General features: G+C 68.2%; 57 protein-coding genes (1 of these 57 cut by a window edge). 16 read left to right on the top strand and 41 right to left on the bottom strand.

The genetic code is table 11. From position 1 onward, the window contains the following. A protein-coding gene (locus tag MT490_RS04020) for a metallophosphoesterase (RefSeq protein WP_297384488.1) crosses the window boundary here: on the top strand, positions 1-513 show its 3' portion. The gene continues 234 nt to the left of window position 1, outside the view; the window shows 513 of its 747 coding nt (coding positions 235-747); its start codon lies off the left edge, out of view; its stop codon occupies positions 511-513. Between the two features lie 254 nt (positions 514-767). On the opposite strand, the gene MT490_RS04015 is transcribed toward MT490_RS04020, so the two are convergent. The 3 genes from MT490_RS04015 to MT490_RS04005 form a co-directional block, all read right to left on the bottom strand. After that, complete coding sequence (locus MT490_RS04015) at positions 768-1154, bottom strand: VOC family protein (RefSeq protein WP_297384486.1); 387 nt, start codon at positions 1152-1154, stop codon at positions 768-770. 120 nt (positions 1155-1274) lie between these two features. Further along, the gene (locus MT490_RS04010) at positions 1275-2654 is read right to left on the bottom strand and encodes a DUF1501 domain-containing protein (protein ID WP_297384484.1); all 1380 of its coding nucleotides are present in this window, start codon (positions 2652-2654) and stop codon (positions 1275-1277) included. 11 nt (positions 2655-2665) lie between these two features. Then, positions 2666-4294, bottom strand: coding sequence for a DUF1800 family protein (locus tag MT490_RS04005; RefSeq protein ID WP_297384483.1), 1629 nt, complete (start codon positions 4292-4294; stop codon positions 2666-2668). 274 nt (positions 4295-4568) lie between these two features. Here MT490_RS04005 and MT490_RS04000 point away from each other — a divergent pair, with 274 nt between their 5' ends. From MT490_RS04000 to MT490_RS03985, 4 genes are all read left to right on the top strand, one after another. After that, the gene (locus tag MT490_RS04000) at positions 4569-5108 is read left to right on the top strand and encodes a MarR family transcriptional regulator (protein WP_297384480.1); all 540 of its coding nucleotides are present in this window, start codon (positions 4569-4571) and stop codon (positions 5106-5108) included. Between the two features lie 63 nt (positions 5109-5171). Next, entirely contained in the window at positions 5172-5858 is a 687-nt protein-coding gene (locus MT490_RS03995) for a DUF4166 domain-containing protein (RefSeq protein ID WP_297384478.1), read from the top strand. Next, a complete protein-coding gene (locus tag MT490_RS03990; protein ID WP_297384476.1) occupies positions 5855-7483 on the top strand; it encodes an SDR family oxidoreductase in 1629 nt (542 codons plus the stop codon). Before MT490_RS03995 ends, MT490_RS03990 begins: the two co-directional genes overlap by 4 nt. Then, positions 7480-7983 carry a hypothetical protein gene (locus tag MT490_RS03985; RefSeq protein WP_297384474.1) on the top strand — a complete coding sequence of 168 codons (504 nt, stop codon included), beginning with the start codon at positions 7480-7482 and terminating at the stop codon, positions 7981-7983. Before MT490_RS03990 ends, MT490_RS03985 begins: the two co-directional genes overlap by 4 nt. On the opposite strand, the gene rpsI is transcribed toward MT490_RS03985, so the two are convergent. The 15 genes from rpsI to MT490_RS03910 all read right to left on the bottom strand — a co-directional run bounded on the left by rpsI (position 7980) and on the right by MT490_RS03910 (position 21071). Next, complete coding sequence (rpsI, locus tag MT490_RS03980) at positions 7980-8519, bottom strand: 30S ribosomal protein S9 (protein ID WP_297384471.1); 540 nt, start codon at positions 8517-8519, stop codon at positions 7980-7982. The two genes, MT490_RS03985 and rpsI, sit on opposite strands and share 4 nt — an antisense overlap. Continuing rightward, positions 8519-8998: a 50S ribosomal protein L13 gene (gene rplM / locus MT490_RS03975; RefSeq protein WP_297384469.1), complete on the bottom strand. Its 480-nt coding sequence runs from the start codon at positions 8996-8998 to the stop codon at positions 8519-8521. The genes rpsI and rplM overlap by 1 nt, the downstream gene beginning before the upstream one ends. Positions 8999-9134: 136 nt before the next feature. Further along, positions 9135-9983 (bottom strand): hypothetical protein, encoded by an 849-nt coding sequence (locus MT490_RS03970; RefSeq protein ID WP_297384468.1) that lies wholly within the window; start codon positions 9981-9983, stop codon positions 9135-9137. After that, a complete protein-coding gene (gene cutA, locus MT490_RS03965) occupies positions 9983-10297 on the bottom strand; it encodes a divalent-cation tolerance protein CutA (protein WP_297384466.1) in 315 nt (104 codons plus the stop codon). Before cutA ends, MT490_RS03970 begins: the two co-directional genes overlap by 1 nt. Beyond that, positions 10294-11310, bottom strand: coding sequence for a COX15/CtaA family protein (locus tag MT490_RS03960; RefSeq protein ID WP_297384464.1), 1017 nt, complete (start codon positions 11308-11310; stop codon positions 10294-10296). The genes cutA and MT490_RS03960 overlap by 4 nt, the downstream gene beginning before the upstream one ends. Positions 11311-11452: 142 nt before the next feature. Then, positions 11453-13144: a glycosyl hydrolase family 28-related protein gene (locus MT490_RS03955; RefSeq protein WP_297384463.1), complete on the bottom strand. Its 1692-nt coding sequence runs from the start codon at positions 13142-13144 to the stop codon at positions 11453-11455. 88 nt (positions 13145-13232) lie between these two features. Beyond that, positions 13233-15158 carry a 1-deoxy-D-xylulose-5-phosphate synthase gene (gene dxs, locus MT490_RS03950; RefSeq protein WP_297384461.1) on the bottom strand — a complete coding sequence of 642 codons (1926 nt, stop codon included), beginning with the start codon at positions 15156-15158 and terminating at the stop codon, positions 13233-13235. Positions 15159-15287: 129 nt separating this feature from the next. Continuing rightward, entirely contained in the window at positions 15288-15749 is a 462-nt protein-coding gene (locus MT490_RS03945; protein WP_297384459.1) for a transcriptional repressor, read from the bottom strand. A gap of 50 nt (positions 15750-15799) precedes the next feature. After that, the gene (locus MT490_RS03940; protein ID WP_297384457.1) at positions 15800-16186 is read right to left on the bottom strand and encodes a MerC domain-containing protein; all 387 of its coding nucleotides are present in this window, start codon (positions 16184-16186) and stop codon (positions 15800-15802) included. A 249-nt stretch (positions 16187-16435) separates the two neighbouring features. Next, on the bottom strand, positions 16436-17113 hold the full coding sequence (locus MT490_RS03935; protein WP_297384456.1) for an alpha/beta hydrolase: 678 nt from the start codon (positions 17111-17113) through the stop codon (positions 16436-16438). Positions 17114-17225: 112 nt separating this feature from the next. Then, positions 17226-17612, bottom strand: coding sequence for a hypothetical protein (locus MT490_RS03930; RefSeq protein ID WP_297384454.1), 387 nt, complete (start codon positions 17610-17612; stop codon positions 17226-17228). A 75-nt stretch (positions 17613-17687) separates the two neighbouring features. Then, a complete protein-coding gene (gene lpdA / locus MT490_RS03925; RefSeq protein ID WP_297384452.1) occupies positions 17688-19088 on the bottom strand; it encodes a dihydrolipoyl dehydrogenase in 1401 nt (466 codons plus the stop codon). Between the two features lie 52 nt (positions 19089-19140). Further along, complete coding sequence (locus tag MT490_RS03920) at positions 19141-19542, bottom strand: acyl-CoA thioesterase (RefSeq protein ID WP_297384450.1); 402 nt, start codon at positions 19540-19542, stop codon at positions 19141-19143. Beyond that, positions 19535-19762, bottom strand: coding sequence for a hypothetical protein (locus MT490_RS03915; RefSeq protein WP_297384448.1), 228 nt, complete (start codon positions 19760-19762; stop codon positions 19535-19537). The genes MT490_RS03920 and MT490_RS03915 overlap by 8 nt, the downstream gene beginning before the upstream one ends. A gap of 16 nt (positions 19763-19778) precedes the next feature. Then, positions 19779-21071, bottom strand: coding sequence for a pyruvate dehydrogenase complex dihydrolipoamide acetyltransferase (locus MT490_RS03910; protein WP_297384446.1), 1293 nt, complete (start codon positions 21069-21071; stop codon positions 19779-19781). A gap of 145 nt (positions 21072-21216) precedes the next feature. Here MT490_RS03910 and MT490_RS03905 point away from each other — a divergent pair, with 145 nt between their 5' ends. After that, the gene (locus tag MT490_RS03905; RefSeq protein WP_297384444.1) at positions 21217-21672 is read left to right on the top strand and encodes a universal stress protein; all 456 of its coding nucleotides are present in this window, start codon (positions 21217-21219) and stop codon (positions 21670-21672) included. A 146-nt stretch (positions 21673-21818) separates the two neighbouring features. Further along, positions 21819-23111 carry a M28 family metallopeptidase gene (locus MT490_RS03900; protein ID WP_297384442.1) on the top strand — a complete coding sequence of 431 codons (1293 nt, stop codon included), beginning with the start codon at positions 21819-21821 and terminating at the stop codon, positions 23109-23111. A gap of 195 nt (positions 23112-23306) precedes the next feature. On the opposite strand, the gene MT490_RS03895 is transcribed toward MT490_RS03900, so the two are convergent. The 4 genes from MT490_RS03895 to MT490_RS03880 all read right to left on the bottom strand — a co-directional run bounded on the left by MT490_RS03895 (position 23307) and on the right by MT490_RS03880 (position 25851). After that, positions 23307-24083 (bottom strand): RcnB family protein, encoded by a 777-nt coding sequence (locus MT490_RS03895; RefSeq protein ID WP_297384440.1) that lies wholly within the window; start codon positions 24081-24083, stop codon positions 23307-23309. Between the two features lie 110 nt (positions 24084-24193). Continuing rightward, positions 24194-24679 (bottom strand): GAF domain-containing protein, encoded by a 486-nt coding sequence (locus MT490_RS03890; protein WP_297384438.1) that lies wholly within the window; start codon positions 24677-24679, stop codon positions 24194-24196. A 127-nt stretch (positions 24680-24806) separates the two neighbouring features. Beyond that, a complete protein-coding gene (arfB, locus tag MT490_RS03885; protein WP_297384436.1) occupies positions 24807-25208 on the bottom strand; it encodes an alternative ribosome rescue aminoacyl-tRNA hydrolase ArfB in 402 nt (133 codons plus the stop codon). Further along, the gene (locus tag MT490_RS03880; RefSeq protein ID WP_297384434.1) at positions 25201-25851 is read right to left on the bottom strand and encodes an RNA pseudouridine synthase; all 651 of its coding nucleotides are present in this window, start codon (positions 25849-25851) and stop codon (positions 25201-25203) included. The genes arfB and MT490_RS03880 overlap by 8 nt, the downstream gene beginning before the upstream one ends. A 124-nt stretch (positions 25852-25975) precedes the next feature. Here MT490_RS03880 and MT490_RS03875 point away from each other — a divergent pair, with 124 nt between their 5' ends. Further along, positions 25976-26770 carry a M15 family metallopeptidase gene (locus MT490_RS03875; protein ID WP_297384431.1) on the top strand — a complete coding sequence of 265 codons (795 nt, stop codon included), beginning with the start codon at positions 25976-25978 and terminating at the stop codon, positions 26768-26770. Here MT490_RS03875 and wrbA read toward each other — a convergent pair. Further along, positions 26701-27327 carry an NAD(P)H:quinone oxidoreductase gene (wrbA, locus tag MT490_RS03870; RefSeq protein WP_297384429.1) on the bottom strand — a complete coding sequence of 209 codons (627 nt, stop codon included), beginning with the start codon at positions 27325-27327 and terminating at the stop codon, positions 26701-26703. The two genes, MT490_RS03875 and wrbA, sit on opposite strands and share 70 nt — an antisense overlap. A gap of 95 nt (positions 27328-27422) precedes the next feature. Continuing rightward, on the bottom strand, positions 27423-28121 hold the full coding sequence (locus MT490_RS03865) for a pirin family protein (protein WP_297384427.1): 699 nt from the start codon (positions 28119-28121) through the stop codon (positions 27423-27425). 210 nt (positions 28122-28331) lie between these two features. Between MT490_RS03865 and MT490_RS03860 the strand changes: the two genes are divergently transcribed. Together MT490_RS03860 and ctrA are read left to right on the top strand one after the other, a co-directional pair. Next, positions 28332-29246: a LysR family transcriptional regulator gene (locus tag MT490_RS03860; protein ID WP_297384425.1), complete on the top strand. Its 915-nt coding sequence runs from the start codon at positions 28332-28334 to the stop codon at positions 29244-29246. A gap of 172 nt (positions 29247-29418) precedes the next feature. Next, positions 29419-30132 (top strand): response regulator transcription factor CtrA, encoded by a 714-nt coding sequence (ctrA, locus tag MT490_RS03855; RefSeq protein ID WP_297384424.1) that lies wholly within the window; start codon positions 29419-29421, stop codon positions 30130-30132. A 315-nt stretch (positions 30133-30447) separates the two neighbouring features. On the opposite strand, the gene MT490_RS03850 is transcribed toward ctrA, so the two are convergent. Then, on the bottom strand, positions 30448-31395 hold the full coding sequence (locus tag MT490_RS03850) for an AraC family transcriptional regulator (RefSeq protein ID WP_297384422.1): 948 nt from the start codon (positions 31393-31395) through the stop codon (positions 30448-30450). Positions 31396-31773: 378 nt separating this feature from the next. On the opposite strand from MT490_RS03850, the gene MT490_RS03845 reads away from it, so the two are divergent. Together MT490_RS03845 and MT490_RS03840 are read left to right on the top strand one after the other, a co-directional pair. Then, positions 31774-32685, top strand: a complete 912-nt coding sequence (locus MT490_RS03845) for a diiron oxygenase (protein ID WP_297384420.1) — start codon at positions 31774-31776, stop codon at positions 32683-32685. A 25-nt stretch (positions 32686-32710) separates the two neighbouring features. After that, positions 32711-33274 carry an OsmC family protein gene (locus MT490_RS03840; RefSeq protein ID WP_297384418.1) on the top strand — a complete coding sequence of 188 codons (564 nt, stop codon included), beginning with the start codon at positions 32711-32713 and terminating at the stop codon, positions 33272-33274. 43 nt (positions 33275-33317) lie between these two features. Here the strand turns inward: MT490_RS03840 and MT490_RS03835 are convergent, their stop codons facing one another. Together MT490_RS03835 and MT490_RS03830 are read right to left on the bottom strand one after the other, a co-directional pair. Then, a complete protein-coding gene (locus MT490_RS03835) occupies positions 33318-33995 on the bottom strand; it encodes an HPP family protein (RefSeq protein WP_297384416.1) in 678 nt (225 codons plus the stop codon). Between the two features lie 2 nt (positions 33996-33997). After that, positions 33998-35659, bottom strand: a complete 1662-nt coding sequence (locus tag MT490_RS03830; RefSeq protein WP_297384414.1) for an amidohydrolase — start codon at positions 35657-35659, stop codon at positions 33998-34000. Positions 35660-35719: 60 nt separating this feature from the next. Here MT490_RS03830 and MT490_RS03825 point away from each other — a divergent pair, with 60 nt between their 5' ends. Beyond that, positions 35720-36964 (top strand): threonine ammonia-lyase, encoded by a 1245-nt coding sequence (locus tag MT490_RS03825; protein ID WP_297384412.1) that lies wholly within the window; start codon positions 35720-35722, stop codon positions 36962-36964. A gap of 426 nt (positions 36965-37390) precedes the next feature. Then, positions 37391-38176 (top strand): arginyltransferase, encoded by a 786-nt coding sequence (locus MT490_RS03820; RefSeq protein WP_297384410.1) that lies wholly within the window; start codon positions 37391-37393, stop codon positions 38174-38176. A 220-nt stretch (positions 38177-38396) separates the two neighbouring features. Here MT490_RS03820 and MT490_RS03815 read toward each other — a convergent pair whose 3' ends face one another. From MT490_RS03815 to MT490_RS03795, 5 genes are all read right to left on the bottom strand, one after another. Continuing rightward, positions 38397-39197, bottom strand: a complete 801-nt coding sequence (locus MT490_RS03815) for a transglutaminase family protein (RefSeq protein WP_297384408.1) — start codon at positions 39195-39197, stop codon at positions 38397-38399. Continuing rightward, on the bottom strand, positions 39194-40129 hold the full coding sequence (locus MT490_RS03810; protein WP_297384591.1) for an alpha-E domain-containing protein: 936 nt from the start codon (positions 40127-40129) through the stop codon (positions 39194-39196). Before MT490_RS03810 ends, MT490_RS03815 begins: the two co-directional genes overlap by 4 nt. Positions 40130-40295: 166 nt before the next feature. Further along, on the bottom strand, positions 40296-41765 hold the full coding sequence (locus MT490_RS03805; protein WP_297384406.1) for a circularly permuted type 2 ATP-grasp protein: 1470 nt from the start codon (positions 41763-41765) through the stop codon (positions 40296-40298). Between the two features lie 230 nt (positions 41766-41995). Then, positions 41996-42607: a redoxin domain-containing protein gene (locus MT490_RS03800; protein ID WP_297384404.1), complete on the bottom strand. Its 612-nt coding sequence runs from the start codon at positions 42605-42607 to the stop codon at positions 41996-41998. An 11-nt stretch (positions 42608-42618) separates the two neighbouring features. After that, complete coding sequence (locus MT490_RS03795; protein ID WP_297384402.1) at positions 42619-44670, bottom strand: protein-disulfide reductase DsbD domain-containing protein; 2052 nt, start codon at positions 44668-44670, stop codon at positions 42619-42621. Positions 44671-44744: 74 nt separating this feature from the next. On the opposite strand from MT490_RS03795, the gene MT490_RS03790 reads away from it, so the two are divergent. After that, a complete protein-coding gene (locus MT490_RS03790) occupies positions 44745-46388 on the top strand; it encodes an alkaline phosphatase family protein (RefSeq protein ID WP_297384401.1) in 1644 nt (547 codons plus the stop codon). Positions 46389-46535: 147 nt separating this feature from the next. Here MT490_RS03790 and MT490_RS03785 read toward each other — a convergent pair whose 3' ends face one another. The 5 genes from MT490_RS03785 to MT490_RS03765 form a co-directional block, all read right to left on the bottom strand. Then, positions 46536-47459, bottom strand: coding sequence for a right-handed parallel beta-helix repeat-containing protein (locus MT490_RS03785; protein ID WP_297384399.1), 924 nt, complete (start codon positions 47457-47459; stop codon positions 46536-46538). Positions 47460-47505: 46 nt separating this feature from the next. Then, a complete protein-coding gene (locus MT490_RS03780; RefSeq protein ID WP_297384397.1) occupies positions 47506-48585 on the bottom strand; it encodes an ionic transporter y4hA in 1080 nt (359 codons plus the stop codon). A 56-nt stretch (positions 48586-48641) separates the two neighbouring features. Beyond that, positions 48642-49541, bottom strand: coding sequence for a 3-hydroxyisobutyrate dehydrogenase (gene mmsB / locus MT490_RS03775; RefSeq protein ID WP_297384589.1), 900 nt, complete (start codon positions 49539-49541; stop codon positions 48642-48644). A 175-nt stretch (positions 49542-49716) separates the two neighbouring features. Beyond that, positions 49717-50493: an enoyl-CoA hydratase gene (locus MT490_RS03770; RefSeq protein ID WP_297384395.1), complete on the bottom strand. Its 777-nt coding sequence runs from the start codon at positions 50491-50493 to the stop codon at positions 49717-49719. Positions 50494-50586: 93 nt separating this feature from the next. Further along, positions 50587-51630, bottom strand: a complete 1044-nt coding sequence (locus MT490_RS03765; RefSeq protein ID WP_297384393.1) for an enoyl-CoA hydratase/isomerase family protein — start codon at positions 51628-51630, stop codon at positions 50587-50589. A 65-nt stretch (positions 51631-51695) separates the two neighbouring features. On the opposite strand from MT490_RS03765, the gene MT490_RS03760 reads away from it, so the two are divergent. Beyond that, complete coding sequence (locus tag MT490_RS03760; protein ID WP_297384391.1) at positions 51696-51899, top strand: cold shock domain-containing protein; 204 nt, start codon at positions 51696-51698, stop codon at positions 51897-51899. Between the two features lie 11 nt (positions 51900-51910). Here the strand turns inward: MT490_RS03760 and MT490_RS03755 are convergent, their stop codons facing one another. The 4 genes from MT490_RS03755 to MT490_RS03740 form a co-directional block, all read right to left on the bottom strand. Further along, complete coding sequence (locus MT490_RS03755) at positions 51911-53056, bottom strand: acyl-CoA dehydrogenase family protein (protein ID WP_297384389.1); 1146 nt, start codon at positions 53054-53056, stop codon at positions 51911-51913. Beyond that, positions 53053-53982 (bottom strand): polysaccharide deacetylase family protein, encoded by a 930-nt coding sequence (locus MT490_RS03750; protein ID WP_297384386.1) that lies wholly within the window; start codon positions 53980-53982, stop codon positions 53053-53055. The genes MT490_RS03755 and MT490_RS03750 overlap by 4 nt, the downstream gene beginning before the upstream one ends. Next, positions 53979-54485, bottom strand: coding sequence for a hypothetical protein (locus MT490_RS03745; protein ID WP_297384384.1), 507 nt, complete (start codon positions 54483-54485; stop codon positions 53979-53981). The genes MT490_RS03750 and MT490_RS03745 overlap by 4 nt, the downstream gene beginning before the upstream one ends. Positions 54486-54548: 63 nt before the next feature. Next, positions 54549-54982 (bottom strand): aldehyde dehydrogenase family protein (locus MT490_RS03740; protein WP_297384383.1); only part of this gene is annotated, 434 nt, incomplete at its 5' end.

Below are 54982 nucleotides of genomic sequence, written 5' to 3'. Positions count from 1 at the left end.
TGGGCACGTTTCGTCACGCCGTACAAGCGCTACGAGGCGCTCGAGCACATGATCGAGAGGCCGCTCGACGTGAAGGGAATCGCGATCGTGCCGCTCAAGACCACCGCGCGCTTCCAGTGGCGGCTCAACTGGTCGAAGGGCCATGTCAGCACGCGCTCGCTGCAGGAATCGCTCGCTTTGGTCGAGGCTGCTCCCGGAGGCGACCTGATCTTCGTCGCCGCGCATCATCCGCTGATCGAGGTCGGGACGGCGGCGACGTCGAAGACCTGGCGCGGGCGCGTGGCGCTCGAGGCGCTCGCCACCGCGGGCGCGCACGCGGTGCTGACGGGGCATGTCCACGATCCGTTCGACGTGGTGCATGAAGTGAACGGGCGAACGGTGCGGCTGATCGGGGCGGGGACGCTGTCCGAACGCGTGCGCAGCAAGCCGCCCTCGTTCAACGAGATCCGAGTCGAGGGCGCCAGCTTCGAGACGGTGGCGCGGTTCAAGGGGGAGGCAAGCGTGCCGCTCTAGCCGAGCCTAGGATGTATCGACATTCGGGCGAGCGAGGCCTTTCAATCCTCCCCCGCCAGGGGGAGGTGTCAGCCACAGGCTGACGGAGGGGGCGGAAGCACCATGCTCAATTGGAGAGTGCGCTGCCTACCTCCCCCTCCGACGCCTTCGGCGCCACAGTGTTGGGTCGCCCGTGCCCCCGGCACGGGCTTGGATTGCCGGGGGCAATCCAACCCAACACTCCCTGGCGGGGAGGATTTGAATGTCGATACGACCTAATCGCGCTTCAGCGCGACGTCCTGGCCGAAGACGAGCAGATTGCCGTCGGGCGCCACCACCATCAGCTCGCGCTGGCCGTAGATCTGGTCGACCGGGCCATGGATGTCGCCATCGTTGAGGAGCGTGGCCTTGGGGAGGATCTCCGCGGCGATCGCGTCGACGTCGTTCACGTCGACATAATAGCAGAAGCGACGATTGCCCGGCGGGGCGCCGTCGTCGCCGACATTCTCCTTCAGCCGGAACGCCGCTGCCTCGCGCTGGACATAGGCGTAGTTGCCCAGGCGGAAGCGGCACTCGAAGCCGAGGATCTGGGTGAAGAAATGGATCGCGGCCTCGATGTCGGGCACGTGCATGAAGGGGGTGACGCGAAAGAGATTCGACACGGCTACTCCTCCCGCGTCCACGATATCCGACCCGTCCATCCCGCGGTAGTGAAGTTCCATTCCACGCTCCTTCCCGCGTGCGATAGCTGCGCCGAATGGAAGGAGAATGGAAGAACGGCGTTAAGCGCGGAACAACCCTAAGGGGCCGCGGCCGCCGGTGCTCCAGGTCGACCAGTTGGGGAAGACATAGGGCATGTCGGCATCGCTCACGCCGTGCCAGCGGGCGATCGCACCGATATATTCCTCCTGCGCGACGGCGGGGACGAAGCGGCCCTCGTTGCTGATGTCGTGCGCGCCGCCGATCACCGGATCGGGATAGGCGCCGAAGATGCCGCCCGGCGCCACGTTGCCGCCGACGACGAGGTGGTTGCTGCCCCAGGCGTGATCGGTGCCGTTCTGGGCATTGCCTTTGAAGGTGCGGCCGAAGTCGCTCATCGTGAAGGCTGTGACGTTCTCGGCCATGCCGATCGACTGCATCGCGCGGTGGAAGCCGGCGAGCGCCATGGCGAGGTCGCCGAGTAGATTGGCGTGGGTGCCGGTATCGTTGTTACCGCCCGCCACCTGGCCCGAGTGATTGTCATAGCCGCCCTGGCTGGCGAAGAAGGTCTGGCGGTCATGGCCGAGCGTCGAGCGTGCCTCGACCATGCGCGCGACGCGCATCAGCTGGCGCGCGATGTCGCTGGTGAGCGCGGCGCCGGTGGCCGGGTTGACGAAATAGCCGTCGAGCGCGCTGGTCGCGCCGATGATCGCATTGGCGGTCACCGCCTGGCCATAGGCGCCGGTGATGGCACCGGCGGTCGCCTCGGTCATCGCACCATAGCCGGCGCCGTTGGCGAAGACGTCGATCGCGGCGTTCTTGGCCTGGTTGGCGGCATTGCCGCCGGCGCTGTAGCCGCTGCGGCCGAGCGTTCCGGTCGAGGGCAGCACCAGCGCCGCGCTGGCCCGGCCGATCGTCGCGAGGTTCGAGCCTGCGAGCGAGATCATCGAGGGCGTGGCCGCCGCTGTCATGCGATCGGTCATCCGGCCCATGAAGCCGTCGACGCTGACGTCGCGCGCGCGAAGGCCCTGCCAGTGCGCCTGCTCGTCGGAATGGCTCATCAGGTTGGTGGGTCGGAGATCGGGGCGCGACTGATAGGTCGACTTGGTGAGCGGCGCGAACAAGGTCCCCGCGTTGAGCACCAGCGCGAGGCTGCCTTCGTCCCAGAGCGGGCGCAGTGCCGACATCGACGGGTGGAGCGCGTAGCTGGCGTTGGTCAGCGGGGTCAGCGCCGGCGCCTTGATGCCCACCGAGCCGCGCGCGGCGAGATAGGCGGCATGCCGGGCGTCGGTGGGGATCACCATGTTCCAGCCGTCGTTGCCTCCGAAGAGGAACACGCCGACCATTGCGCGGTAGCTGCCGTTGGGCGCGGCCATCGCGCTGGTGCGGCCGAGCTGGCCCAGAGCGGCCACGGCGCCGGTACCGGCGACGAGGCGGACGAAATCGCGGCGGGACAAGGTCATCTGGGTTCCCCTTACCGATCGACCAGGAAGAGCGGGCTCGAGGCCGCGACGTAGAGCATCATCTGGGCGCGCTTGCGGGCCTGGGTCGCCGGATCGACATGGGTGATCGCGTTGCCGGCGGCCTTGAGCGCGTCCTTCTGCGGCTGGGTCAGCGTGTTCGCGAACATCAGCAGGTCGATCCGCGTGGCCATCGCGTCGACATCGAGTGCTTCCCAATTGCTCCACACCGGCTGGGTGAGCGACGAGCCGGGCAGGCCGGAACTGACCGAGAATTCGGCGCGGGTGGCGTCGCCGCCGACCGTCCAGTCATAGACGAAATTGTGCCAGCGCAGCACGGTCGAGGTGTTGAGCAGTTTGGAGGCCGGGCTCCTGAGCATGGTGCTGCCGGGGAGCGGAAAGTCCTGCGGATAGAAGTTGAACACCGAGGGTGCGCGCATCACCGGCTGGGCCATAGCGCCGTCGCGGTTGACGAAGGCATAGCCGTCGGTGGTGAAGCCGATGACGCGGGCGAGGCCGGTCATCAGCAGGATCGGCTCCTTGACCTTGCCCGCGGCGGCGCCCGGCGCATTGCGGGCCTCGGCATCGGTCAGGATCGCGCGGACCACGGCCTTGAGGTCGCCGCGGACGCCGCTGCCGTTGTTCACGAACACCGCCGCGACCCGGCCGACATAGGCCGGCGTCGGGTTGGGCGTGACGAGGTGCGCGATCAGGAACTTCGACACGAAGGGCGGGGTGGAAGGGTTGTTGAACGCCGCGTCGATCACCGCGGCGACGCTCGCCTCCTGCGTCGCGCCGGCGGCGACATCGGTGCCGAGGAAGGACTTGGCGGTGCCGTCATAGCGCGCCGGCACCGCGATCATCGGCTGCGAATAGTCGCGCGCGCCGCCGTCGGTGATCGGGGCGCCGCCGATGCGGGCATAGGTCCAGCCGGTGAGCGCGCGGGCGACGCCGCGAATATCGTCGGGCGTGTAGTTGGGCTGGCGCGCGCCGGTGCCGTCGAGCTTGGGCGTGCCATCGATGTTGAGCTGGTCGGGGCCCATCGAAAAGAGCTGAAGCAGCTCGCGGGCATAATTCTCCGACGGTGCCGACTTGTTGCTGTCGGCCATGTCGAGATAGTCGCCCATGTACCCGAGCATCGTCACGCGGGCGAGCACGTCGCGGAAATTGCCGAAGGCGTTGTCGAGGAAGATCTGGTTGAACGCCGCGATGCCCGCGGCCGCGTTCACTTCGGCCTCGGAGGCGACGATCATCTGGCCGAGTGCGAAGGCGACGCGCTGGCGCAGCTGGTCGGGCGCCATCACGGCGTCGGCATAGAAGCGCATCGCCGCCGGCACGCGCGAGAAATGCTGGCGCGAGCAGACCGCGTCGCCGCTGGTGCAGAAGTCTCGGCGCACCGGCGCGGCAAGGTCGGAATAGGTGCTTCCGGTCGCGGCGAACTGTTCGTCGAGCCAGGCATTCGCGCCCAACTCCTTGATCCGCGCGACGAGCGCTGGCGTCGGGCCGAAGCTTGCCTGCTTGGCGAGCCGCGCGGCGTCACCCTCGGTGAAGGTCGGAGTAGGGGTGGGTGCGGGCGTGACCGAGACGACGCCGCCGCTGGAGCCACCGCTGCTGCTGCCGCCGCCGTCACAGCCGGACAGCACCGAGAGAAAAGCTACGCCGAGCGCAGCCGATACGCATGGCCTGAACACTGGATGATCCCCCGCTGCGCGCGCGCAACCTGCACTCTTATGCATAAATTTAGAGGGTCAATCCAGCAACGTGCAGGAATGACTAAGAAAATTTTATCCAGATCTTCTCCTTGCGATGCTGGGCGGCTCCCCACGATCGCGCGCGGGCGCGATCTGTCGACGCGTTGACTCCCTCGCTGGTTCGACATATATTTCTGTCATGACAGAAATGGCAGACAGTAGCGCAATGCTCCCCGCCGCCGTCCAGCAGTTCGTGCTGCACTGGGGCGAGATGGGTGGGCAATGGGGCGTCAACCGCTCGGTCGCGCAGATCCATGCCTTGCTCTATCTCAGCGACCGCCCGCTCAATGCGGAGGAGATCAGCGACACGCTGCGGATCGCGCGGAGCAACACCTCCAACAGCCTCAAGGAACTGCTCGGCTGGAAGCTGATCCGGCGCGTGCCGGTGATGGGCGAGCGTCGCGACCATTATGAGGCCGAGGTCGACCTGATGCAGATGCTCACGCGGATCGCGCAGGGCCGCAAGGAGCGCGAGATCGATCCCGCGGTCGCCGCGCTTCGCGTGTGTGCCGACGAGGCGAAGGACGACCCCCGCATCGGCCGCGTCGCGCGCGAGCGTATCGAGGCGATGCACGGCTTCGTCGTGACGATCGACGATTGGTACCAGCAGATGATCGCGATTCCGCCGAACCGGCTGATGCTGCTGATCAAGATGGGCAAGCGCGTGCTGTCCTTCCTGCCGGGAGGGCGTTCCAAGGAGAGCTGAGGCGAGGGGCGGGTGCGGCGTCGCCGTGCCAGTGGATTTCGGTCTTTACAGAAAGAGCTGACAATGGGGATTGCAGTCGAAGCGGCGGGGCTGGAGCGCTACGCGGCGTGGGATCCGCGAGTGGCGCCGGTGCGGACGGAGGGCGAAAGCCCGTTCGCGCGCTTGCTGGGCGCGCGCTGGCTGTTCCTCCCGCCCGCCGTGCGCCGGCGCTTCCTGCGCAAGATCGGCGAGGGCGCGTGCGTCACTTATGTCGGCGAGGTCGCCGAATGCCGGATGAGCCGGGCGGGCTGGCTGTTCGCGCAGCTCGCGCGGCTGGTGGGGGCGCCGCTGCCATTGGGCACCGATACCGGCGTCGCCGCGAGCGTCAGCGTGACGGCGGACGAGGGCGGCTGGAACCAATATTGGACGCGCCAATATGGCCGTCGCCACGGTTTTCCACAGGTTATCCACAGCGCGAAGCGTTTCGCCGGGCCGACGGGGCTCGAGGAGTATCTCGGGCTGGGGTTGGGCATCGCGCTGCGGCTCGAAGAGGCGGGCGGCGCGCTGCTCTTCGTCAGCGATCACTATTTCGTGCGGGCCGGTCCGCTGCGGCTGCGCATCCCGAATGCATTGCTCGGCCACCTCGTCGTCGGCCATACCGATCTGGGGCGCGGCCATTTCGCCTTCACGCTCGATCTCGTCCATCCGTGGCTGGGCGAGCTGGTCCACCAGCTCGCGGTGTTCGCCGATCCGCGGGACGGCGCGGCATGACGCGTCCGATGAGCCGCATCCTGGTGATCGGCGGCTATGGCGGCTTCGGCGCGCGACTCACGCGACGATTGCTCGCGGCGGGGCACGAAGTGATCGTTGCCGGGCGCAGCGCCGACAAGGGCGCGGCGTTCTGCGCGGGGCTCGGGGGATGCGAGGCGGTGGTCGCCGATCGTACCAACGGGATCGGCATGGTCATGGCGCGCGTCCGGCCGGATCTGGTGATCGATGCCGCGGGGCCGTTCCAGGCGAGCGGCTATACGGTGCCCGAAGCCTGTATCGCGATGCGGATACCCTATCTCGATCTCGCCGATGCGCGCGATTTCGTCACCGGCATCGGCGGCCTCGACAAGGCGGCGCGCGCGGCCGGGGTGGCGGTGGTGACGGGCGCGTCGAGCGAGCCTGCGCTGTCCGGCGCGGTGGCGCGAAAGCTCGCGGAGGGCATGGAGGCCGTCGCGCAGGTCGAGATCGTGATCAGCGCGTCCAATCGGGCGGTCGGCGGCGCATCGGTGGCGCGCGCGATCCTGAGCTATGTCGGCAAGCCGCTGCGGCTGTGGCGCGGACGACGCTGGGGCATGGGGCATGGCTGGCAGGAACTGCGCCGCGTACGCCTGGCGGTGACCGGGCGGCCGGCGCTGCGCCGCTGGGTCGCGTTGGCCGATGTGCCGGCGCACGACCTGCTGCCGGCGATGCTGCCCGGACGCCCGGCGGTGACCTTTCGTGCCGGTACCGAGTTGGGCTTCCAGATGCTGAGCCTGTGGCTGGCGAGCTGGCCGGTGCGCTGGGGGTGGATCGGTTCGCTCGAGAGCGCGGCGCGCTGGCTGATCCCGCTCCAGCGGCTGACGCGGCGAATCGGCAGCGATCGTTCGGCGATGGCGGTCGTCTTGCGCGGCGGGCGAGTCGAGCGGCGCTGGACGCTGGTCGCCAGCCATGGCGACGGGCCCGAGATCCCGACCCTAGCCGCCGCGATCCTCGCCGGGGAGATGCTGGCGGGGCGCATCGCGCCCGGCGCCCGCGACGCGGCGGGGCTGCTGACGCTCGACCAGTTCGAGCCGCTCTTAGCGCCGCTCGCGATCGGCCATGAGGCGCGCGAGTGTGAAGTGATCCCGCTCTATGCCCGCGCCATGGGCACGCGCTTCGAGGCGCTGCCGATGGCGGTCCGCGCGATGCACGAGCTGAACGGCGATGGCGGCGCGGCGGGCGAGGGGAGCGTGAAGCGTGGCAGCCACCCGCTTGCGCGGCTGATCGGCGACATCATGCGCTTTCCGCCGAGCGGCGACTATCCGCTCCACGTCATGTTCGCGGAAGAGGGCGGCAAGGAGCGATGGACGCGCGACTTTGGCGGACACCGCTTCGCGAGCGAACTCTCGCAAGCGGGGAGCGGCGTCGCCGAGCGCTTCGGTCCGCTGCGCTTCGCATTCGATCTGCCCGCGGACGGGGCCGGGCTGGGGATGGCGCTGCGGCGCTGGACGGTCTTCGGCATCCCGATGCCGCGTGTGCTCGGCCCCCGCATCGCGGCGCGCGAGTGGGAGGAGGAGGAGGGGCGTTTCCGCTTCGAAGTCGGGGTCGCGCTGCCGCTGATCGGGCGCGTCATCGATTACACCGGCTGGCTGGAGCCCCTTGCATGACGGATTCGGATACCAAGTCTCCGCGCTATCTTTGGAGGGCGTTCGTGTTGGCGCCCCTCGTATCGGGGCTCCTCGGTTCGGTAGTGGTCGCGGTGGCGCTCACGGGTGGCGCGTCGCCTTTGCCACTCAATCCCGCCATGTTCCTGCTGGTCGCCGTGTTCGCTCTTCCGATTGCGTTCGCCCATATGCTTTTTTTGGGCGTGCCTTTGTATCTGGCGCTTGCACCGCATTGGCGCGTTGGCTGGATAAGCGCGATTATATGGGGGTTCTTGATAGGAGCAACGCCGTTTGCGCTGCTATTTGGTGGCTTCACGATCGCCACTGCCGAGAATGCCGACGACATCCGGGAGATCGCCCGGCTCGCCGGTTATGCCGGTGTCTATGGCGCCGTGGCCGGTCTGGTCTTCAACGCGGTTCTCGCCCTTGGCGAGCGAGCAAAGAGAAAGGGCGGCCCGTTGCCGGACCGCCCCTCTGTCTCTGGCCGAAAGGCCGATGCTTAGCGCTTCGAGAACTGGAAGCTGCGGCGGGCCTTGGCCTTGCCGTACTTCTTGCGCTCGACGGTGCGGCTGTCGCGGGTCAGGAAGCCTGCCGCCTTGACCGGCGCGCGGAGCACCGGCTCGAAGCGGGTCAGCGCCTGGCTGATGCCGTGCTTGACCGCGCCGGCCTGGCCCGAAAGCCCGCCGCCCTTGACGGTGCAGACCACGTCATACTGGCCCTCGCGCTCGGCGACGCCGAACGGCTGGTTGATGACGAGACGCAGCGTCGGACGCGCGAAATAGACTTCCTGGTCGCGGCCGTTGATCGTGATCTTGCCGGTGCCGGGCTTGAGCCAGACGCGGGCGACGGCATCCTTGCGGCGGCCGGTCGCATAGGCGCGGCCGTACTTGTCGATCTCCTGCGCGCGGAGCGGCGTGTTCGACACTGCCGGCGCGGCGGGGGCGTTCAGATACTCGTCGGCGCTGGCCGGAACGCCCGCGGGCGCTTCACCGGCGGCGATGGCGCCGAGATCGGAGAGGGACTGGCGGTTGTCGGACATTATGCGCCCACCTTGTTCTTGCGGTTCATCGACGCGATGTCGAGGACTTCGGGGTTCTGCGCGGCGTGCGGATGCTCCGAGCCGGCGAAGATGCGCAGGTTGCGCATCTGCTGGCGACCGAGCGGACCGCGCGGGATCATGCGCTCAACGGCCTTTTCGAGCACGCGCTCCGGGAAACGACCCTCGAGCACCTTGGCCGCGGTGATTTCCTTGATGCCGCCGGCATAGCCGGTGTGCTTGTAATAGACCTTCTGCCCCAGCTTCTTGCCGGTGAAGCGGATCTTGTCGGCGTTGATGACGACGACATTGTCGCCGCAATCGACGTGCGGGGTGAAGCTGGTCTTGTGCTTGCCGCGCAGGACGTTGGCGATGATCGTCGCCGCGCGACCGACCACCAGACCCTCGGCATCGACGAGATGCCACTTCTTCTCCACCTCGTGCGGCTTGGCCGACTTGGTGGTCTTCATCAGCGCCTTCATGGCCTGTGACCTTTCGAGTATGAAACGCGAGCGCGCCAGCCTTGCGGCCAGCGCGGTTGGCGGGCATTTGGCTGAGGTGCCCGTGAAAGTCAAGCAAATCGGGGGCTTTGCTGACGGGTAATATGATACCTGTCGGTCAGCGCGGCCAGTTGTCCGGGCTCGCGGGCTCGATGCGGACCTTCGTCACCAGTAGGACTTCGCGCGCCGTGGAGCCGGTGCCGCTGGTGTTGCGCACGGTGTCGATCGCGGCGGCGAGCATGCCGGTCCGGGGATCGAAGGTGCGGCGGCGTTCGAGCGAGACCGCGCCGTCGCGGGCCGGGGCGGTGCCCTGGGCGGGAAGCGTTACGGTGGCCGAGGCCAGGCTGATCGCCTCGAAAAGGCCACCCTGCGCTGCGGCGGTGCTACGGGTGCCTTCCAGCGTTACCGGCGTGCCGAAGGGCGAGACGCCGGGGAGCCGGACCGGCGCGGAGCTGCCGACCGGATCCCAGGGATCGGTCATGATCGCCGCGGTGACCAAGGTGGCGAGCAGCGCGCGCTGGCGCTCGGCGGGGAGGGCGCGGAGCGGCGTGACCAATTTGGCCGCGAGCGCATCCGCCTCGCCCGGCGGAAGGCTGCGCCGGCTCGCGGCGGCCTGGGCCACGCCCTGGCAGACCTGGTCCCACAGAGCAGCCATGTCCTCGACCGCGAGGACATGGCCCTTGTCGTCGAGGTGCACCACGATCGTGCGGCCCGCCAGCGCGGCAAGCCCGCGCTCGACGAGGTTGGCCAAGGCCTCGGGCGCTGCGGCACTCTGGCGGAGCAGCACGGCCTCGGCGCGATAGCCCTTGTCCTCCCGGGCAAAGCGGACCAGCCGCTCGAGCCTGTATTGCCGCACATCGGGCGAGGTCTCGGTGCGTTCGGTGACGATGCGGAGCGGCGCGCCGAGCGGCGGCGCGAAGGCCGGGGCCGCGATGCCGGCCTGGAGCATGACGGCGGCGAGCAGCATCAGCCGGTCTCCGCGGCGATCCAGTCGCCGACCTTGTCGCCCACGCCGGCCGGCCAGGCCTCGACCACAGGCAGGTCATAGGGATGCAGCGCCTCGATGCGCGCGCGGAGCGGCCCGGCGTGCCGCGGCATGGTCTTGAACAGCGCCGGGACTTCCTCGCCGCGCTCCACCTTGCCCTGCCAGCGATAGATCGAGGTGCAGGGGGCGAGGATGTTCACGCAGGCGGCGAGGCGCTCGGCGAGGACGGTTTCGGCGATGGTCTCGGCATCGCCGCGGCTGGGAAAAGTGGCGTAGAGGAGCGCGACGTCGCTCATCCGCGCCGGCCGACGGCGTGCGCGCCCCAGGCGGTGGCGATGACGAGCAGCGCGCCGGTCAGCTGGTGGAGCGCCGCCAGCGTGATGTCCATCCCGCTCATCACCGTGGCGATGCCGAGCAGGATCTGCAGCCCGAACGCGCTGTGGATCGCGATCGAGGCGCGGCGATCGATGCCGCGCGTGGTGCGCGCGAGGACGATCAAGGCGGCGACCGCGACCCAGGCCCACCAGCGATGGACGAAATGGACGATCGCCGGATCGTTGAACAGGGCGTCGAGGAAGGGCCGGCCCTCGACCGTCGCGCCGGGGAAGAAGCGGCCGTTCATCAGCGGCCACTGGTCGGTCACCAGTCCCGCGTTCAGCCCGGCGACGAGCGCGCCGAACAGCAATTGGACGAACAGGATCGCGCCGGTGAGGGCGGCGAGGCCGGTCAGCCGCGCCGGGCGCGCCTGCGGGTTGCGGGCAAGCGCGCGCAGGTCGAACGCGGTCCAGACGACCCCCGCGAGCGTGAACAAGGCGACCAACAGGTGCACGGCGAGCCGGACATGGCTGACGTCGGTGCGCACGCTGAGCCCGGACTTGACCATCCACCAGCCGATCGCGCCCTGCAGCCCGCCCAATGCGAGCAGCGCCACCAGCCGCCAGCCATAGCCGCGCGGGATCCGGCGGCGCACCGCGAACCAAAGCAGAGGCAGCGCGAAGGCGATGCCGATCAGCCGGCCGAGCAGCCGGTGGAGATATTCCCAGAAGAAGATCGCCTTGAACCCGGCGAGCGTCATGCCCTGGTTGAGCTGCTGATATTCGGGGATGCGCTTGTAGTTCTCGAACTCGGCCTGCCACTGCGCTTCATTGAGCGGCGGGACGATTCCAGAGATCGGCTTCCACTGCGTGATCGACAGCCCGGATTCGGTGAGGCGGGTGATCCCGCCGATGACGACCATCAGCACGATCAGTGCCGCCACGAAGAACAGCCAATTGGCGAGCGCGCGGGGGCGGGTGGTGGCGGAGGTCATCTGGAGCACGGGTTTGTCTAGTCCCGCGGCCGGGGAAAGGCGAGTCCGGCGATCGCGCTTCGCAGCGTCGACCGCCGGACAATTTGTTGCCGAGCGCTAGTTTAGCGCAAGGATCTCATCCCGGTGGATGCTTTGCGGGTGACTAGCCCCACGCACCCCAGGTCGAGGCGCTGACGGCCTTGCGCACGATGCGATCGAAGACGTGGCCGGCGGCGTAGTCGGGGACGAACTCCTGCCATACCGAGGTGATCGCTTCGGTGCTCAATCGGTGAGAATAGAGGATCCCGGTCTGGTTGGCCCCGTTGATCGTCCGGTTCTTCAGACGCACCGACGAGTTGCCCGAGGGAAGGCTGCCCGGCGCGGTGGCTTCATCCGCCCCGACGTGGTTGTACACGTTGCCTGCAAAGTCCGTCTTGACCGCGCGGAAGCCGTGCGAAAGCCCCGGCGGTGACCAATTGTCGAGCCACATGTTCGACACGGCGTTGTGCGTGCCCGCGTCATGCTGGCACAGACCGTTGGACGGCGTTCCAAGCAGGATATTGTCGCGGATGATGTAGTTGGTCGTCGCCGTTCCGGCGATGCCGAGGATCATATGTGCCTGGGTCGACCCGCGCACGATATTGCCCTTGACAACGACATTCTCGCCATTGTCCGTGATCACTAGGGGGGCGGCGACGTTGCAGTTGATCTGGTTGCCGCTGATCTGCACGTCGCGCACGGTCCATGTCGTGGCGGAACCGTTGCCGAGCAGGATGCGCCCCGTGCCGCTCGCCATCGAGACGATGATGTTGTCCGAGAAGATTAGGCCGGCGAGAGAACCGCTGGGTTTGAGTAGGCCATATTCGCAGCCGCGCATCATGTTGTTCGCGACGACAAGGCCGTTGCCGGTCCCGCCGAGCGTCGGATTGCTATAGATGCAGACGGCATTGTTGTCGGAAATGACGTTGCTCGAGATGACGATGTTTCCCCAATTGTCGTTGGGAATGTTGTCCACGCTCAAGGCGATATGGCCCCGATTGCCGCTGCATTCCGTGAAATGATTGTCGCTGATCGTGACGTTGCGAATGATGCCGAAGGATTCGTCCGGTTCGAAGCACAGGCTTCCAGGCATGTTGTTCTTCGACCACCGGCGGAACGTACACCCGGTGATGCTTGCGCCGTCGATGTCGATGAAGCTGATCGCGTTGCGCCCGCCATCGGTCCCGTGCACGACACCGTCGAAGACGCAATTGGTGACGGTGACGTCGAAATTATGCCGCTCTGTTCCACCCCCCGGGCCCGAACCGATCAGAACTGCGTCGGAGCGCGGCCCCTCGAAATAGCAGGAATCCAACCGGACCCGCTTCACGCCATGGAGAACCAGCAAGTGGCCGAATATCTCCTCGTGATGGAGCGTCGCTACATCGCCGAGGAACTTGAGGTCCTTGAAGGTGATGCCTTCGATCCAGGCTGTGGCGCTCCCGCTGTCGAACATGAGGCAGCACGAGTCCGGATTGTAACCCGCGCGCCGAATGACGCTGCGTTCGCCCTCGCCGTAGAAATAATAGCCAGTGCCCGAGGTGATCCGAGCCCCGGAGGAGTTGGATGCGCCCAGGGCATATTCCCCTTCCGGGAAGTAGATGCTGTTCGAAACCGCGAGTGCGGCTAGCAACGCCGGTGTGTCGTTGGTGACGCCGTCGCCCACCGCACCGAAATCCCTGATGCTGACAGCCTCGCGTAGTTTGTCGCTGACGGTGCGTGCGCTGGCACCGGTTCCAAGCTGCTGGAATCCCACCATGTCGGCACCCTTGCCGGGAGCCGTCGAGGCAAGGTCTGCCTGATCTACAAACGCCATTCCTGTTCTCCATCGTTTCTCATTGAAGAGAACGAACGGAGAACATTCAAAATCCTACATTGCAAGCGCGCTGCAGGCCGATCGGAGCCTAGGCACGCGCCCCGTCGGTGACGACGGCTTCGTTGTACCTGAGCGCCTTCAGCACCGTGTCCACGATATGCTCGGCGTTGAGGCCTGCCTCGGCATATTGGAGCTCGGGCTTGTCCTGGTCCTGGAAGACGTCGGGCAGGCGCATCGTGCGCAGCTTGAGGCCCGCGTCGATCAGCCCCTGGTCGCTCGCCATGGTCAGGACATGCGCGCCGAGGCCGCCGACCGCGCCTTCCTCGACCGTCACGGCCACTTCGTGCGTGGTGAGCAGCTTGCGGATCAGCTCCTCGTCGAGCGGCTTGGCGAAGCGCAGGTCCGCCACGCTGGTCGAGAGCCCCTTGGCCTCGAGCATGTCGGCCGCCTTGAGCGCCTCCGCCAGCCTTGTTCCCAGCGACAGGATCGCCACGGTCTTGCCCTCGCGCACGATGCGGCCCTTGCCGATCTCGAGCCGCTGCGGAACCGCGGGAAGTGCGACGCCCACCCCGTTCCCGCGCGGATAGCGCACCGCGATCGGGCCGTCGTCGTGGAGCGCCGCGGTGTGCGTCATATGCACTAGCTCGGCCTCGTCGGCGGCGGCCATCACGATAAAATTGGGAAGCGTCGCGAGATAGGCGATGTCGAAGCTGCCGGCATGCGTCGCGCCGTCGGCGCCGACGAGCCCGGCGCGATCGATCGCGAAGCGAACGGGCAGGTTCTGGATCGCCACGTCGTGGACGACCTGGTCGTAGGCGCGCTGGAGGAAGGTCGAATAGATCGCGCAGAACGGCCGCATGCCCTGCGCGGCGAGGCCGGCGGCGAAGGTGACGGCGTGCTGCTCGGCGATGCCGACGTCGAAGGTGCGGTCCGGGAACGCCTTGCCGAAGCGATCGAGCCCGGTGCCCGACGGCATCGCCGCGGTGATCGCGACGATCCGCGGATCGCTTTCCGCGTCCTTGATCAGCTGGTCGGCGAAGACGTTCTGATAGGCGGGCGGGCCCGGCGGCGCCTTCGCCTGCGCGCCGGTGATCACGTCGAACTTCTGGACGCCGTGATATTTGTCCGCCGAGGCCTCGGCCGGGGCATAGCCCTTGCCCTTCTTGGTGACGACATGGACGAGGATCGGGCCATGCTCGCTGTCGCGGACATTCTCGAGCACCGGGATCAGATGGTCGAGATTGTGGCCGTCGATCGGGCCGACATAATAGAAGCCCAGTTCCTCGAAGAGCGTGCCGCCGGTCGCGAGGCCGCGGGCGAATTCCTCGGCCTTTTCGGCGGCGTTGTGGACACGCTTCGAGATGCGGCGGATCGCGCGCTTGGCGAAGCTCCGGAGGCCCAGATAGTTGGACGAGGAAACCGTCCGCGCGAGATAGGCCGAGAGCCCGCCCACCGGCGGCGCGATCGACATGTCGTTGTCGTTGAGGATCACCACCAGCCGGTTGCCCGCGGCCGCGGCGTTGTTCATCGCCTCATAGGCCATGCCCGCGCTCATCGCGCCGTCGCCGATCACGGCGATCCCCTTGCCGGGCTGGTCCTTGAGCTTGTTGGCGATCGCGAAGCCGATCGCGGCCGAGATCGACGTCGACGAGTGCGCCGCGCCGAACGGATCGTATTCGCTCTCGCTGCGCTTGGTGAAACCCGAAAGGCCGCCGCCCATACGCAGCGTGCGGATGCGGTCGCGGCGCCCGGTGAGGATCTTGTGCGGATAGCATTGGTGCCCGACGTCCCAGATCAGGCGATCGCGTGGAGTGTCGAACACATAATGGATCGCAGTGGTGAGCTCGACCACGCCGAGTCCCGAGCCGAGATGGCCGCCCGTGCTGCCCACCGCGCTGATCGTCTCGGCGCGCAGCTCGTCGGCAAGCTGGCGGAGATCGGCGGGCTTGAGCTTGCGGAGGTCGTGGGGCGTGTCGACGGTGTCGAGCAGCGGCGTATTCGGAAGATCAGCCATTATGGGCACTTACTCCAGCACCTTGGCGGTGTCGATTGCTAGCGTGCCACGTTGCACACGCCGCCCGCCCCTTGCCCGCGGCGGCCCCGGCCTGTCATGAGCGAAAGATGAGATTTGGCTGAGCGGCGGTCAGTCTTCGCAGTCGGAACACTTGCCGCGCACCTCGATCACCGGCCGGACGGGCGAGAAGCCCGCGCTCTTGGCCGCGGTGCGCACCGTCTTGGTGATCGAATCGTCGTCGATGTGCGTGGTCTGGCCGCAGCTGTCGCAGACGAGGAAGATGCAGTCGTGCAGGCAGTCCGGATGCGCGTTCGCGACATAGGCGTTGGCGCTCTCGACTCGGCGGGCGAGGTTCGAACCGACGAACAGGTCGAGGATGCGATAGACGCTGTTGGCGGCGACGCGGCGCCCCTCCGCCTTGGAGACGGCCTCGGCGATGTCATAGGCCGAGGCGGGCTTGTCGAACCCGGCCAGCGCCTCGAACACGCGCTCGCGCATCGCCGTCCATTGCTCGCCCGATTTCTCGAGCGTGGTCTGCGCGGCGCGCGTCAGATCGCTGCCGTGATGCTCGTGATGATCGTGCGCGTGCATGGCGTGAATTTAGGGAGCCGGGGGCCCCGCGGCAAGCTGGCTCGGCTGGCTCAGTAAGTCGCGCGGCGGTTGAGGTCGTGGCCGAGCGCGACGAGGCTCACGCCGATCAGCGTCCAGAAGATCTCGAAGCCGCCATGCGGGAGCGACAGCGCGCCCGCCATGATGCCGATCCCGAAGGCGCCGACCAAAGCCGGGGCCATGTAGCCGTGCGAGAGCACGCCCTTGCCGAGCGCGATGATGCCGAAGCCGATCGCCAGGGTGAGGCCGATCTCGTGGATCGCCGGGTGGAGCAAAGCGCCCGCCGAGGAGAGGATCGTCAGCAGCACCGTGGTCGCGACGCAGTGCACGAGGCACAGGCCGCTGAGCCCGATCGCGATGCGATCGAAGCGTGCGTCGATACCGCCCCAATAGCGGGATAGCGGGAGACTCACCGGCATGGACGGGCATATAGACCCGAACAGGTAAAGGTACAACATATCATGCGGCGAGTTGTTTGCCGCATTGCCGGCCGATCGCGAGTGGAGGGGGAAGCGGGCCGGCGGCCCGGCGATTGGGACGTAGGCCGAGTGACGCTCTAGGGCACGTCACCCGGCCACGCCCGCTACCTGACTATGTAGTAAGTCGCGGTGCGTTTTCCACCCCGGCTGCGCCGGTGCGGACTTTCCGTAGGTCAATCGGAGTCGCGATCATGCGCGCTCGCCATAATAATGCGCCTGCGCCGCTTCGGTTGCGCTGATCGCGAGCAAAGTGCGCGCGTCACTGGCCGAGCGTACCTTGCCGGTGCGATCCGACGCGGCGTCGAGCACGCGGTCGAGCAGCGTCTGGCCTTCCTCCCACCAGCCGATCCCGCTGGCGGCGTTGAGATGCCCCTGCGGGCCGGCGTCGACATAGAAGCTGCCCCAGGCGCCGGCGAGCGCGCACGCCTTTTCGGGCGCCACCCAGGGATCGTCGCTGCTCGCCACCACGATCGAGGGGAAGGGCAGGGGTTTGGTCGGGGTGGGCTGGAAGGCCGCGAGCTCGGGGCGCACGTCTTGGCGGTCGACATCGGCCGGGGCGACCAGCAATGCGCCGGCTACCGGCCAGCCGAAGGGCTGCCCCGAAAGCTCGGCCCACCAGGCCACGGCGAGGCAGCCCAGGCTGTGCGCGGCGAGCACCACCGGTGCTTGGGCATTGCGAATCGCCTGGTCGAGCTTGGTGACCCAGGTGTTGCGATGCGGCGTATCCCACATGCCGAGCTCGACTCGGTGCGTGTCGGGGCGCGATTGCTCCCACAGGGTCTGCCAGTGCGAGGGCCCCGAGCCGCCGAGCCCGGGGACGGTGAGGATGATCGGCGAACTGTCGTCGAGTGGTGAGAAAATGGACATTGTTCCGCTCCAATGGAGGGGAGGCCGGAACGCCGATATATATCCTACTAGTTTAGTGGGCAATAAGCCTTGCGCCGGATCGCAGCATTGTTGCGGCGATCGGTGCGCGCGATCAGATGCCCTTCCGGCCGAAGCCCGGACGCGGGGCCGCGGGGCCGGTGCGCGGCGACACTGCGTCGCCCTCGGCTTCGGCGGATTTGCGCGCGAGATAGCGGGCCAGTGCCGCATCGGCGTCGAACGACGAGTCGTCCGGCGCGGGCGCTTCGGGGTTCGTCGCGCGCACGCGGGGCGTGTGCAGGGCGCGGAGGATCTTCCAGGCCACGGGCACGCAGAAGAGCACGCCGATCGCGCCCACCCCGAACAGGGTCGGGCCGAGCCCGATGCCGACCGCATCCTGCACCGAGCCGGCGGTGTCGAGGAAGTAGAAGAAGAGCGCCCCACAATAGACGAGCGGCATAAGCGCGAAGGCGATGCCGATCGCCAACTTCACCGATCGCATGTTCAACCTACCCCGCAATGGATGAAGGCTCGGCTTTACCCGAAATTCACCAAGAAAGGCTGAACGCGCGTCGCCTCAGATGTGGAGCGCGCGTCCATAGGCGCCGAGCACGCTCTCGTGCATCATCTCGCTCAGCGTCGGGTGCGGGAAGACCGTCTCCATCAGCTCGGCCTCGGTGGTCTCGAGCGTCTTGCCGATCGTATAGCCCTGGATCAGCTCGGTGACCTCGGCGCCGATCATGTGCGCGCCGAGCAGTTCGCCGGTCTTCGCGTCGAACACGGTCTTCACGAAGCCTTCGGCCTCGCCGAGCGCGATCGCCTTGCCGTTGCCGATGAAGGGGAAGTTGCCGACCTTCACTTCGTAGCCGGCTTCCTTCGCCTTGGCCTCGGTGAGGCCGACCGACGCGATCTGCGGGTGGCAATAGGTGCAGCCCGGGATGTTGCGCGGATCCATGGCGTGCGGATGCTTGCCGGCGATCGCCTCGGCGGCGATCACGCCCTCGTGGCTGGCCTTGTGCGCGAGCCAGGGCGGCGCGGTGATGTCGCCGATCGCGTAGAGGCCGTCCACATTGGTCTTGCAGGCCGGATCGGTCTTCAGGAAGCCGCGGTCGTCCATCGCGACGCCGAGCTCCTTGAGGCCGATATTCTCGGTGTTGGGCACGATGCCGATCGCGACGATGACATGGCTGTACTCGCCGCTCACCGCCTTGCCGTCCTTGGCGGTGATCGTCGCCTTCACGGCCGTAGCGCCGGCTTCGATCTTCTCGATCTTCGCGCTTGTGAGGATGTTCATGCCCTGCTTCTTCAGGGCCTTCTCCAGGAAGGCCGAGACGTCGGCATCCTCGACGGGGACGATGCGGTCGAGCATCTCGACCACGGTCACCTCGGCGCCCATGTCGTTGTAAAAGCTAGCAAATTCGATCCCGATCGCGCCCGAGCCGATGACCAGGAGCTTGGTCGGCATCTCGGGCGGGGTCATTGCGTGGCGATAGGTCCACACCCGCTTGCCGTCGGCGGGAAGATTGGGAAGATCGCGGGCGCGCGCACCGGTCGCGAGGATGATGTTCTTGGCCTCGAGATCGGTCTTCTTGCCGTCCTTGTCGGTGACCGCGAGCTTGCCCTTGCCGGTGAGCCTGCCCTCGCCGAAATGCACCGCGATCTTGTTCTTCTTCATCAGGTGCGTGACGCCCTGATTGAGCTGCTTGGCGACGCCGCGCGAGCGTTTGACCACCGCCTCGATGTCCGCGCTGATCTTCTCCGCGGCGAGGCCGTAATCCTTGGCGTGCTGCATATAGTGGAAGATCTCGGCCGAGCGGAGCAGCGCCTTGGTGGGGATGCACCCCCAGTTGAGGCAGATGCCGCCGAGCAATTCGCGCTCGACGATGGCCACCTTGAGGCCGAGCTGCGCGCCGCGGATCGCGGCGACATAGCCGCCGGGTCCCGAGCCGAGGACGATGAGGTCGTAGGATTCAGCCATTTGGTGCGCCTTGCTGGTTCGTTGGGCTTGGTTCGTTGGCGAGATAGGATGTTCAGGACGCAGGTCCAGCCGGCGGCGCCACGGGGCGCGGCTGGCGGTGCTCGTCGATCGCGACGAAGACGAACTGCGCCTGGGTGACGAGGCAGCTTTCCTCGGCATGGCGCGCGCGGCGCCAGGCGGCGACGTCGATCGTCATCGAAGTGCGGCCGACCTTGACCAGATCGGCATAGACCGAAACCTCGTCGCCGACCGCGACGGGGGCGTGGAACTTCATCCCCTCGACCGCGATCGTCACCGCGCGACCGCGGGCGTGGCGCGAGGCGACGAGCCCCGCGGCCATGTCCATCTGGCTCATCAGCCAGCCGCCGAAGATGTCGCCATAGGGATTGGCGTCGGCGGGCATGGTGGTCACGCGGATCGCGGGCTGCGCCGCCGGCGGCTTCGACTCAGTCATGGTTGGTCTGGTTCCCCGAACGGTTGAGCTTGGCGCGATCGGCCGCCAGGGCGTTGCGCATCGGGCCGATGCCCATCAGCACCACCGCCGCCATCGCGACATAGGCGACCAGCCAGATGTCGTCGGTGGCGCGCGGATAGGACCAGGCCGCCAGCCATGCGATCACATAGGCGGCGATGAGGCCGCTCATCAGGAACGCGACTTCGATCAGGACGCGCATCGCCGCGGCCTCCTTGTCAGGCGATCATGCCCATCGGGGCTTCGACCAGTTCCTTGAAGACCTTCATCAGCTCGGCGCCGTCGGCCCCGTCGATCGCGCGGTGATCGAAGCTGCCGGTTGCCGACATCACGGTGGCGACCTGGAGCGCGTCGTCGATCACATAGGGCCGCTTCTCGCCCGCGCCGATCGCCATGATCATGCCCTGCGGCGGATTGATCACCGCCTCGAACTGCTTGATCCCGAACATGCCCATGTTCGAGAGCGACGCGGTGCCGCCCTGATATTCCTGCGGCTGGAGCTTGCCTTCCTTGGCGCGCCCCGCGAGGTCCTTCATCTGGGTCGAGATCGCCGAGACGCTGATCCCCGCCGCGTCGCGGATGATCGGGGTGATCAGGCCGGTGGGGGTCGACACCGCGACTGAGACGTCGGCGCGGCTGTACTTGATCAACTTGTCGCCGGTGTAGGTGACGTTGCATTTGGGCGTCTGGATCAGCGCGACGCCGAGCGCCTTGATCAGCAGGTCGTTGACCGAGAGCTTCACCCCGCGCGGCTCGAGCGCCTTGTTGAGCTCCGAGCGGAGCTTGAGCAGCGCGTCGAGGCGGATGTCGACGGTCAGGTAGATGTGCGGGATCGTCTGCTTCGACTCGGTGAGGCGGCGCGCGATCGTCTTGCGGATGTTGGAGAGCTTCTCTTCCTCGTGCGGGATGCTCTCGTCGTACCAGACCGGCTTGTGCTCGGCGGGTGCGGCGGCTGGTGCCGGAGCGGTCGCGGGAGCTGCGGCAGGTTGGGCGGCAGGCGCGGCGCCGGGCTTGGCGCCTTCGAGGTCGGCCTTGACGATGCGGCCGTTCGGGCCCGAGCCGGTCAGGCTGGCCAGATCGAGGCCCTTCTCGGCGGCGATGCGCTTGGCCAGCGGGCTTGCCTTGACGCGGCTGCCGGACGGGGCGGCGCCGTTCGCCTTGGCGGGCGCAGGGGCGGGAGCGGGCGTGGGAGCCGGCGCGGGTGCGGCCTCGGCCTTCGCCGCGGGGGCCGGAGTCGGCGCGGGCGCGGCCGCGGCGGAGACGTCCTCGCCTTCGCCGGCGATCACTGCGATCACCGTGCCCACCTTCACATTGTCGGTGCCCTCGGCGACGAGGATCTTGCCGATCGTGCCCTCGTCGACGGCTTCGAACTCCATCGTCGCCTTGTCGGTCTCGATCTCGGCGAGGAGGTCGCCCGACTTCACCGTGTCGCCTTCCTTCACCAGCCATTTGGCGAGGGTGCCCTCCTCCATCGTGGGGGAAAGCGCAGGCATCTTGATTTCGATCGACATGGAGGTTCCCGTCGTTGTCCCTGGGGGGTGGCTCGTCCCCCCTTTGCCGCCGCTACGGCGCCGGTCAAGGGGTTGGGGGCAAGACCTTGGGCTTGCGCGGCGCAGAATGAGCGGGCAGTCAACGCGTGGAACGGGGAATGCATCCATGCGCACCTATCTGGTCGTGATCGACGAAACGCCGGAATCGGAGATCGCATTGCGCTTCGCCGCCCGGCGCGCCGTGAAGACCGGCGGCAGCGTCGAGATCCTCGCGCTCCTCCCCAAGCAGGAGTTCGTCCAATGGGGCGGCGTGATGGCGACGATCGAGGAGGAAGCGCGCCAGCGCGTCGAGGCGCTGGTGACGCGCGCGGCGGGGACCCTGCTCACCGAATCGGGGCTCAAGCCCTCGATCACCGTGCGCGAGGGCGACGGCGCCAAGGTGGTGCGCGAGATGATCGGGGCGAACGGCGACATCGCCGCCCTGGTGCTGGGCGCCGCGGCGAGCGGTCCGCCGGGAACGCTGGTGACGCATTTCACCGGCGCGGATGCGGGGTCGCTCAGCGTGCCGGTGATGATCATCCCGGGCTCGCTGGACGTGGCGGCGATCGATCGGTTGAGTTGAGGGGCCGAGTATATTCACACGTCACCCCGGCCTTGGGCCGGGGTCCACGGTGCCGCATACAAAAGTCTTCGAACCTCTTGTCCGGTGCTTGCCGCCCGGTGGACCCCGGCCCAAGGCCGGGGTGACGATAAGAAGGGCTTCCATCAATGCGCGTCTCTGCCTTCGCTCCGCTCGCCCTGATCGCTTTCGCCACACCCGCGACCGCCCAGACCCAGCCCGATCCCGTGCGGCTCAGGGCCGATGTCGAGAAGCTCGTGAGCTTCGGTACCCGCCACACGCTTTCCGATCCCGATCATCCCACCCGCGGCATCGGTGCGGCGCGGCGCTGGTTCGCGACCGCGCTGGCGCGGATCGGCGAGGGGTGCGGAGACTGTATCGAAGTGGCGAATCTCGCGCGGACCTTCAGCAACGATCGCGCGCCCAAGGGCGTCGAGGTGGTCGACGTGCTCGGCTTCCAGCCGGGCAGGGATCCCAAGCGCGTCGTCATCGTGATGGGCCATATCGACAGCCGCGTGACCGATCCGATGGACGCGACTTCGGATGCGCCCGGCGCCAACGACGATGCCTCGGGCGTGGCGCTGGTGCTCGAGGCGGCGCGCATCCTGTCGAAGGAGAAGTTCGACGCGACGATCGTCTATGCCGCGCTATCGGGCGAGGAGCAGGGGCTGTTCGGCGGGCAGTTGCTCGCCGAGACCGCGAAGGAGCGCGGCTGGACGGTCAGCGCGGTGCTCAACAACGACATCGTCGGCAACACGATCGGCCAGGGCGGGACGCGCGTCGCGGACCGGGTGCGGCTGTTCTCGGAAGGGATAAGGCAGGTCGAGTCGCTCGACGAGCAGCTCGCGCGGCGCGGCGACGGGGGCGAGGACGACGGGCTTTCGCGAGCGCTCGCCAAGGCGGTGGACGGCGTGGCGGGCGGGCTGCCCAGGGGGCTCGACGTGGTGCTGGTGCGGCGCCCGGACCGGTTCGGACGCGGCGGCGATCATACGCCCTTCCTCAAGCTCGGCTATCCGGCGGTGCGCTTCACCGTGGGCGTCGAGAATTACGACGCGCAGCACCAGGACCTGCGCACGGAGGCGGGCCGGGCCTATGGCGACACGGTGGACCGGATGGACTTCGCCTATCTCGCCAAAGTGACCGCGATCAACGTCGCGACGATCCGGCGGCTCGCCAAGGCGCCGGCCGCGCCCGCGCGCGTGACGATCGGCGGCGCGCTGGCGACCGATACGTCGGTCGAGTGGGAGGCGGTGCCGGGCGCGCTGGGCTACCGCGTCCACTGGCGCCGCGCCGACGCGCAGGACTGGCAGCATCATGTCGACGTCAAGGCCAACCAGGCGACGCTCAAGGGCGTGATCGTCGACGACAATTTCGTTGGCGTATCGGCATTGGGCGCGGATGGCTCGGAGAGTTTGGTGACCTTCGGCGGGCGGCGGCGGTAGATGGCGCTACTTGAATTCCCCTCCCTGCAAGGGAGGGGCGAGGGGTGGGTTAGCAATGGGCGAGGCTCGATGCCTCGCCCATTGCTGTTTCACGGGAGGCGAGAGAGTCTTTGGGCGCGCAGACGCGCGCACCCACCCCCATCCCCTCCCTAGGAGGGAGGGGCGTGCGATGTTGATGTCGACTCCGGACCGCCCTCAGCGGCGCCGGGTGCGCTTCGCCGGCCGGCTGGGATAGGTTCGCACCACATATTCGGTCACTACGGTCTTGGTGACCGGCGCCGGGATGATGATGACGGTCGTGCCCGGGGGATAGGCGCCGTACCAGGTGCCGCCCTGATAGGCCTGGCCGTAGCGCACCACCGGCGGAGGCGGCGGCGGGAGCAGGGGCTCGGGCTCGCCGCCGGGATAGGGACCGCGATAGGGTTCGCGCTCGTCATAGATGGGCGCGTCGTCGTAATAATAGTCGTCGGGATCGACCGGCTCGATCCGCGGGGGCGGATAGCCGGCGCCGGCGGTCCGGCTGTCCGCGGCGGCATAGCCTGCACTCGCATTGGCTGCGACCACGACGCCGCCCCAGGCGATCCCGTCGATCGAATCCCAGACGCGGCCGTCATCATCGACGAGCACCGCGTCGTCATAATAGCGGACCCAGGAATAGCCGCGCGGCGGTGCGGCGAGGCCGAAGCCCAGATAGTCGGGGACGCGGAAATCATTGCCCATCCAATAGCCGGGGAGCGTCGCCCCGCGATGGAGGCGGCGATAGGCGTTCCAGCCGCCCGGCGCGCGATAGCCCGCGTCCCAGCGTCCGTCGCGCATCGTCCAGCGATGGGAGTCGGTGCGCATCACGGTCGGCGCGCCGTGCCGCGGCATGACCACCCAGCGGCCGTCCTGCCAGACGCGCTGCGCCGCGGCGGGCGTCGCACCCGCAAGTCCGGCGATCACCGCCGCCGCTGCCAACCAATAGCTGCGCACACTCTACTCCCTTCGTACAGGTGCCCTTTCTGCCCGTGCTTCAGGAAGAAGTAACCATGATGCCGCGTGGGGTACCTGTCCCAATGCGGGGCAGCGTCCCGTCTTGAGATTCAGCCCGCGATCCTGGGTGCGAGGATCCGCATCAGCGCTTCGCAGCCGGCGGCATCGCCGGCGTCGAAGCGCGCGGGGAGCGGGCTGTCGAGATCGAGCACGCCGAGCAGCGCGCCCTGGTGGACGATCGGCACCACCAGCTCCGAGCGGCTGGCGGCGTCGCAGGCGATATGGCCGGGAAAGGCGTGGACGTCCTCGACCAATTGGGTCTCGCGGCTGGCGGCGGCCGCGCCGCACACGCCCTTGCCGAACGGGATGCGGATGCACGCCGCCTTGCCCTGGAACGGCCCGAGGACGAGCTCGCCGCCGACATTGCGATAGAAGCCCGCCCAGTTGAGGTCGGGGAGGTACTGGCCGATCAGCGCCGAGACATTCGCCATGTTGGCTACGGAATCGGGCTCGTCCGCGGTGAGCGAATCGAGCGCGGCGGCAAGGTCGCGATAGAGCTCGGACTTGGAGCCGGCGGCGATGTCGAAGGTGTACATGGGGGGTATGTAGCAAGCCCCTCCCCTTCAGGGGTGGGGTTGGGGTGGGGCCTGTCCGCAGGCGATGGGCTCGGTGAGACTTACATGCTCCACCCCCAACCCCTCCCCTGAAGGGGAGGGGCTAATTTTAATCCAGCCGCACTTTCCCACGCCCGGCCTTGACTTCGCTGCGGCCCTTCTTGGCGTCGACGCGGCGCGCCTTGGCGGCCTTGCTCGGCTTGGTCTTTACCCGCCGCGCCTGGCGTTCGTGCGCCTTCTCCAGCAGTTCGAGCACGCGTTCGCGGGCGTCTGCGCGATTGGCTTCCTGGGTGCGGAATTTCCGGGCGGTGATCACCAGCTCGCCGGCGCTGGTCATCTTGGTGCCCGCGAGGGTCTTGAGCCGCTGATAGGCGTGAGGGGGCAGGCCGAGCTTGAACACGTCGATGCGCAGTTGCACCGCGGTGGCGACCTTGTTGACGTTCTGCCCGCCGGGGCCCGAGGCGGCGAGGAACTTCTCCTCGACGATCGCCTCCTCGGGGATCTCAGCCACGGCCGAAACCCGCATTGTGGAAGCGCACGGGCAGCGGCGCCTCGGCGTGGATGTCGGGCTTGCCCTCGCGGGGCACGGTGAGCGCGGCGGCGTGGAGCATCACCGCGGGGCCGCCCTTGCCGTAGACCGGATCGCCGAGGATCGGCAGGCCGAGGCCCTCGGCGGCGTGGACGCGGATCTGATGGGTGCGGCCGGTCTCGGGGAAGAAGGCGAGCATCGCCTTGCCGCGGGCGCGCTCGACCACTTCCCAGCGGGTGCGGGCGGGCTTGCCCTTCGCGTCGCCGGTCATCCGCCAGCCGGTCTCGGCGGTCGAGACCTTGGCGAGCGGCAGGTCGATCTCGCCGCTGTCCCCGGCAGGCTCGCCGTCGAGGATGGCGAGGTAGCGCTTGACCACCGTCCCCGCCTCGAACGCCTGGCCGAAGCGCTTGTGCGCCTTGGGATTGCGCGCGAGCAGCAGGCAGCCGCTGGTGTCGCGGTCGAGCCGGTGGACGGGGAGGGGGAGCCGCTGGAAGCCGAAGGTGAGCTCGCCGAGCAAATCCTCGAGGCTTTCGGAGCGGTCGCGCGGGCGATCGACCGGCAGGCCCGCGGGCTTGTCGATCACGATCGCTTCGCCGTCGATGAAGAGTACGCGGTCCTGGAACATCCCCCGCCCATGCCATTGCCTGCGCGCGAGCGCCAGCGCGGCGATTATGGATAGGGCGTGATCCTTTCCGCGCGTGCGGCGTTTCATGGGCGATGCCATCCCGGCAGCGTCGTGAGGGTGCGCGATGCGTCTTTCGGCCCTGGCCCTGATCCTGCTCGCACCGATCGCGGCGCATGCCGAGGAGAATGCGCAGACCGCCGCGCCCGCGGCGGTAACGCGCCTGTTCGGGCATCTGCCTTATGGCGAGGCGAACCCGGCCTCGCTGGCGCCGGTGCCCAGTCTTGCGGGCTGCACGCTGGTGCGCGAGGTCGCCGACGATCTCGAGCGCCTGCGTGCCGCCGCGCGCGCCGAAGGGATCGAGCTCACCGCTTTATCGTGCTTCCGTTCGATCGCGCATCAGCGTCAGGTTTTCTGCGCGGGCGCCGAGAATTGCGACACAGTCGCGGGCGCCGCACTGCGCGCGCGGTTCGTCGGGCCGCCCGGGCATAGCGAGCACGCTACCGGCTATGCGGTCGACTTCGTCCAGCGCGGCACCGATTGCCGCGTGACCGAGCAATGCTTCCTGCTCACCCCAGGCGGCAAATGGCTGATGCGTCGCGGGCCGGACTTCGGCTTCGAGCTCTCCTTCCCGCAGGGGAACAAGCAGGGCGTGGCCTGGGAGCCCTGGCATTGGCGCTGGGTCGGCCGCAGCGGCGACGCGGGACCGCAGGCCCAGGCGGCGCGCGCCCGCTTCGCGGCGGCGCAGGCGAGTTGGCCGGCGCAGCCCGCCGTCGCGCGCCCCGAAACGAAAACGGCGGCCGGGCTTTCGCCAGGCCGCCGCTCCGTCGAGACCACGGGGGAAGGGGGAGGTTACGCGGTCTCGAGCTCGCGGGCAGGCGCCGCGATGCTGTTGGCCAATTCGGCGACCCGGCGGCCCTGATAGCGCGCGCCGTCGAGCTCGACCTGGCTCGGCAGGCGGCTGCCGTCGCCGTCCGAGATCGTGGTCGCGCCATAGGGCGAGCCGCCCTTGACCTCGTCGACGCCCATCTGGCCCTGGAAGCCATAGTCGAGGCCGACGATGGTCACGCCGAAATGGAGCAGGTTGGTGATGATCGAGAAGAGCGTCGCTTCCTGCCCGCCATGCTGGGTGGCCGTGGAGGTGAAGGCGCCGCCGACCTTGCCGTTGAGCTTGCCCTGGAACCAGAGGCCGCCGGCGCGGTCCCAGAAGCTCGCCATCTGGCTCGACATCCGGCCGAAGCGCGTCGGCGCGCCGACGATGATGCCGTCATAATCGGCGAGTTCGTTGACGTCCTCGAGCACCGGATGGCTGTGATCGGGGACGAAGCCCGCGGCGGCCGCGACTTCGGCGGGCGCGGTCTCGGGGACCCGGCGCACATCGACTTCGGCGCCGGTGCTGCGCGCGCCTTCGGCGACCGCGTCGGCCATCTTCGCGAGGTGGCCGTAGGACGAGTAATAGAGAACCAGAATCTTGGACATGCGATGTCTCCCTTCAAAACGGGGCCGTCATCCCGGCGGAAGCCGGGATCTCGTGCCCTGAGGCCCCGGCTTTCGCCGGGGCGACGGTTGGGTGGTTATTCGGAGTCGACCAGGACGATCTCGGCGTCTTCGAGTGCCTTGATCGTGACCGTCTGGCCGCCGCTCAGTGCGGCGCCGTCGCGGGCGTCGATGCGTTCGTTATCGATCTCGACCGAGCCGATAGCGGGGACGAGATAGGCGTGGCGGCCGTCGCCTACCGTGTGGGTGACGCTCTCGCCGGCCTTGAGCGTGGCGCCGAGCACCCGGGCATTGGCCCGGATCGGCAGCGCCTCGTCATCGCCCTCGAACCCCGAGGCGAGCGTCACGAACCTGCCCGAGCGATCGCCCTTGGGGAAAGGCTTGGCGCCCCAGCTCGGCTGGCCGCCCTGTTCGCGCGGCAGGATCCAGATCTGGAAGATGCGCGTGGTCTCGGGCTCGAGATTATATTCGGCGTGACGCACGCCGCTGCCCGCGCTCATCACCTGGACGTCGCCGGCCTCGGTGCGGCCCTTGTTGCCCATCGAGTCCTGGTGGGTGATCGCACCCGAGCGGACATAGGTGATGATCTCCATGTTCTGGTGCGGATGCGGCGGGAAGCCGCTGTTCGCGGCGATCTCGTCGTCGTTCCAGACGCGGAGCGAGCCCCAGCTGGTGCGCGCCGGATCGTGATAGTCGGCGAAGCTGAAATGGTGCCGCGCATTGAGCCAGCCATGGTCGGCATGGCCGAGGCTTTCGAAGGAGCGTTTGTCGATCATCGCTGATCTCCCTTGTTTCTTGAGCGCCAAGATAGGGCGGAGGATCATGCGGTAAATGGAAACGTTGGAAACGGATTGTTTCTCAGCTATAGCCCCTCCCCTTCAGGGGAGGGGTTGGGGTGGGGCAGTGCCCCAAGCGAAGGCTCGGTGAGACGGACAGGCCCCACCCCCAACCCCTCCCCTGAAGGGGAGGGGCTTAGGAGTTGAGTCATGAAGCTACCCGATTTCGAGGCCTGGGCGGTGTTCGCCAGCGTGGTCGAGCATCGCTCGTTCAGCGGCGCGGCGGACGCGCTGGGGGTGTCCAAGGCGACCGTGTCCAAGGCGATCACGCGGCTCGAGGCGCGGCTGGGGACGTCGCTGTTCCACCGCACCTCGCGGCGGCTGACGCTCACCGAAAGCGGCCGCGCGCTCGCCGAGCATGCCCAGCGCATCCGCTCCGAAGGCGAGGCGGCGGAGGAAGCGGCGTTCGAATCGGCGAGCGCGCCGGCGGGGATCGTGCGCGTCGCGGCGCCGCTCACCTTCGGCATCAGCCATCTCGCGCCGGTGCTCGCCGACTTCATGACGCTGCACCCGGGGATCAAGATCGACCTGCGGCTCTCCGACGCGTTCGTCGACATCGTCGGCGAGGGGATCGACATCGCGCTGCGCATCGCCGAACTGCCCGACAGTTCGCTGCGCGCGCGCCGGATCGGGCCGGTCAGGGGATATGTGGTCGGCGCGCCGGCCTATTTCGACCGGGCCGGGCGCCCGCGCCACCCGGCCGACCTCGCGACCCATGCCTGCTTCGTCTACACCAACACCGCGATGCCCGACGTGTGGCGCTTCCGCCGCGCCGGCGGCGAGGAGGCCGCCGTCCGCGTCGACGGGCCGATCCGCACCGACAATGGCGACGCGATGCTGCCCGCGCTGCGCGCTGGCCTGGGGATCGCGCGCCTGCCCGATTTCCTGGTGAGCGAGGAGATCGCGGCGGGGCGGCTGGAGAGCGTGCTCGACGAATGGAGCGGCGGCGCGCTGGGCTTGCACCTGCTGACGCCCCCCGGGACCTTGCGGCCGGCGCGGGTCGAGGCGCTGATCGATTTCCTGAGCGATCGGCTCAAGCGACTCTGCGCCCAGGCGCTTTTATGACTCGACTTCGAAACGAGTTTGAGTCCCGAATAGGTAGATTCCCTACGACTCGTGGAACAAGGCCGGTTAGTTAGAAATTAACCTTTTGCCTTCAGAGGTGCTTAGGTTAATGAATTCGTCCAGCGCGTCGGCCACGGGGCCCCTAACGCGTGCGAGGACAGGGGAACCGACGATGCGCGTGCTGCTGATCGAGGACGAACCTTCGACTGCCAAGGCGATCGAGCTCATGCTCTCGACCGAAGGGTTCAATGTCTACACCACGGATCTCGGCGAAGAGGGTTTGGATCTCGCCAAGCTCTACGATTACGACATCATCCTGCTCGACCTGAACCTGCCCGACATGCACGGTTACGACGTGCTCAAGAAGGTCCGCGTCGCCCGCGTGCAGACGCCGGTGCTGATCCTGTCGGGCATCAACGAGATGGATTCGAAGGTGCGTTCGTTCGGCTTCGGCGCCGACGACTACGTCACCAAGCCCTTCCACCGCGAAGAGCTGGTCGCGCGCATCCACGCCGTCGTCCGCCGCTCGAAGGGCCACAGCCAGTCGGTGATCCGCACCGGCAAGCTCGCCGTGAACCTCGACGCCAAGACGGTCGAGGTCGACGGCGCCCGCGTGCACCTGACCGGCAAGGAATATGCGATGCTGGAGCTGCTCTCGCTCCGCAAGGGCACCACGCTCACCAAGGAAATGTTCCTCAACCACCTTTACGGCGGGATGGACGAGCCCGAGCTCAAGATCATCGACGTCTTCATCTGCAAGCTGCGCAAGAAGCTCAGCATGGCGTGCGACGGCGAGAATTACATCGAGACCGTCTGGGGCCGCGGCTATGTGCTGCGCGAGCCCGACGGCGCCGAAGGCGCGGAGACGGTCCCGGCCGTCGCCTGAACCAGTTTCATGGGGTTAAGAAAGCCGCGGTCCGCAAGGGCCGCGGCTTTTTTGTGCTTTCGTCACCCCGGCCCCTTCGACTGCCTGCAGGGCAGGCGCTCAGGACAGGCGTGGTCCGGGGTCCACCGTGCGGCTGTCGGAGAAGCTAGAGGGGATAGGCTTCAATCCTCCCCCGCCAGGGGGAGGTGTCAGCCGCAGGCTGACGGAGGGGGCGGAATCACTGCGCTCAGTTGGAGAGTGCGCCGCTTACCTCCCCCTCCGTCGCCTTCGGCGCCACCTCCCCCTGGCGGGGGAGGATTGACGTGAGAATGCCTACTACGCCGCCACCGCCTCGCGTGCCCAGGTCGCGGGCGGGGCGCCGAATTCGCGCTTGAAGGCGCGGTTGAACGCGGCTTCCGAATTGAACCCGACCGAATAAGCGACGCTGCACGCATTCTGGCGATTGTCGCGCAGCATCTCGGCGGCGGCCTTCATCCGCCAGCGCGCGCAATATTGCATCGGCGATTCGCCCAGCAGCGCGCGGAAGCGCTCGGCGAGCACCGTCTTGGAGACCGCGGCCTCGCGGGCGAGCGCCTCGAGCGTCCAGCCTTCGGCGAAGCGGTGATGGATCAGCGCGAGCGCCCGGCCGACCGCGGGATCGCGCAGCCCCGCGAGCCAGCCGCGCTCGTCCGCCGGCAGCTCGTCGACATAGCGCCGCACCGCTTCGGCGAAGAGCCCCTCGGCGAGCTTGCCGACCATCTCGGGCGAGTTGGTCGCGACGCCGTGCGCGGCGAAGTCGAGCGAGCGCGCGACCCAGTCGCCCTGCGCCGCGTCGATGCCGATCACCATCATCGGCGGCAGGCTCTGGAGCAAGGTATTGTCGGGCGTCGTGGTGCCCAGATAGCCGCAATACATCGTCACGGCCTCGCCGTCGCCGCCGCCGCGCAGGCGCAGGATGCCGTTGTCCAGCGTGCGCAGCACGTCCTGCGTGTCCATCGGAGCGGGCCAGGGGGCGGGCCCGTGGAGATAGTGCGGCACGCCGTGCGGCAGGATCACGATCTCGCCGGCATGGACTTCGCGCATGGGGCCGTCGGGGATCCGGCAGGTGAACGATCCCGACCGCACGTAGTGATAGGCGATCAGCTGGTTCGGCACGGCGAAGAACGGCGCGCAATCCTCGGGCGTATAGTCCGACAGCACCGTCCAGGGTGCCTTGAATTCCGCGTCCACGAATACGCCACCCGAAAGGCGCAGCGCCGCGAGCATTTCGCCGAGCACGTCCATCCCACATCCTCTGAAGAATTGGCCCCGAAGGTCCAATATGCGGGCTGCCAATCCGGTCGATCGATCAATTTTCCCGTCCGCCGGATCATAGCGCGTTGCGGCCTCCGGGGCTAGTTCGGCAGCATAGAGTCGCAGTCGAGTTGCGGGAGGATCTGGGCGACCCTCGCGAACGGCCAATCAATAATCTGAACATCGTCAATCCACGTGCCTTAGCTGCGCTGGATAACCATGGGAGATTACTCGTGAACTTCTATTCCGATTCGTTGCTTTGCGTACGCCTTCCGGCCGTGTTCGGCGCCGGCGTCCTGACCGTGATCATCCTCACCTTTCACGCCCTGACCTTTGCCTGAGGGCATAGGGTCCCAAGGAGAAACGATAATGTACCATCAATTCACCTGGCAGGGCGTGCTCGCGGCATCGGCCCGTGCGGCCTGGCAGCTCGACGACGTCATGCCCGAGGACGCCGGCCTCGACTTCACCCGGCCGTTCATGCCCGAGGCGCTGGCACGCGTCGCGGACACGCCCGGCATAAGCGAGGGCGACGGGCGCCTGCTCAACCAGATCCGCGGGCACGAATATCTGAGCATGTTCGGGCTGATCGAGGAGATGATCCTGCCCTTCGTGCTCGATCATGCCCGGCCGATGCTGGAGGGCGACGACGAGCGCGTGCGCGCTTTGCTCGGCTTCGCTTCGGAGGAAGCCAAGCACATCCACCTTTTCAAGCGCTTCCACGCCGCGTTCGTGCGCGGCTTCCCGGTGACGTGCGGGATGATCGGGCCGGCCGAGGCGATCGCCGCCGAGATCCTGCGCCACGATCCGCTGAGCGTGGCGCTGGCGGTGCTCCATATCGAGTGGATGACGCAGGCGCATTATCTCGACAGCGTCCGCGACGATGCCGGGATCGATCCGCTGTTCAAGAGCCTGCTCCGGCATCACTGGATGGAGGAGGCGCAGCACGCCAGGATCGATACGCTGATGGTCGAGCTGCTGGCGGAAGGGCGCGACGAAGCGGCGATCGACCGCGCGATCGACGAGTATCTCGAGATCGGGATGTTCCTGGACGGCGGGTGCAAGGGCCAGACCGCGCTCAATCTCGCCGCCTTCGAGGCGGCGGCGGGGCGCGTGCTGGCGGATGCCGACCGCGAGGGCTTCATCACCGCCCAGCACCAGGCGCTGCGCTGGACCTATCTCGGCAGCGGCATGACCCACCCGCAGTTCCGCGCCACGCTCGGCGCGATCTCACCCGCCGCGCGCGACCGCATCGACGCCGTCGCGCCGGCCTTTTGCTGAAACCAGATCAACAGGAGAGTGAACGATGAACGATGTGATGACGCGTAACGTGGTGAATGGCCTCGACCTCGACGCGCTCGGCGCGACCGTGCAGGCGATCGCCGAGGATCCGGTGCTGGGCCAGGTACGCTTCTCGGTGCGCACGCGCTGGGACGGCCAGACGCGGAGCACCAGCAAGGTGAGCGGCTATGCGCTCGGCGGCGAGCAGATCGCGCGCGAGTTCGAGATCGCGGCGGACGAACCGCTGGAGCTGCTCGGCACCAACACCGCGCCCAATCCGCAGGAGCTGCTGATGGCGGCACTCAATGCGTGCATGACGGTGGGTTATGTCGCGGGTGCATCGATGCAGGGCATCACGCTCGAGCGGCTCGAGATCGAGACGACCGGGCAGCTCGACCTGCGCGGGTTCCTCGGCCTCGATCCCAGCATCTCGCCGGGTTATGAGGAGCTCGACTATCATGTGCGGATCGCCGGCAACGGCACGCCCGAGCAGTTCGAGGAGATCCACCGCGCGGTGATGGCGACCTCGCCCAACTACTTCAACCTGGCGCGGCCGATCCGGATGAACGGGACGCTGGCCGTCGGCTGATAAGGGAGGGCGGCCGCGTCTCTCTTCCCCGGGGCGCGGCCGTCTATCGCCGGACGCGCCGGGCGCGCGCGTGGCGCTCGGCGCGTTCGAGCAAAGCCTCGAGGTCCTCGTGGCTGATGTCGAAGGTCTCGCCGGTCTCGGCGAGCGCGGCGTCGATGTCCTGGGGCGCGAGGCGGGGATGGTCGGGAAGCGGCAGCGCCCGGTGCGGGTAGCTGTGGCCCGAGAAACGATGGAAGACGAAGCCGACCGCGAGCAGGACCAGCGCGTTGAACTCGACCGGAAGGAAGGCGAAGCCGAAGCCCTGCGCGGCGACCGCCGGTCCGCCGACCAGCGGCAGCAAAGCGGTGCCGCCGCCGGGCGGGTGGAGGCAGCGGAGCAGCGACATTGCGAGGATCGCGGCGGCCACCGCGGTGCCCGCGGCGAGCGGGCCGGTGCCGAGCAGGCGGGTAACCGCGACTCCGGTCAGCGCGGAGACCAGATGGCCGCCGGCGACCGGCCAGGGTTGAGCGAGCGGGCTGCTGGGCACGACGAACACCAGAACCGCCGACGCGCCCATCGACGCCACCAGCAACACCCCGATATGCGCCGAGGCGTCCAGCCATCCGCCGATCAGCGACGTGGCGGCGATGCCGATCAGCGCCCCCACCGCGGCAATGACGCGTTCGCGCCAGTTCGCTCCGGCCAGCAGCGCCGGCCGAAACGCGAGCCATCTGCGTACCATGTCTATTTCCGCTGCCAGACCCGGTCGCCGCCGACCCAGGTCTCGATCACCTTGGTCGCGCGCAGGTCGCTCGGCGAGGCGAGCAGGGGGTCGCGATCGAGGATCAGGAAGTCGGCGCGCATGCCGATCGCGATCCGGCCGATCTTGTCCTCGGCGAAACCGGCATAGGCCGCGCCGGTGGTGAAGCCGGCCCAGCCCTGCTCGCGCGTCACCGCTTCTTCCGGTCGCCAGCCACCAAAGGGCTGGCCCGTCGCGTCCTGGCGGGTGAAGCTCGCCGCCCAGCCCGCCCAGGGATCGGGGCTCTCGACCGGGAAGTCCGAACCGAAGGCGAGCCGCGACCCGTTCTGCAGCATCGAGCGCCACGCATAGGCGCCCGCCAGCCGCGCCTCGCCCAGCCGGGCCTCGACCATGTGCATGTCGCTGGTCTGGTGGACCGGCTGCATCGACGCGATCGTGCCGAACTTGCCGAAGCGCGGCAGGTCCTTCGGATCGACGATCTGGGCATGCTCGATCCGCCAGCGCCGATCGCCCTTATAGGTCTGGGAGAGCACTTCGATCGCGTCGAGCACCTGCTGGTTGGCGCGGTCGCCGATGGCGTGGACGGCGATCTGGAAGCCGTCCATCGAGCCGCGGATCATCAGGTTGAGCAACTGGTCGTCTGAGTGGAAGATCAGTCCCCTGTTGCCCGGCGCATCGGCATAATCGGCCTTGAGCCAGGCGCCGCGCGATCCGAGCGCGCCGTCGTCGAGGATCTTGATGCCGCCCATGCGGAGCCTGTCGGCGTATAGCCACGGCGTCGGCCCCTGACCGGCGACGGCGAGCGCGGCATCGACGCCGGCCGCGTAGCTCAGGATGCGCATCTTGAGCAGGTTGATGTCGGCCATCCGCCGGAAGGTCAGCCAGTCGCTTTGGCTGGTGCCCATGTCGGCGACGGCGGTGACGCCGAGCGAGAGCAGCCGGTCCTGCGCGGCGAGGAAGGCAGCGTTGAGCTCGCGTGGGGTGGGCGCGGGGATCGACTTGGTGATCAGGTCCATCGCCGCGTCGACGAACACGCCCGAGGGCTTGCCGCCGGCTTCGCGTTCGATGCGTCCGCCATTGGGGTCCCTGGTCGCGGCGGCGACGCCGGCGGTTGCGATCGCGCGGCTGTTGGCCCAGCCGGCATGGCCGTCGACGCGCTCGAGCCAGGCCGGGCGGTCGCCGACCGCGGAGTCGAGCTCGGCGGCGGTGGGGAAGCGGCCGAGCTTCCAGCGTTCCTGGTTCCAGCCCCCCCCGAGGATCCACTTGGTCGGGTTGGCAGTGGCATAGGCACGGATCTTCGCCAGTGCCTCGTCGAGCGAATTGGTCTCGGACAGATCGACCCGGAGCAACTGCGCGCCGAGCCCCATGACATGGCCGTGCCCGTCGATCATGCCCGGCACCAGCGTCTTGCCGCCCATGTCGAGCTTCCAGTCGATCTTCTTCGGGCGCTTCTGGCCTTGGGCGAGCAGCAGGGTGATCCTGCCCTCGCGGTTCATCATCAGCCCGGTGAAACGGACGACCTGGCCCTTCTCGTCGAGCGTCATGCCGTTGACGTTGTCGATCAGCGCGTCGGCGCGGGCGGCGATGGGGGCAGCGAGGGCGAGGAGCGGAGCCAGCAGGCGCGCGAGCAAGTGCAGCTTTGGCATAGACGATTGCGCATAGGGCCTGTTCCCCCGCCGCGCCAGATGGTCTAGGCCCGCCAGACTATGGCCACCAAAGCAGCACCGGCGGATACGCCGCTTCCCGTATCGATCCACGACGTCCGCGATGCCGCGCAGCGGATTATGGGATCGGTGGTGCGGACGCCGACCCTGGTGAGCAAGACGCTGTCGGAGCTGACCGGCGCGACGGTCTATCTCAAGTTCGAGAACCTCCAGTTCACCGCGGCGTACAAGGAGCGCGGCGCGCTCAACACCCTGCTCCAGCTCGACGAGGCGGCGCGCGCCAAGGGCGTGATCGCGGCGTCGGCCGGCAATCACGCGCAGGGCCTCGCCTATCACGCGACGCGGCTCGGCATCCCGAGCACGATCGTGATGCCGCTCAACACCCCGACGGTGAAGGTCACCCAGACCGAGGGGCACGGCGCGACCGTGATCCTCCACGGCGAGACCTTCGACGCGGCCTATGCCCATTCGCGCGAGCTCGAGGCGGAGAAGGGCTTCACCTTCGTCCACCCGTTCGACGACACGCGGATCATCGCGGGGCAGGGTACGGCGGCACTCGAGATGCTCGAGGACGTGCCGGCGATCGATACGCTCGTGATCCCGATCGGCGGTGGCGGGCTGGTCTCGGGCTGTGCGGTCGTGGCGAAGTCGGAAGGCCGCGCGGTCGAGGTGGTCGGCGTCGAGGCCGAGCTCTACCCGTCGATGTACAACCGCATCCACCACACCGACATGCCGTGCGAGGGCGACACGCTCGCCGAGGGCATCGCGGTCAAGGAGCCCGGCGGGATCACGTCGAAGATGGTCGAGGCGCTGGTCGACGACATCGTGCTCGTCAGCGAGCGCCGGCTCGAGGAAGCGGTGAGCCTGCTCCTCCAGATCGAGAAGACCGTGGTCGAGGGCGCGGGCGCCGCGGGGCTCGCGGCCCTGCTCGCCGAGCCCGAGCGGTTCCGCGGCAAGACCGTCGGCACGATCCTGTGCGGCGGCAATATCGACACCCGGCTGCTCGCCAACGTGCTGCTGCGCGACCTCGCCCGCTCGGGCCGCCTCGCGCGGCTGCGCATCCGGCTGCAGGACCGCCCCGGCGCATTGTTCAATGTCGCGCGCATCTTCCACGAGCAGGGCGTCAACATCATCGAGGTCTATCACCAGCGCGTCTTCACGACGCTGCCGGCCAAGGGCCTGATCACCGACATCGAATGCGAGACGCGCGACCGCGACCATCTCGACCGGCTGATCGTCGCGCTGCGCCGTGCGCAATATGAGGTGAGCCAGGTGGAATTGGCGTAAAAAAAAAGCCCCTCCCCTTCAGGGGAGGGGTTGGGGTGGGGCAGTGCCTCGGGCTTTAGGCTCGGTGAGACGGACAGGCCCCACCCCCAACCCCTCCCCTGAAGGGGAGGGGCTTTCCGTTTGCCTTTCCGACCAACCGAATCGCTTTCACGGCGAACCGAGTCGCGGCGGGATTCCCGCGCGATTCCCGCATCCTTATGGTGGCCTGAGCGGCAGGACGCCGGCCCGCGACGGGCCGCCTGCCATGGTTAACGATCCCCGTGCGCGTACCGGCGTGGCACGGCGCAAGCCTTTGGTTTGGCGCGATAGGCCCTATGCCTAATCGTTAACTCTCTTTCTTGGTGAATCGGCTTTTCATCATCGATTTCCGGCTTCATAGTCGTTGCAACAGGCCCCAGTGAACGGGCCGAAGCAAAGGCTCGAACGGTGACTGCACTTTCCCGTTTCCCGCGGTTTTTCGTGACCAGTCCCTCGCCCTGCCCCTATCTGCCGGGGCGCCAGGAGCGGAAGATCTTCACCGAACTGACCGGCCAGCATGCCGGCGAGCTCAACGACGCGCTGGGCCGGATCGGCTTCCGCCGCAGCCAGTCGGTCGCGTACCGGCCGAGCTGCGCGGGCTGCACCGCCTGCGTCTCGGTGCGCGTCGTCGCCGAGCAGTTCCGCCCCAACGCCACCCAGCGCAAGCTGCTCAAGCGCCACTCGGACCTCGAGGTCACAGCGTGCAAGCCCTGGGCGACCGAGGAGCAGTTCGACCTGCTCCACCGCTATCTCAAGACGCGCCATCCCGGCGGCGGCATGGCGGCGATGGACGAGAACGACTATGCCGACATGGTCGAGCAGTCGCCGGTCAGCTCCTGGGTCATCGAATATCGCGAGCCCACGGTGAACGGCGAGCGTGGCCGGCTGGTCGGCGCGTGCATCACCGACCAGCAGGCCGACGGCCTCTCGATGATCTACAGCTTCTTCGAGGCGGACAGCGAGGAGCGGCCGGGCCTCGGCAACTTCATCATCATGGATCACATCCTGCGCGCCTGCTCGGCGAGCCTGCCCTATGTCTATCTCGGCTATTGGGTGAAGGGATCGGAGCGGATGGCGTACAAGACCCGCTATCGCCCGATCGAGGTGCTCGGCCCCAATGGCTGGTCGCTGCTCACCGACGAGGACATGGCGGTATCGATGCCGGCTCCGGCGCGGATGCGCGAACTGGCCTGATCGGGTTCTTGCTGAGCTTCGTCGCCCAGCCGAAGTGGACGGATCGACATTCAGATTCCCCTCCCTTCTAGGGAGGGGTTAGGGGTGGGTAGCATCGGGGGAGGCTCGATGCCTCCCCCGATGCTTCTTCCCTTCGGCAATTGAGTCTTTCTGGGCGCGCAGACGCGCGCACCCACCCCCAACCCCTCCCTTGCAGGGAGGGGCGTGTTTGCCGGTGGGGCTATTCCTCGCTGACCACGCGGAGCGCGACGTCGAGTTCCTCGTCGCCGTGGCCGATCCGCGTGCCCGCGATCGAGGCGGCGCCGAGCGCGTCGAGCCCCACCGCTACCCGGACATAGCTTTCGTCGGGGGACAGGCCGGTGACCGGATCGAAGCCGATCCAGCCCAGTCCGTCGACATGCGCCTCCGCCCAGGCGTGCGGTGCGCAATGCGCGCCCGCGTCGCTGCGATAGCCCGAGACGTAGCGTGCGGGGATTTCGAGGCTGCGCGCCGCGGCGATGAACATCTGGGCGACGTCGCGCGAGGTCGCCCCGCCGCGCACGAACGCCTCGGCGGCGGTGAGGCCCTGGTCGGGGGCATCGGGCGCGCAGGGGAAGCGCGCGTGCAGCGCGGCGTTGAGCCGGTGCATGCGGTCGAGCGTGTCGCCGGTGCCGGAGGCGCTCTCGGCGGCGAAGGCGGCAAGGCCGTCGCCGGGCGCGGTGCGGGCGGTGGTGCGCAGGTAGAGCATCGGCGGAAGCGGCTCGATCGAGCCCTGGACCACGCCGTTGGTGTCGCCGGTCAGCACCTCGCCGGTGACGGTGATGTCGATCGCCTCGATCCGCCCCTCGGCATAGAGCATGGTCACGGCGTTGCCGAAGCCGTCGGTGGCGTCGCGCATCCGCGCGTCGCAATCGACGCCGATCATCCAGCTCACCACGGTCTGGTCGCGCGTGTCGCAGGGCGTGAGGCGCAGCATCTGCACCAGCCGCGCCTGCGGCTCGGAGAAGCGGTAGCGCGTGCGGTGATCGATCGTGATCCTCATATGAACCTGAACTGCCGGGCGACGGCCGCGTCGAGCATCGCATTCTCGTGGATGAATGCCTCGAGATATTCGTGGAGGCCGCTGACGATCGCTTCGGACGTGCGCGTCTTCTGCATCCGCGCCATCCGCGCGCGGGCCATGCGGTCGGCCTCGCCCTGCAATCCGGTGCGCTTGGCGAGCTGGCTGAGCAGCTGCACCGCCTCCTCGACGCAGGCGGCGAGGCTGCGCGGCAGCTCGAAGCGGCTGATCAGCAGGTCGATGACGTTGGCGGGCTGGAGCCCGTCGCTGTAGAGCCAGCGATAGGCGGTGACCGCCGAGACGGTCTGGAGGATGGTCGTCCACTGGTCGCGATCGACGACGCCGCCCACCGCCTCGCCCTCGGGCAGCAGGAGGTGATATTTGACGTCGACCAGCCGCGCGGTGTTGTCGGCGCGCTCGACCGCGGCGCCGAGCTGGATCAGCCAGGTCGCCTCGTTGCGCATCATCCGGTGGATCGATCCCTCGAAGCCGCGGGTCTCGCCCTTGACCTGCTCGACCAGGTTGAGCGTCGCGGTGGCGCCGCCGGTCGAGGCGCGGTTCTGGAACAGCCACCAGGCGCGGTTGATCGCGGTCCAAGCCTCGCGGGTGAGCGCGGTGCGCACCGCGCGGGCGTTGTTGCGCGCCATCTCGAGGCAGCGGACGATCGACCCAGGATGCGACGCGTCGAGCGTCAGGAAGCGCGCGACATGGCTCTGGGTGAAGCTCTGTCCGGTCGCGGCGAAGGCCTCGTCGGTATAGGTGACCGCGAGCGCGCTCTGCCACGCCGCCTCGCCCGCGGGCCGGGCGGAAAGCGCATCGAGCCGGACGGTTGCCTCGACCAATCGCGCGATGAAGTCGGCGCGCTCGACATAGCGGCCCAGCCAGTAGAGCGCCGTCGCGGTGCGGGAGAGCATCAGCATCCGAATTCCTCCCTGGAACGGGGAGGGGGACCATCCGAAGGATGGTGGAGGGGGCCCGCTATCCGCGAGTGCAGCGCAAGGAGGAGGGCGGGGCCCCCTCCACCACGCCCTGCGGGCGCGGTCCCCCTCCCCGTTCCGGGGAGGAGTTGATGCGAGCTCTTCACGATTCCTGCCTCTGCGACTGGGATTGCGAGGACCCGTCGTCCCCCATCAGCACGAAGCTGTCCTTCGTCCCGCCGCCCTGGCTCGAATTCACCACCAGCGAGCCTTCGCGCAGCGCCACGCGGGTGAGCCCGCCCGGTACTACGCGCACCCCGTCGCTGCCGGTCAGCACGAAGGGGCGGAAGTCGACATGCCGCGGCGCGAGGCCGGCGTCGCTCATCGTCGGCACGGTCGACAGCGCGAGCGTGGGCTGGGCGATGTAGCGATGCGGCTCGGCGACCAGTGCGGCGCGGAAGTCGGCGATCTGCGCCTTGGTCGCGGTGGGGCCGACGAGCATGCCGTAGCCGCCCGATCCGTCGACCAGCTTGACCACCAGCTCGTCGAGATTGTCGAGCACGTACTTCAGCGCCTGCGGCTCGCGGCAGCGGAAGGTCTCGACATTGGGCAGCTTCGCGTCGCCGCCCGAATAGAATTTCACGATCTCGGGCATGTACGAATAGATCGCCTTGTCGTCGGCGATGCCGTTGCCCGGCGCGTTGATCAGCGCGACATTGCCGGCGCGATAGGCGGCGATCAGCCCGGGCACGCCGAGCAGCGAGTCCGGACGGAAGGTGAGCGGATCGAGGAAGTCGTCGTCGATGCGGCGATAGATGACGTCGACCTTCACTCGGCCGGCGATCGTCTGCACCCAGACAATGTCGTCGTCGACCACCAGATCGGCCGCCTCGACCAGTTCGATCCCCATCGAATCGGCGAGGAAGCTGTGCTCGTAATAAGCCGAGTTGAAATGGCCCGGGGTGAGCACGACGCAGACCGGATGCGGATTGTCCCCCGGCGCCACCGATCGCATCGTCTCGAGCAGCATGTCCGGATAGCTGTCGACCGGCGCGACGCGGAAGTCGCGGAATAGTTCCGGACAGAGGCGCAGCATCGCCTCGCGATTCTCGAGCATGTACGAGACGCCCGATGGCGTGCGGGCGTTGTCCTCGAGCACGAAGAACTGGTCCGGGCCGGTGCGGACGAGATCGATCCCGCAGATATGCGCCCAGACGCCGTGCGGCGGGCGGATGCCCGCGACCTCGGGGCGGAACTGCTCGTTGCGGTAGACCAATTCGGGCGGGATCAGCCCTTCCTTGAGGATCCGGCGCTCGCCGTAAATGTCCTCGAGAAAGGCATTGATCGCCTGCGTGCGCTGGATCAGCCCTTCGCACAATCGCGTCCATTCCTGCTGGAGGAAGATGCGGGGCACGATGTCGAAGGGGATGATCCGCTCGGCGGCCTCGCTGTCGCCATAGACCGCGAAGGTGATGCCCAATTGGCGGAACGCGGCCTCGGCGGATTGCTGGCGGCGCTGCAGCTCGGCGGGCGGCGTGGCGGCGATCCATTCGGACAGCGCGGCGAATTCGGGCCGCGGCGCTTCAGGGCCGCCATGCCCCCAGATCTCGTCGAACGCCCCGCCTGCCGCCATCAACGCTCCCAAGTGCAGCAAATGGCTGCGGGGCACATGCTGCAATGTCTTGCTGCGTTGCACAAGGGGGTGTTTGTGCGCGTTCTCCCTCTCCCTTTGGGAGAGGGAAGGGGCCCGCTCGGCGAAGCCGAGTGGGAAGGGTGAGGGTGACCTCACGTCGCCCCGTCACCCTCACCCTTCCGCCGCTTCGCGGCTCCCTCCCTCTCCCGATGGGAGAGGGAGATCAGGGCTCAGCTCGCGTATTTCACGGTGCAGCCATAGGGGCGCGTCTCGGGCACCGACACCGGCTTGCCCGCGCGCATCTCGCCGAGCGCGGCGAGGACGTGGTTGCGCGCCGATGCGATGTCGGCCTTGTCGGCGCTGGGCTTGTCGTCGATGCCGCCATTATAGACCAGCCGGCCCTTGCCATCGATGATGTACAGGTGCGGCGTGGTCTTGGCGCCATAGCCCTTGCCGACCAGCCCCTGCGGATCGAGCAGATAGGCGCTCGGCTTGGCGTGCTGCGCGGCGACGAACTGCTGCGCCTCGGGCCCGGACATATGGCCCTGCTTGCCCGGTGCGCCCGAGTTGATCGTCAGCCACACCGCGCCCTGCGCCACCGCGGCGGCCTGGGTCTTCTGCATGTTGCCGCTCTCGTAATGCTTCTTCACGAAGGGGCAGCCGGGATTGTTCCATTCGAGCACCACGGTCTTGCCGCGGAACTGGCTGAGATCGACGATCTTGCCGTTCATGTCATAGGCGCGGAAATTGGGCACCGCGGCGCCGACGCCGGGTTCGGCGGCGATCGGTGCCGCGCTCGTGATGCACGCCGCCGCGATCCCCGCGAAGATCCACCTGGTCATATGCGTCTCCCTTAACGGTTTACGCCCGCAAGCTCTTGCAGCATCGCCTGGGTCAGCACTTGCGGCAGCACCTCGGGCTCTGCGGCGCCCGGCCTATACCATAGATAGAGCGGAACGCCTGCACGATTGTGCCGCTCGATGAAGCGGCCGAGCGCCGGATCGCCGTTGGTCCAGTCGCCGACGAGCACCGCGACCTTGGCCTTGGCGAAGGCGGCGGTGACCGCCTCGGTCTCGATCGCGCCCTTCTCGTTGACCTTGCAGGTCAGGCACCAGTCGGCGGTGAAATAGGCGAAGACGGGGCGGTTCTCGGCGCGCAGGGCGGCGAGGCGCGACTCGCTGAACGGCTCGGCACCGGCGATGGCCGGGCGCTCGGCACCTGCGGGCGCGGGGCGGACCAAAGCGACTGCCGCCAGCGCGAGCAGCAGCAGGGGCACCGCGGGAAACCAGGCCTGGCTCGCGCCGCGTGCCTGGCGCCGGCCGGCCCACCAGAAGCCGAACGAAGCGAGCAGCGCCGCGCCGAGGCCCAATGCCATGCCGTCGGTGCCCGCCTGCCGCCCGAGCACCCAGGCGAGCGCGAGCGCGGTGAGGAACATCGGCACCGACAGGATCCGGCGGAGCGTCTCCATCCAGGCGCCCGGCCTGGGCAGGCGGCGGCGCAGCGCGGGGACGAAGCCGAGCAGCAGGAAAGGCAAGGCGATGCCGAGCCCCAGCCCGCCGAACACCGCCAGCGCGGCGGGCCAGGGGAGGATCAGCGCGGTGCCCAGCGCCGCACCCATGAACGGGCCGGTGCACGGCGTCGCGACGAAGGCGGCGAGCGCGCCGGTCATGAACGCGCCGCCATGGCCGCGCGCCGAGGCGCGGTTGACGAAGCCGGGCGCGGGAATCTCGAACAGCCCGGCGAGGTTGAGCGCGATCGCGGTGACGAGCAGCAGCAGCACGAGGATCACGCGCGGATCCTGGAGCTGGAACGCCCAGCCCACCGCGACTCCGCCCGCGCGCACCGCCAGCAACGCCCCGCCGAGCGCGAGGCAGGTCAGCACCACGCCCGCGGTATAGGCCAATGCCTCGCCGCGGGGATTGCCGGAATCGTCGCCCGCCTTGGCGAGGCTCAGCGCCTTGAGGCTGAGAATCGGGAAGACGCAGGGCATGATGTTGAGGATCAACCCGCCGAGCACCGCGCCGAGGAAAGCGATCAGCGCGGTCCACCACCAGCCGCCCGGTGCCGCGGGCGCGGACGCAGCTGCGGAAGCGGGCGGGACGGTGCCGGGGGCGGCCTCGAGCGTGAAGCCCTGGCTGCCGAAGGCTAGCACGCCGCGGACCGCGCCGGCGGGGCGCTTGGCGGGCGCCTCGATCAGCACCCGGTCGCCGTCGCGCACGACGCGCTGGGGTGCGGCATAGTCGATTGCGCCGTCGGTCAGCGGGAAGAAATAGCCTTCGCCCGACACCGAGGCCGCGGCGGGAAAGGGGACGCCGAGCCGGAAGGTCTTGCCGTCGAGCTGCCAGCTTGCCTGCGTGCCGAGCGGCTTGGGCAGCGCCGCGCGCCAGCCGTCGAAGCGGGCGCGGCGATCGGCCGGGACCGCGCCGTCGCCGATCGTCAGCTGGGTCGAGAGCTCAGCCTTTTCGGGGACGCAGATCTCGTGGGTGCAGACGAGATAATCGAGTTTCACGCTGACCGGGAAGGCGTCGCCCGGCCGGGCCGAGGCCGGGATGCTGAGCGTGACCAGCGGCGCGAACGGCGCCTCGTAGACATAGTTCATCAGCCCGCCGATGATCAGCCGCTGCGGCACCGGGAAGCGCAAGGGGCCCGCGCTTGCGCCCTCGGGCAATGTCCATGCAGCCCGCGCGGGGAGGCCGGCATCGCCCGGATTCTCCCAATAGGCATGCCAGCCGGGCTCGGGGGTCGAGGCGAAGGCGAGGGTGACCTGGCTGCCCGGCGCGGGCCGCTCGGTCTCGGCGATCAGTTCGATGCGGACATGCGGGCCCTTGGCCGGCGCCTGCGCCGATGCGGGAGCGATCGCGAGCAGCAGCGCGAGCGACATCAACACGAAACGAATCCACGCCATGGCCCTGTCCTTGCCCAGGATCGGCCGATCGACAATAGCTGGGCGTACAATTCCTGACTGGAGTCGACTCCGCAATGAAGCTCGCCCTTCCTGCCGCGCTGGCGCTGCTCGCCGCCACGCCCGCCATGGCCCAGCAGGCCCCGGCGCCCGCCGCCGCGCCTGTGCCTGTCACGCCGCCCAAGCTGCTGGTGGTGATCTCGGTCGACCAGTTCTCGGCGGACCTGTTCGCTGAATATCGCGCCCAGTTCACCGGCGGCTTCGCACGCCTGCTGTCGGGCGCGGTCTTCCCCTCGGGCTATCAGAGCCACGCCGCAACCGAGACCTGCCCGGGTCACTCGACGATCCTCACCGGCGCCCGCCCGGCGCGCACCGGGATCATCGCGAACGACTGGACCGACTTCTCGGCGCCGCGCGAGGACAAGACCGTCTATTGCGCCGAGGACGAGAGCGTCCCCGGAAGCACTTCGAGCAAATACACCGTCTCGGACAAGCATCTGAAGGTGCCGACGCTCGGCGAGTGGATGAAGCTCGCCGATCCCGCGAGCCGCGTCGTCTCGGTCGCCGGCAAGGATCGCGCCGCGGTGATGATGGGTGGGCACAAGGTCGACGAGCTCTGGTGGTGGGACGGCAAGGCGTTCGTCTCCTATGCCGGGCGTGCGGCGCCGACGATGGTCACGCGGATGAACGAGAGCGTGACCGCGCGCATCGCCGAGGCGCAGGAGCCGCTCGCGCTGACGCCCTTCTGCCAGGCCCGCAGCCGCGCCTTCCAGCTCAACCCGAACCGCAGCGTGGGCGACGGCCGCTTCGCGCGTGCGGCGGGCGATGCCGGCGCGTTCCGCGCTTCGCCCGAGTTCGACGAATCGATCCTCGCGCTTGGCGCCGGGCTCGCCACCGACATGAAGCTGGGGCAGGGCGCGCATACCGACCTGCTGATCCTCGGCGCCTCCGCGACCGATTATGTCGGCCACAGCCGCGGCACCGCGGGCAGCGAGATGTGCCTCCAATTGCTGTCGCTCGACCAGACCCTGGGCAAGCTGTTCGCCGTGCTCGACCAGAGCGGCGTCGACTATGCCGTGGCGCTCACCGCCGACCATGGCGGCCACGACATGCCCGAGCGCAATCGCGAGCACGCCGCCCCGATGGCCGCGCGGGTCGCGCGTGGGCTCGATGCCGGGACGATGGGCAAGGAGATCGGCGCGGCGCTGGGTATCGCCGGGCCGGTGCTGGTCGGCGGCAATTTCGGCGACGTCTATCTCGCGCCCGGACTGAGCAAGGCCGATCGCGCCCGCGTGCAGGCCGAGGCGATCAAGCGCTGGTCGGCCAACCCGCAGGTGGAGGCGGTATTCACGCGCGCCCAGATCGAGGCGACGCCTCTGGTCCACACCCCGCCCGAGACCTGGACCTTGCTCGAGCGCGCGCGCGCTTCCTACGACAAGGGCCGCTCGGGCGACCTCCTCCTCGTGCTCAAGCCGCGCGTGACGCCGATCGCGGGCACCGAGGGGGGATCGGTCGCGACGCATGGCAGCATCTGGGACTATGACCGGCGCGTGCCGATCCTGTTCTGGCGCAAGGGCATGACCGGGTTCGAGCAGCCCTTGTCGGTCGAGACGGTCGACATCGCGCCGACATTGGCCTCGCTGATCGGCGTGCCGGTGCCGGTGCAGATCGACGGGCGGTGCCTGGACCTGGATGCCGGGGCGGGGAGCACGTGCAGGTAACAAACTCCCCTCCCTGCAAGGGAGGGGTAGGGGGTGGGTGCGAGCGCAGCGAGCCCATCGAGATGCGCTGAAGAGCAGAAAAGGCCGGGCATCGAGCCCGACCTTTTCTCACCCACCCCTAACCCCTCCCTTGCAGGGAGGGGAATATTACCGCCGCTCGAATGCCCGCATGCCGGCAAGCCTGTTGTTGGAAAGCTCGATCGTCGACCCGCTCAGGTCCGCCACGAACGCCGGGTTGGGCGGCGCGCCGGGGGCCATGCTCGCCACATTGTCCTCGATGCGCAGGCCCCCGGACGGATAGGTCCGCCCCTCCGCCGCCACCACGATCAGCCCTGAATGATTGTCCTTGCTCCGGCCCTGGACGAAGGTGTTGCGCGCGATCAGGCCGGTGCCGCCTTCGGACAGGTCGATCATGTAGTTGGTCTTCCTGCCGGCGCTGTCGTCGAAGCTCGAATCGGTGATGTTGACCCGCCGCGCGCGCAGCTTGACGTAATGGCCGCCGGTGCCGCGCTCGAAGCGCGAGCGGGTGATCGAGACCTCGCCGTCGACCGCGAGATAGATCGCATGGCTGCAATTCTCGGTCTCACACTGGCCGAGCCCGGCGAAGGTCGAGCGATCGATGCTGACCCGGCGCACCGTCTCGTGCCCGCCGCCGAGAATGCCTTCCTGGCTGTCGAGGAACATCGAATTGGTGATCGTCAGGTCGCCCATCTCATGGCGGATGCCCGCGCCGTTGCCGTCGGAGACCGCATAGCCGCGGAAGACGATGCCATCGACCGCCGAGCCGCGCCCGCGCAGCACGAAGCCGGCCTTTTCCTCGCACACTTCCTTCTCGAAGATCACGGTGCCCGGCTGGCGCGCCTTGAAGGCGATCTTGCCGCCGGTCTGGACGGTGCACTGGCGATAGGTGCCAGGGGCGATCAGGATCGTCGCATTATCGTCGCGGATCGCGGTGACCGCCTCGTCGATCGTGGCATAGCCCTGTCCCGTCTCGGCGACGACGAAGGGGGCGGTTCGCTCCTGCGCGGCGGCAGGGGCGGCGAGGGCGAGGAGGAGGATCGTTGCGCGCATGTGTCCTTCCTATGCGCGCGGGTGGAAAGAGGGGGTTAACCCGCGGTCAGGGCACCACGGTGGTGAACAGATAGACGCCGAGGATGACGAGGTGCATCGCGCCCTGGAGGATCGTCGTGCGGCCGGTCGCCAGCGAGAGCGTCGACACGATGAGCGTCAGGAACAGCAGCACGATGCCCTTCGGGTTGAGCCCCAGGGCGATCGGCATGTGCGCGAACAGCGACAGTGTGGCGACGCCCGGTATCGTCAGGCCGATCGTGGCGAGCGCGGAGCCGAGGCCCAGGTTGAGGCTGGTCTGGAGCCGGTTGGCGAGCGCCGCGCGGATCGCCGCGATGCTCTCGGGCAGTAGCACCAAGGCCGCGATGATGACGCCGACCACCGCGAGCGGGGCGCCCGCGGCGACCACCCATTTCTCGATCGGATAGGCCAGGGTCTTGGCCAGCAGCACGACTCCGCCCAGGCAGGCGACGAGCAACGCCGCCGAGAGAAAGGCCTGCCCGTTGGTCGGCGGGTCGGCGTGCATGTCCTCGTCGAGCGTCACCGCGCGCGGGGGGAGGAAATAGTCGCGGTGGCGGACCGTCTGCACGCCGACGAAGGTCGCATAGAGCAGGAACGAGACCACCGCGACGAAGCCGAGCTGGGCGGACGAATAGCTGGGCCCCGGGTTGGTCACGGTGAAGTTGGGCAGGACGAGCGTGAGCACGGTCAGCGCGCAGAGCGCGGCGAGCGAGGCGCTGACGCCGGTCTGCTGGAAGGTCTGCTCGCGATGCTTGATCGCGCCGACGAGGATGCAGATGCCGAGCAGGCCGTTGAGGATGATCATCACCGCGGCGAAGACGGTGTCGCGCGCCAGCGTCGCGCCGCCCTCGCTGGCGGCGCTCATCAGCGTGAGGATCAGCCCGAGCTCGATGATCGTCACCGCGACCGCGAGCAGGAAAGTGCCGAAGGGCTCGCCGACGCGGTGCGCCACCACCTCGGCGTGATGGACCGCGGCGAGGACGGTCAAGATCAAGGCGCCGGCGAGGACGAACGGGGAGACGGTGACGCCCTTGCTCGTCAGGATCAGGAGCCATGCGGCGACGGGGACGATCCAGGTCCAGTGCTGCAGGATTCGCGTCATCGGCATGTCTTACGCTCCTGCGCTGGCGAATGTCCGTGGCGGCGGACGATCCTGTGCGTCACTTATCCGCGCTTGAGCATCCGGATGATCCCCGAGAAGTCGAGCGTCGCGCCTTCGCCATTGGCGAAGCGTTCGTACAGTTCCTCGGCGCGCGCGGCCATCGGCGTCTGCGCGCCGACGCTGGCGGCGGCCTCGAGCGCGAGCTTGAGGTCCTTGAGCATCAGCGCGGCGGCGAACCCGCCCTGGTAATCGCGGTCGGCGGGTGTCTCGGGGCCGACGCCGGGGACGGGGCAATAGCTGGTGATCGACCAGCTCTGGCCCGAGCTCACCGAGGCGATGTCGTAGAGCTTCTGGAGGTCGAGCCCGAGCTTCTCGGCGAGCGCGAAGCTCTCGCAGGTTGCGACCATCGTCGCGCCGAGCATCATGTTGTTGCAGATCTTGGCGGCCTGGCCCGCGCCGCTGCTGCCCGCATGGATCACCGCCTTGCCCATGTCCGACAGGAAGGGCTCGGCGCGCTCGAATCCCGCCGCGCTGCCGCCGACCATGAAGGTGAGCGTGCCCGCATTGGCCGCGGCGATCCCGCCCGAGACCGGCGCGTCGACCGCGGCGAGGCCGTGCGCGGCCGCCGCCTCGGCGACGCGGCGCGCGGTGGCGACGTCGATCGTCGAGCAATCGATCAGGATCGCATGCGGCTCGGCATGGGGGAGGATGCTGTCGGTATAGACCGCTTCGACATGCTTGCCTGCGGGCAGCATCGTAATGACGGCCTCCGCGCCGTCGATCGCTGCGTTGGCATTCTCGGCAGGGAGGCAGCCGGCCTTCTTGGCCTTGTCGAGCGCCTCGGCGGATAGGTCGAAGGCGCGGACGTCGTGGCCGTTCTTCGCGAGGTTGGCGGCCATCCCACCGCCCATGTTGCCGAGCCCGATGAATGCGATGCGTGCCACTTTCCTGTCCTCTCCAATAAACCTTCTCCAGAGGGAGAAGGATACGGAGACTTGGCAGCTTGCTGCCTAGTCGCAGTTGGATGAGGGGATACGCTATCGATAGGGCGATCCCCTCACCCAGCTCCGACTAAGGCCGGCTGAAGAAGCCGACCTAAGTCTGCGCAACCCTCTCCCGACGGGAGAGGGAAGATACTTATTTCCCCGTCCAATTGCCCGGCCGTTTCTCGACGAACGCCGTCATCCCCTCCTTCTGGTCCGCGGTACCGAACAAGGCGTGGAACAGGCGGCGCTCGAACGCCACGCCCTGCGCCAGGGTCGTCTCGTACGCCGCGTTGACCATCTCCTTGTTGGCCAGCGCTGCGAGCGGCGCCATGCCGGCGATCGTCGCGGCGGTCTTCACGGCATCCTCTACCAGATCGGCGGCGGGGACGATGCGCGCGACGAGGCCGGCGCGCTCGGCCTCGGCGGCGTCGATCATCCGGCCGGTGAGGCACATCTCCATCGCCTTGGCCTTGCCCACGGCGCGGGTGAGGCGCTGCGAGCCGCCCATGCCGGGCGACACCGCGAGCTTGATCTCGGGCTGGCCGAACTTCGCGCTGTCCGCGGCGAGGATGAAGTCGCACATCATCGCCAGCTCGCAGCCGCCGCCCAAAGCATAGCCGGCGACCGCCGCGATGACCGGCTTGCGCGTGCGGGTGAAGGCATCCCAGCCGGCGAAGAAGTCATGGCCGTACATGTCGGCGAAGCCCTGCGCCTGCATCTCCTTGATGTCGGCGCCCGCGGCGAAGGCCTTCTCGCTGCCAGTGATCACCGCGCAGCCCTGTGAGGAATCCTTATCGAACGCGGCCATCGCGTCGAGCAACTCGGACAGCACCTGGCTGTTGAGCGCGTTCAGGGCCTGGGGACGGTTGAGCGTGACGAGCGTGACGGCGCCGCGCTGCTCGACGAGGATGGTCTGGTAATCGGGCATTATTCCTCCAATTCGTCATCCCGGCGAAAGCCGGGACCTCGTGCCGCAGGCCGTGCGCGCGGCCTGAGATCCCGGCTTCCGCCGGGAAGACGGCTAGATGGGCGTCCATTCCTCGTCCGCGGGCAGGGGCGCGAAGATCTGGTTGATGACGTGGTCGGTGACGCCCTCCGGCATGGCGGGCTGCCAGCGTGGGGCGTTGTCCTTGTCGACGATCACCGCGCGTACCCCTTCCGCGAAATCGGGGCGCTGGACGACGCGGCTGGCGACCGCGAATTCCTGGCGCATCTCGTCCTCGAAGCTCGGCATGTGCCGGCCCTTGCGGACGAGCCGCAGCGAGACCTTGCATGCCTGGGGCGACTTGGTGCGCAGCGTTGCCAGCTGTGCCAATGCCCAGAAGCTTCCATCGGCCTTGAGGGAGGCGAGGATCCTCTCCACCGTATCGCCGGCGAACAGATGGTCGATCGCGGGGCGGTGCGCGAGGATCTTGGGTTCCGGCGCGGATTCGGCAAGCGCTTCGAGGATGACGGGGATCGACTGCGGATCGGCGGCGATGCGCTCCTTCGCCTCGCCCAGCCGCGCGGCGGGCAGATAGTGGGTGGCGATGCCGAGCGCGAGGCATTCGGCGCCGTCGAGCCGGGCGCCGGTGAGCGCGACGAACTCGCCGAGATGGCCGGGCAGGCGCGCGAGATACCAGCCGCCGCCGACGTCGGGGAACAGGCCGATGCCGGTCTCGGGCATCGCGAACTTGGTATTCTCCGTCGCCACGCGATACCGCGCCGGCATCGCGATGCCGACCCCGCCCCCCATGGTGATGCCGTCCATGAACGCCACCACCGGCTTGGCGTAGGTGAACAGCGCGTGGTTGAGCCGGTATTCGGTGCGGAAGAAGTCGCGCGCGGCGGCACCATCGCCGGCGCCGCTCTCGGCGATCATCCGGATGTCGCCGCCCGCGCAGAAGCCGCGGCCTTCGCTATGGTCGATCAGCACCGCCTCGATCGCGGTGTCGGCACGCCAGGCGACGAGCGCTTCCAGCATCGCGGCGCACATATCGGTGTTGAGCGCGTGCAGCGCCTTGGGCCGGTTGAGCCGGATGCGGCCGATGCGGCCTTCGACGAAGGTGAGGACGTCGTCGGTCATGCCGGCCCCCGAGATTGTAGCGGCGATAGCTCCGGACTATACCGCGAGGAGAGGGGAGAAAAGCCATGCGCACCACAGGCACGGTCAAATGGTTCAACGACGCGAAGGGCTTCGGCTTCATCGCGGCGGAAGACGGTCAGGAGGTGTTCGTGCACTTCTCCGCCATCAATTCGCGGGGCTTCCGCAGCCTTCCGGAGGGGTGCCAGGTCGAGTTCGACGTGATACTGGGACCAAAGGGGCCCCAGGCCGCGAACGTCGTCATCGCCTGACGCGAGGCGCATCATTGGCGGGTCAGCTCGCGGCCGACGATCATGCGCATGACCTGGTTGGTCCCTTCGAGGATCGAATGGACACGCAGGTCGCGCCAGAAGCGCTCGATCGGATAGTCCTGGAGATAGCCATAGCCGCCGTGCAGCTGGAGCGCGCGGTCGACCACCGAGCTACCGGTGTCGGTGGCGAGGCGCTTGGCCATCGCGGCGAACTTGGTCTTGTCGGGCGCGCCCGCGGTGACCTTGGCGGCGGCCAGATATAGCAGGGCGCGGGCGGCCTCCAGCTCGGTCGCCATGTCGGCGAGCGTGAACTGGCTGTTCTGGAAATTGGCGATCGCCTTGCCGAACTGCTGGCGGTCCTTCGCATACTGGATCGCCTCGTCGAGGCAGCGCTGCGCGCCGCCCAGCGAGCAGGCGCCGATGTTGAGCCGGCCGCCGTCGAGGCCCATCATCGCGATGCGGAAGCCCTCGCCCTCGCCGCCGACCAGGTTCTCGACCGGTACGTGGACCTCCTCCAGGATCACCTGCGCGGTCGGCTGCGAATGCCAGCCGAGCTTCTTCTCCTGCGCGCCGAAGCTGACGCCCGCCATGTCCTTCTCTATGACGAGGCACGAGATGCCCTTGGGTCCCTCCTCCCCGGTGCGGACCATGGTGACATAGACTTCGTTCTCGCCGCCGCCCGAGATGAACTGCTTGGTGCCGGTGACAACATAGTGATCGCCGTCCCTGACCGCGCGCGTCTTGAGCGCCGCCGCGTCGGAGCCCGACGAGGGCTCGGTGAGGCAATAGCTCGCCAGCCGGTCCATCGTCACCAGCGAGGGCAGATACTTGTCCTTGACCGCCTGGCTGCCGAACCGGTCGATCATCCACGAGCCCATATTGTGGATCGAGATGAACGCGCTGGTCGACGGGCAGCCATAGGCCATCGCCTCCATGATCAGCGCCGCCTCGAGCCGCCCCAGCCCAATCCCTCCCGATTCCTCGGAGACGTAGATCGACGCGAAGCCCAGCTCGGCCGCGGCCTTGATCGTCTCGCGCGGGAAGATGTGCTTCTCGTCCCACTCGGCCGCATGCGGGGTGATGCGATCGGCAGTGAATGCCCGCGCCATCTCCTGGATCTGGAGCTGCTCGTCGGTGAGTTCGAACTGGGTGGTCATTGGGCTTTCTCGTGCAGCACGCGCTCGGCGAAGAGCCGGTTGGCGAGGGTGATCTCGTTGCGTTCGTACCAGCGCGGCGCCGGCAGGCCCTTCTCCCAGGCGAGCAGCTCGGTGAGCGTGCCGTTGGCGCTGGGGACGTCGGGGGCGGCGGTCCTGAGCGGATCGGCATAGGCCGTGTCGGCGGTGACGATCTCCCAGCCATCCGTCCGCAGGGCCTTGACGAGGTCGGCGACGTAGAGCGCGGCGATATCGGTCTCGTGAAGAAGCAGGACATGCGGCGGCGAGCGGCCGATCGTCTTGATCATCAGCGCATCGGCGAAGTCGGCGGCCTGGACGTGGGTCTCGACATAGAGGTCGCGCAGCCCGGCCATGTCGATCGCCTTGCCCGCCTTCTTCGCGTCGATCGCGAGCTGCTCCATGTTCCAGTCCGAGCCCTCGGCGGTGACATAGCCGTTGGTCAGCCCGCGCGTCGCGAGCGCGGCGCGGATCTCGTCGCGCTTGGCCTTGTCCTTGCCGCCCTCGTCGAGGAACGGGAAGCGGAACCAGGGGCGGTGGCCCGGGCGCGGCGCGAGCCAGGCTTCGGCCTTGTCGAGGTCTGCGAGATAGTCGGCGGCCGCCAGCCGGTTCAGGTGCGGGTGGCTGAAGCTGTGGTTGGCGATGACGTGGCCGGCGCGGACATAGCCGTCGACCAGCGCCGCATCGGCCGGGCTCTCCACCTTGCCCGGATTGACGAAGAAGGCGGCCTGCTCGACCCGCGCTTCCCTGAGGCCCGCGATCAGCCGCCTGGCGCGCTCCTCCTTGGTGAAGAAGGCGCCGACGCCGCGCGGCGTATCGTCGAAGGTGAGGGCGATGCGCTTCTGCGCGTTCGCCGTGGGAGCGAGCGCGAGGGTCAGCGCGGCGAGGGTGGTGGCGAGGATCCGGATCATGCGCACCTTTGGTAGCGCAACAGGCCCAGCATTGCATCGGGACCCTGCTCGCGGCGGACGAGCGCCTTCCCGCCCTCCTGTGCATCGAGCACCATCCGGCGGGTCCATTCCTGCCCTTCGCCGGTCATCGCGAAATCGGCGACGATCCGGGCCGGATCGCGCTCGACCACTTTGCCGAGCGTGCCGACCGATTCGTAGAAGCGCAGCGTGTCGCCGGTAATCGTCAGCAGCCCCTTATTGTCGCCGCCGGTCGACGTGCAGTCGGCAGGGACGAGGCCCCAGCGGCCGTGCAGCGCGGTGGGGATGCCGGCGCCGTCGTCGGGCGAAGCCGATACGGTCGGCGAGGGGACGGCGGACGGCGCGGGCTCGGGCGTCTCCGGCGGCGCGGGCAGCGTCACGGTGCCGTTCTCCGGCACGGCGATGGTATCGTTGGCCGGCATCCGCTCGCCGCCGCCGCAGCCGGCCAGCGACAGGATCGCGGCGATCGTCACGATGTTGCGCATCTTCGCTCCTCGGGTCATCTCGGTCGCGTGCCCAACGCTGCCGGGCATCGGGTCGATCCGCAACTATCCCATTGTCGGGATGACGAAGGCATTCCCCCCATCCGGGGAGCCATCGGGCCAGCGCTGGGTCACGGTCTTGACCTTTGTCCAGAAGCGGACGCCTTCCATGCCGTGCTGGTTGACGTCGCCGAACGCGCTGCGCTTCCACCCGCCGAAGCTATGGTACGCCACCGGCACCGGGATGGGCACGTTGATGCCCACCATGCCGACATTGACGCGCGCGGCGAACTCGCGCGCGGCATGGCCGTTGCGGGTGAAGATCGCGACGCCGTTGCCGTATTGGTGCTCGCTGGGGAGCTTGAGCGCGGTCTCGAAATCGGGCGCGCGGACGATCTGGAGGACGGGGCCGAAGATCTCCTCCTTGTAGGATTGCATGTCGGGCGTGACCCGGTCGAACAGCGAGGGGCCGATGAAGAAGCCCTTCTCGTGCCCCTGGA

Source organism: Sphingomonas sp. (assembly GCF_026460985.1).
Lineage (GTDB): Bacteria > Pseudomonadota > Alphaproteobacteria > Sphingomonadales > Sphingomonadaceae > Sphingomonas.
This window is presented reverse-complemented; position numbering and strand designations above follow the sequence as displayed.

What these genes read in the sequence shown, in the direction of transcription:
- MT490_RS03920 (WP_297384450.1), bottom strand. Translation starts at nt 19,542, where the DNA reads ATGACTGAGTCGAAGCCGCCGGCGGCGCAGCCCGCGATCCGCGTGACC.
- MT490_RS03955 (WP_297384463.1), bottom strand. Translation starts at nt 13,144, where the DNA reads ATGGCGTTTGTAGATCAGGCAGACCTTGCCTCGACGGCTCCCGGCAAG.
- MT490_RS03905 (WP_297384444.1), top strand. Translation starts at nt 21,217, where the DNA reads ATGCGCACCTATCTGGTCGTGATCGACGAAACGCCGGAATCGGAGATC.
- MT490_RS03750 (WP_297384386.1), bottom strand. Translation starts at nt 53,982, where the DNA reads ATGATCCGGATCCTCGCCACCACCCTCGCCGCGCTGACCCTCGCGCTC.
- MT490_RS03760 (WP_297384391.1), top strand. Translation starts at nt 51,696, where the DNA reads ATGCGCACCACAGGCACGGTCAAATGGTTCAACGACGCGAAGGGCTTC.
- MT490_RS03935 (WP_297384456.1), bottom strand. Translation starts at nt 17,113, where the DNA reads ATGTCCATTTTCTCACCACTCGACGACAGTTCGCCGATCATCCTCACC.
- cutA (WP_297384466.1), bottom strand. Translation starts at nt 10,297, where the DNA reads ATGAGCGACGTCGCGCTCCTCTACGCCACTTTTCCCAGCCGCGGCGAT.
- MT490_RS03970 (WP_297384468.1), bottom strand. Translation starts at nt 9,983, where the DNA reads ATGCTGCTCGCCGCCGTCATGCTCCAGGCCGGCATCGCGGCCCCGGCC.
- MT490_RS03940 (WP_297384457.1), bottom strand. Translation starts at nt 16,186, where the DNA reads ATGCCGGTGAGTCTCCCGCTATCCCGCTATTGGGGCGGTATCGACGCA.
- MT490_RS03785 (WP_297384399.1), bottom strand. Translation starts at nt 47,459, where the DNA reads ATGCGCGCAACGATCCTCCTCCTCGCCCTCGCCGCCCCTGCCGCCGCG.
- MT490_RS03790 (WP_297384401.1), top strand. Translation starts at nt 44,745, where the DNA reads ATGAAGCTCGCCCTTCCTGCCGCGCTGGCGCTGCTCGCCGCCACGCCC.
- MT490_RS03960 (WP_297384464.1), bottom strand. Translation starts at nt 11,310, where the DNA reads ATGACCTCCGCCACCACCCGCCCCCGCGCGCTCGCCAATTGGCTGTTC.
- MT490_RS03995 (WP_297384478.1), top strand. Translation starts at nt 5,172, where the DNA reads ATGGGGATTGCAGTCGAAGCGGCGGGGCTGGAGCGCTACGCGGCGTGG.
- rpsI (WP_297384471.1), bottom strand. Translation starts at nt 8,519, where the DNA reads ATGTCCGACAACCGCCAGTCCCTCTCCGATCTCGGCGCCATCGCCGCC.
- MT490_RS03795 (WP_297384402.1), bottom strand. Translation starts at nt 44,670, where the DNA reads ATGGCGTGGATTCGTTTCGTGTTGATGTCGCTCGCGCTGCTGCTCGCG.
- MT490_RS03810 (WP_297384591.1), bottom strand. Translation starts at nt 40,129, where the DNA reads ATGCTCTCCCGCACCGCGACGGCGCTCTACTGGCTGGGCCGCTATGTC.
- MT490_RS03765 (WP_297384393.1), bottom strand. Translation starts at nt 51,630, where the DNA reads ATGACCGACGACGTCCTCACCTTCGTCGAAGGCCGCATCGGCCGCATC.
- lpdA (WP_297384452.1), bottom strand. Translation starts at nt 19,088, where the DNA reads ATGGCTGAATCCTACGACCTCATCGTCCTCGGCTCGGGACCCGGCGGC.
- MT490_RS03945 (WP_297384459.1), bottom strand. Translation starts at nt 15,749, where the DNA reads ATGCACGCGCACGATCATCACGAGCATCACGGCAGCGATCTGACGCGC.
- MT490_RS03865 (WP_297384427.1), bottom strand. Translation starts at nt 28,121, where the DNA reads ATGATCGACAAACGCTCCTTCGAAAGCCTCGGCCATGCCGACCATGGC.
- MT490_RS03875 (WP_297384431.1), top strand. Translation starts at nt 25,976, where the DNA reads ATGCGTCTTTCGGCCCTGGCCCTGATCCTGCTCGCACCGATCGCGGCG.
- MT490_RS03745 (WP_297384384.1), bottom strand. Translation starts at nt 54,485, where the DNA reads ATGCGCAACATCGTGACGATCGCCGCGATCCTGTCGCTGGCCGGCTGC.
- MT490_RS03830 (WP_297384414.1), bottom strand. Translation starts at nt 35,659, where the DNA reads ATGCCAAAGCTGCACTTGCTCGCGCGCCTGCTGGCTCCGCTCCTCGCC.
- MT490_RS03840 (WP_297384418.1), top strand. Translation starts at nt 32,711, where the DNA reads ATGAACGATGTGATGACGCGTAACGTGGTGAATGGCCTCGACCTCGAC.
- MT490_RS04000 (WP_297384480.1), top strand. Translation starts at nt 4,569, where the DNA reads ATGCTCCCCGCCGCCGTCCAGCAGTTCGTGCTGCACTGGGGCGAGATG.
- MT490_RS03900 (WP_297384442.1), top strand. Translation starts at nt 21,819, where the DNA reads ATGCGCGTCTCTGCCTTCGCTCCGCTCGCCCTGATCGCTTTCGCCACA.
- MT490_RS03805 (WP_297384406.1), bottom strand. Translation starts at nt 41,765, where the DNA reads ATGGCGGCAGGCGGGGCGTTCGACGAGATCTGGGGGCATGGCGGCCCT.
- MT490_RS03755 (WP_297384389.1), bottom strand. Translation starts at nt 53,056, where the DNA reads ATGACCACCCAGTTCGAACTCACCGACGAGCAGCTCCAGATCCAGGAG.
- dxs (WP_297384461.1), bottom strand. Translation starts at nt 15,158, where the DNA reads ATGGCTGATCTTCCGAATACGCCGCTGCTCGACACCGTCGACACGCCC.
- MT490_RS03800 (WP_297384404.1), bottom strand. Translation starts at nt 42,607, where the DNA reads ATGACCAGGTGGATCTTCGCGGGGATCGCGGCGGCGTGCATCACGAGC.
- MT490_RS03850 (WP_297384422.1), bottom strand. Translation starts at nt 31,395, where the DNA reads ATGGACGTGCTCGGCGAAATGCTCGCGGCGCTGCGCCTTTCGGGTGGC.
- MT490_RS03780 (WP_297384397.1), bottom strand. Translation starts at nt 48,585, where the DNA reads ATGCCGATGACGCGAATCCTGCAGCACTGGACCTGGATCGTCCCCGTC.
- MT490_RS03835 (WP_297384416.1), bottom strand. Translation starts at nt 33,995, where the DNA reads ATGGTACGCAGATGGCTCGCGTTTCGGCCGGCGCTGCTGGCCGGAGCG.
- MT490_RS03990 (WP_297384476.1), top strand. Translation starts at nt 5,855, where the DNA reads ATGACGCGTCCGATGAGCCGCATCCTGGTGATCGGCGGCTATGGCGGC.
- MT490_RS03910 (WP_297384446.1), bottom strand. Translation starts at nt 21,071, where the DNA reads ATGTCGATCGAAATCAAGATGCCTGCGCTTTCCCCCACGATGGAGGAG.
- MT490_RS04010 (WP_297384484.1), bottom strand. Translation starts at nt 2,654, where the DNA reads ATGACCTTGTCCCGCCGCGATTTCGTCCGCCTCGTCGCCGGTACCGGC.
- MT490_RS03815 (WP_297384408.1), bottom strand. Translation starts at nt 39,197, where the DNA reads ATGAGGATCACGATCGATCACCGCACGCGCTACCGCTTCTCCGAGCCG.
- rplM (WP_297384469.1), bottom strand. Translation starts at nt 8,998, where the DNA reads ATGAAGGCGCTGATGAAGACCACCAAGTCGGCCAAGCCGCACGAGGTG.
- MT490_RS03880 (WP_297384434.1), bottom strand. Translation starts at nt 25,851, where the DNA reads ATGTTCCAGGACCGCGTACTCTTCATCGACGGCGAAGCGATCGTGATC.
- MT490_RS03845 (WP_297384420.1), top strand. Translation starts at nt 31,774, where the DNA reads ATGTACCATCAATTCACCTGGCAGGGCGTGCTCGCGGCATCGGCCCGT.
- MT490_RS03890 (WP_297384438.1), bottom strand. Translation starts at nt 24,679, where the DNA reads ATGTACACCTTCGACATCGCCGCCGGCTCCAAGTCCGAGCTCTATCGC.
- MT490_RS03860 (WP_297384425.1), top strand. Translation starts at nt 28,332, where the DNA reads ATGAAGCTACCCGATTTCGAGGCCTGGGCGGTGTTCGCCAGCGTGGTC.
- wrbA (WP_297384429.1), bottom strand. Translation starts at nt 27,327, where the DNA reads ATGTCCAAGATTCTGGTTCTCTATTACTCGTCCTACGGCCACCTCGCG.
- MT490_RS03930 (WP_297384454.1), bottom strand. Translation starts at nt 17,612, where the DNA reads ATGCGATCGGTGAAGTTGGCGATCGGCATCGCCTTCGCGCTTATGCCG.
- MT490_RS03825 (WP_297384412.1), top strand. Translation starts at nt 35,720, where the DNA reads ATGGCCACCAAAGCAGCACCGGCGGATACGCCGCTTCCCGTATCGATC.
- MT490_RS03770 (WP_297384395.1), bottom strand. Translation starts at nt 50,493, where the DNA reads ATGCCCGATTACCAGACCATCCTCGTCGAGCAGCGCGGCGCCGTCACG.
- ctrA (WP_297384424.1), top strand. Translation starts at nt 29,419, where the DNA reads ATGCGCGTGCTGCTGATCGAGGACGAACCTTCGACTGCCAAGGCGATC.
- MT490_RS03985 (WP_297384474.1), top strand. Translation starts at nt 7,480, where the DNA reads ATGACGGATTCGGATACCAAGTCTCCGCGCTATCTTTGGAGGGCGTTC.
- MT490_RS03915 (WP_297384448.1), bottom strand. Translation starts at nt 19,762, where the DNA reads ATGCGCGTCCTGATCGAAGTCGCGTTCCTGATGAGCGGCCTCATCGCC.